Annotated in this window: 41 protein-coding genes and 1 tRNA gene; 12 read left to right on the top strand and 30 right to left on the bottom strand. The window is 34.2% G+C overall.

Annotation, left to right across the window (positions count from 1 at the left end; genetic code table 11):
* Positions 1–277 precede the first annotated feature (277 nt).
* The 9 genes from CW752_RS16215 to CW752_RS16175 form a co-directional block, all read right to left on the bottom strand.
* Positions 278–604: a VanZ family protein gene (locus tag CW752_RS16215; protein WP_185117652.1), complete on the bottom strand. Its 327-nt coding sequence runs from the start codon at positions 602–604 to the stop codon at positions 278–280.
* A 25-nt stretch (positions 605–629) separates the two neighbouring features.
* Entirely contained in the window at positions 630–1,007 is a 378-nt protein-coding gene (gcvH, locus tag CW752_RS16210) for a glycine cleavage system protein GcvH (protein ID WP_101240738.1), read from the bottom strand.
* Positions 1,008–1,160: 153 nt separating this feature from the next.
* The gene (locus CW752_RS17050; RefSeq protein ID WP_228401819.1) at positions 1,161–2,387 is read right to left on the bottom strand and encodes a DUF4200 domain-containing protein; all 1,227 of its coding nucleotides are present in this window, start codon (positions 2,385–2,387) and stop codon (positions 1,161–1,163) included.
* 120 nt (positions 2,388–2,507) lie between these two features.
* Positions 2,508–9,548, bottom strand: coding sequence for a cell surface protein SprA (gene sprA, locus CW752_RS16200; protein WP_101240737.1), 7,041 nt, complete (start codon positions 9,546–9,548; stop codon positions 2,508–2,510).
* 57 nt (positions 9,549–9,605) lie between these two features.
* Entirely contained in the window at positions 9,606–10,190 is a 585-nt protein-coding gene (ruvA, locus tag CW752_RS16195; protein ID WP_101240736.1) for a Holliday junction branch migration protein RuvA, read from the bottom strand.
* 195 nt (positions 10,191–10,385) lie between these two features.
* The gene (locus CW752_RS16190) at positions 10,386–11,681 is read right to left on the bottom strand and encodes a carbohydrate porin (protein ID WP_101240735.1); all 1,296 of its coding nucleotides are present in this window, start codon (positions 11,679–11,681) and stop codon (positions 10,386–10,388) included.
* A 492-nt stretch (positions 11,682–12,173) separates the two neighbouring features.
* A complete protein-coding gene (locus CW752_RS16185; protein WP_101240734.1) occupies positions 12,174–14,459 on the bottom strand; it encodes an NADP-dependent malic enzyme in 2,286 nt (761 codons plus the stop codon).
* A 15-nt stretch (positions 14,460–14,474) separates the two neighbouring features.
* Positions 14,475–15,326, bottom strand: coding sequence for a BadF/BadG/BcrA/BcrD ATPase family protein (locus tag CW752_RS16180; protein WP_101240733.1), 852 nt, complete (start codon positions 15,324–15,326; stop codon positions 14,475–14,477).
* Positions 15,327–15,411: 85 nt separating this feature from the next.
* Positions 15,412–15,675, bottom strand: a complete 264-nt coding sequence (locus tag CW752_RS16175; RefSeq protein WP_047496631.1) for a hypothetical protein — start codon at positions 15,673–15,675, stop codon at positions 15,412–15,414.
* Positions 15,676–16,041: 366 nt separating this feature from the next.
* Here CW752_RS16175 and CW752_RS16170 point away from each other — a divergent pair, with 366 nt between their 5' ends.
* The 8 genes from CW752_RS16170 (at position 16,042) to CW752_RS16140 (ending at position 25,898) form a co-directional block, all read left to right on the top strand.
* Positions 16,042–16,500 (top strand): GtrA family protein, encoded by a 459-nt coding sequence (locus tag CW752_RS16170; RefSeq protein WP_101240732.1) that lies wholly within the window; start codon positions 16,042–16,044, stop codon positions 16,498–16,500.
* A gap of 3 nt (positions 16,501–16,503) precedes the next feature.
* Positions 16,504–17,232, top strand: coding sequence for a lysophospholipid acyltransferase family protein (locus CW752_RS16165; RefSeq protein ID WP_101240731.1), 729 nt, complete (start codon positions 16,504–16,506; stop codon positions 17,230–17,232).
* 39 nt (positions 17,233–17,271) lie between these two features.
* The gene (locus CW752_RS16160) at positions 17,272–18,717 is read left to right on the top strand and encodes an MFS transporter (protein ID WP_101240730.1); all 1,446 of its coding nucleotides are present in this window, start codon (positions 17,272–17,274) and stop codon (positions 18,715–18,717) included.
* A 91-nt stretch (positions 18,718–18,808) separates the two neighbouring features.
* Positions 18,809–19,765, top strand: a complete 957-nt coding sequence (locus CW752_RS16155) for a DUF3810 domain-containing protein (protein WP_228401817.1) — start codon at positions 18,809–18,811, stop codon at positions 19,763–19,765.
* A gap of 745 nt (positions 19,766–20,510) precedes the next feature.
* Positions 20,511–22,022 (top strand): thioredoxin domain-containing protein, encoded by a 1,512-nt coding sequence (locus tag CW752_RS16150; protein ID WP_101240729.1) that lies wholly within the window; start codon positions 20,511–20,513, stop codon positions 22,020–22,022.
* 94 nt (positions 22,023–22,116) lie between these two features.
* Positions 22,117–22,263 (top strand): hypothetical protein, encoded by a 147-nt coding sequence (locus CW752_RS16970; RefSeq protein WP_185117651.1) that lies wholly within the window; start codon positions 22,117–22,119, stop codon positions 22,261–22,263.
* Between the two features lie 79 nt (positions 22,264–22,342).
* On the top strand, positions 22,343–24,535 hold the full coding sequence (locus tag CW752_RS16145; protein ID WP_101240728.1) for a peptidase domain-containing ABC transporter: 2,193 nt from the start codon (positions 22,343–22,345) through the stop codon (positions 24,533–24,535).
* Between the two features lie 64 nt (positions 24,536–24,599).
* The gene (locus tag CW752_RS16140; protein ID WP_101240727.1) at positions 24,600–25,898 is read left to right on the top strand and encodes an HlyD family secretion protein; all 1,299 of its coding nucleotides are present in this window, start codon (positions 24,600–24,602) and stop codon (positions 25,896–25,898) included.
* 54 nt (positions 25,899–25,952) lie between these two features.
* On the opposite strand, the gene CW752_RS16135 is transcribed toward CW752_RS16140, so the two are convergent.
* From CW752_RS16135 to greA, 9 genes are all read right to left on the bottom strand, one after another.
* Positions 25,953–27,359, bottom strand: coding sequence for a hypothetical protein (locus CW752_RS16135; protein WP_101240726.1), 1,407 nt, complete (start codon positions 27,357–27,359; stop codon positions 25,953–25,955).
* Positions 27,356–29,095 carry a hypothetical protein gene (locus tag CW752_RS16130; RefSeq protein ID WP_101240725.1) on the bottom strand — a complete coding sequence of 580 codons (1,740 nt, stop codon included), beginning with the start codon at positions 29,093–29,095 and terminating at the stop codon, positions 27,356–27,358. The genes CW752_RS16135 and CW752_RS16130 overlap by 4 nt, the downstream gene beginning before the upstream one ends.
* 353 nt (positions 29,096–29,448) lie before the next feature.
* Positions 29,449–29,522, bottom strand: a tRNA-Met gene (locus CW752_RS16125).
* 43 nt (positions 29,523–29,565) lie between these two features.
* Positions 29,566–30,867 carry a TlpA family protein disulfide reductase gene (locus CW752_RS16120; RefSeq protein ID WP_101240724.1) on the bottom strand — a complete coding sequence of 434 codons (1,302 nt, stop codon included), beginning with the start codon at positions 30,865–30,867 and terminating at the stop codon, positions 29,566–29,568.
* A gap of 61 nt (positions 30,868–30,928) precedes the next feature.
* A complete protein-coding gene (locus CW752_RS16115) occupies positions 30,929–31,141 on the bottom strand; it encodes a signal peptidase (RefSeq protein ID WP_101240723.1) in 213 nt (70 codons plus the stop codon).
* A gap of 5 nt (positions 31,142–31,146) precedes the next feature.
* Positions 31,147–33,102 carry a T9SS type A sorting domain-containing protein gene (locus CW752_RS16110; protein WP_101240722.1) on the bottom strand — a complete coding sequence of 652 codons (1,956 nt, stop codon included), beginning with the start codon at positions 33,100–33,102 and terminating at the stop codon, positions 31,147–31,149.
* Positions 33,103–33,176: 74 nt separating this feature from the next.
* A complete protein-coding gene (gene clpX / locus CW752_RS16105; protein WP_101240721.1) occupies positions 33,177–34,364 on the bottom strand; it encodes an ATP-dependent Clp protease ATP-binding subunit ClpX in 1,188 nt (395 codons plus the stop codon).
* Between the two features lie 65 nt (positions 34,365–34,429).
* Positions 34,430–34,819: an HIT family protein gene (locus CW752_RS16100; protein WP_101240720.1), complete on the bottom strand. Its 390-nt coding sequence runs from the start codon at positions 34,817–34,819 to the stop codon at positions 34,430–34,432.
* A 51-nt stretch (positions 34,820–34,870) separates the two neighbouring features.
* Complete coding sequence (gene greA / locus CW752_RS16095; protein WP_101240719.1) at positions 34,871–35,341, bottom strand: transcription elongation factor GreA; 471 nt, start codon at positions 35,339–35,341, stop codon at positions 34,871–34,873.
* A gap of 110 nt (positions 35,342–35,451) precedes the next feature.
* On the opposite strand from greA, the gene CW752_RS16090 reads away from it, so the two are divergent.
* Genes CW752_RS16090 through CW752_RS16080 form a run of 3 tightly spaced genes read left to right on the top strand, consistent with a single transcriptional unit; the run spans position 35,452 to position 37,078 of the window.
* Positions 35,452–35,907: a hypothetical protein gene (locus CW752_RS16090; protein WP_101240718.1), complete on the top strand. Its 456-nt coding sequence runs from the start codon at positions 35,452–35,454 to the stop codon at positions 35,905–35,907.
* Positions 35,908–35,914: 7 nt separating this feature from the next.
* Positions 35,915–36,364, top strand: coding sequence for a D-aminoacyl-tRNA deacylase (gene dtd, locus CW752_RS16085; protein ID WP_101240717.1), 450 nt, complete (start codon positions 35,915–35,917; stop codon positions 36,362–36,364).
* A 30-nt stretch (positions 36,365–36,394) separates the two neighbouring features.
* The gene (locus CW752_RS16080; protein ID WP_101240716.1) at positions 36,395–37,078 is read left to right on the top strand and encodes an FKBP-type peptidyl-prolyl cis-trans isomerase; all 684 of its coding nucleotides are present in this window, start codon (positions 36,395–36,397) and stop codon (positions 37,076–37,078) included.
* Positions 37,079–37,259: 181 nt separating this feature from the next.
* Here CW752_RS16080 and CW752_RS16075 read toward each other — a convergent pair whose 3' ends face one another.
* The 10 genes from CW752_RS16075 to CW752_RS16030 all read right to left on the bottom strand — a co-directional run bounded on the left by CW752_RS16075 (position 37,260) and on the right by CW752_RS16030 (position 46,932).
* Complete coding sequence (locus CW752_RS16075; RefSeq protein ID WP_101240715.1) at positions 37,260–37,772, bottom strand: hypothetical protein; 513 nt, start codon at positions 37,770–37,772, stop codon at positions 37,260–37,262.
* 55 nt (positions 37,773–37,827) lie between these two features.
* Positions 37,828–38,367 (bottom strand): hypothetical protein, encoded by a 540-nt coding sequence (locus CW752_RS16070; protein ID WP_101240742.1) that lies wholly within the window; start codon positions 38,365–38,367, stop codon positions 37,828–37,830.
* Between the two features lie 120 nt (positions 38,368–38,487).
* Positions 38,488–39,858 carry a DUF4173 domain-containing protein gene (locus CW752_RS16065; protein WP_101240714.1) on the bottom strand — a complete coding sequence of 457 codons (1,371 nt, stop codon included), beginning with the start codon at positions 39,856–39,858 and terminating at the stop codon, positions 38,488–38,490.
* Between the two features lie 37 nt (positions 39,859–39,895).
* On the bottom strand, positions 39,896–40,381 hold the full coding sequence (locus CW752_RS16060) for a Coq4 family protein (RefSeq protein WP_101240713.1): 486 nt from the start codon (positions 40,379–40,381) through the stop codon (positions 39,896–39,898).
* Between the two features lie 57 nt (positions 40,382–40,438).
* Positions 40,439–41,278, bottom strand: a complete 840-nt coding sequence (locus CW752_RS16055; RefSeq protein WP_101240712.1) for a metallophosphoesterase — start codon at positions 41,276–41,278, stop codon at positions 40,439–40,441.
* A 61-nt stretch (positions 41,279–41,339) separates the two neighbouring features.
* Entirely contained in the window at positions 41,340–41,630 is a 291-nt protein-coding gene (locus tag CW752_RS16050) for a winged helix-turn-helix domain-containing protein (RefSeq protein WP_101240711.1), read from the bottom strand.
* Between the two features lie 73 nt (positions 41,631–41,703).
* Positions 41,704–42,321, bottom strand: a complete 618-nt coding sequence (locus CW752_RS16045; RefSeq protein ID WP_101240710.1) for a hypothetical protein — start codon at positions 42,319–42,321, stop codon at positions 41,704–41,706.
* Between the two features lie 133 nt (positions 42,322–42,454).
* A complete protein-coding gene (locus tag CW752_RS16040; RefSeq protein ID WP_101240709.1) occupies positions 42,455–43,219 on the bottom strand; it encodes an enoyl-CoA hydratase/isomerase family protein in 765 nt (254 codons plus the stop codon).
* A 306-nt stretch (positions 43,220–43,525) separates the two neighbouring features.
* Positions 43,526–46,204, bottom strand: a complete 2,679-nt coding sequence (locus CW752_RS16035) for a DEAD/DEAH box helicase family protein (protein WP_101240708.1) — start codon at positions 46,202–46,204, stop codon at positions 43,526–43,528.
* A 41-nt stretch (positions 46,205–46,245) separates the two neighbouring features.
* Positions 46,246–46,932, bottom strand: a complete 687-nt coding sequence (locus CW752_RS16030; protein WP_101240707.1) for an SMUG2 DNA glycosylase family protein — start codon at positions 46,930–46,932, stop codon at positions 46,246–46,248.
* Between the two features lie 209 nt (positions 46,933–47,141).
* Here CW752_RS16030 and CW752_RS16025 point away from each other — a divergent pair, with 209 nt between their 5' ends.
* A complete protein-coding gene (locus tag CW752_RS16025) occupies positions 47,142–47,834 on the top strand; it encodes a CPBP family intramembrane glutamic endopeptidase (protein WP_101240706.1) in 693 nt (230 codons plus the stop codon).
* Between the two features lie 11 nt (positions 47,835–47,845).
* Here CW752_RS16025 and CW752_RS16020 read toward each other — a convergent pair whose 3' ends face one another.
* Both CW752_RS16020 and CW752_RS16015 read right to left on the bottom strand, forming a co-directional pair.
* Entirely contained in the window at positions 47,846–48,370 is a 525-nt protein-coding gene (locus CW752_RS16020) for an SMI1/KNR4 family protein (RefSeq protein ID WP_101240705.1), read from the bottom strand.
* A gap of 83 nt (positions 48,371–48,453) precedes the next feature.
* Complete coding sequence (locus tag CW752_RS16015; RefSeq protein ID WP_101240704.1) at positions 48,454–49,068, bottom strand: transposase; 615 nt, start codon at positions 49,066–49,068, stop codon at positions 48,454–48,456.
* Between the last annotated feature and the right edge of the window lie 116 nt (positions 49,069–49,184).

Genomic DNA, 49,184 nt, shown 5'->3' with positions numbered 1-49,184 from the left:
CCTGCTGCTTTTACTCTTTAGGTTTAATTTTTACACTAATTTATTCAAGTATTTTAAGTAATGTAAACTTACCATAGAAACGGTTACCCCGCAGCTGGGGGTTGGAGCGTGGGAGAGCAGGAGGGTTTGAGGGTTGGAGAGTTGGAGGGGATGCGCGTCGGAGCGAGGAGTATGAGTGGATAGCGGGATGAAGCTCCGAAAAAAGTTAGAGAGTTTGAGAGTCCCAGAGTGTGAAAAAAATGTGAAGCATCAAGCTTATAATAATCTAGAACCGTGACTAGAAAAAACGTTTGATTAATAGCTTATAGGTAAAATATCCAATAAGACAGCCAATAGCATCAGCTACTATATCCAAAGTTTCCATTGATCTTCCTAATCCCATTTCTTCCTGAAGAATTTCGGTAAGGAATGCATATATAAGGATAATTTGAAAAAAATATGAAAATTTGATTTTAGGAAATGTAGCAATGAAACAAAATCCCAAGGCTGCAAATATGCTCAAGTGAAGCACTTTATCAATACCTGAAAACATGAACCAGTACTCATGATTCTCTTCGCCCGGCTTGAGAAGCATATAAGTAAGAAATGCCCAATAAATGGGCAATATCTTACTAAATATTTTTGAAATTTTATCCAATGATAGCCTGGTAATCTTCTGCAGAAAGTAATTCAGACTGGTCTGCTCCATCAGCAACTTCTAGTTTAATAATCCATCCGTTTCCATAAGGATCTGTATTCAACAACTCTGGTTGATCTTCTAATTCCGAATTGAATTCAATAACTTTCCCTGAAATTGGTAAGAATAAGTCTGAAACAGTTTTTACCGCTTCTACACTTCCGAAAACGTCTCCTCCATTAAGTTCATCGTCAACAGTATCTACATCTACGTATACGATGTCTCCAAGTTCTCCTTGAGCAAAGTCTGTAATACCGATTGTAGCAACATTACCTTCAATCTTGATCCATTCGTGATCTTTAGTGTACTTTAATTCTGATGGTGTGTTCATTTTTAAATTTTTATTTTTACAAATGTATTCAAAATTATAAAACGTTCAAAGCCTTAATAGGCATCTTTCTGAAATTTTGAATGGAAATAAAAAATCGTTGCTGGAGCAGCGATTCCGGATATTAAAAAGTTTTTATTTATTGTGGTAAAATTATTACCTGTACTTATTGTTCTTCTTTAATTTGTTAACTTCAGATTTTAGCATTTCATTGTCATTCTGAAGCTTTTTCAACTGTTTATTCTGTTCGATAGTATATAGGGTAAGTTCTTCTATTTTCTGCAATAACTTAATCTGAAACTCACCTACGTTTACTCCCTCCTTTTCCATTTCTTTGGCAGATGCAATTTCCGGAAGGTGTTTTTTTTCTTTGATGTGTTTTTCAACAGCATCTAGTTTTAATAAATCATAGTTTTCATCAAATACAAAATCAGCTGTTGGTGTCAGGGTTACTTTTACTTCCTTAGCTTCAAGTTTCCCATATAAGGCCATATTACCCGTATCTGAAAGTGTTAACTTAGAACCATACATTGCTCCATCATGAGAATAGCTCCAAAATTGCAAAGCATTTCCGTAGCTCCCTGTCATGTTGTACAAAACCCATTTTCTAGCCGTATTGGGAGATAATTTTGAAGAGTTTTCTAAAATAATTGCTCCTCCTTCATTTGAGTTTGCTTGAGAAGCCAACCAACCTCCTACTTCAAACTTATCTCTAACTAAAGTAGCCATTTGCTTATTATCTCCTGTATTAGAAATCAGGTTAAAATTAATCTGGTTGTCCAATAATCTCATATATGATCCTCCTGTACTTGTATTGATACGAGGAAACACTTGGTTATTGCCAGGGTTATAATTCTTCACGTTATTACCAATTCCTACTCCTGTATAAGTTTCTTGTGGCTCCGAAGCCCAAAGTGTAAGGTTGGCAGGACTATTTCCTCCATCTCCGGAAGAATTCAATAAAATCATAGAACCTGTATGTCCGCCAGATATAGTAAGTTTTTCAACGGGTGTAGCAGTACCAATCCCCAGGTTTCCCATGATGGTTTGATTTCCTATAAAATCATTAGCTTTTTTGGTGGCTAATTCATACCAAGAATTCCAAACATTGGTATCTCCGTTCTTTGTTCTAAAGGAAATATGACCTCCTCCATTAGGTCCATAATCTGCACTTAACTGCGTATCATAATTATTACTATTAAAACCTCCAAAACTTAAGAGCGAACCATTCCAGGGGGTTCCGGAGGTTGCATAAGCAAACGTATACCCTCCTTTAAAGTTATCAGCGGATCCTGCACCTGAAATAGATGCCGTGGGAGTAAGATTTTGTGCCATAAACAGACCAGACACAATAAAAAAAATGGGCGAAATAATTTTTCTCATGGTTTCTTGAATTAATAAGTTGCAAAAATAATGTTAAAATCTACAAATATGGTATTATTAATGAAAATTAAAGCCTCCTTCTAAAAAAGAAAGAGGCTTTACTATAAAGTTTATGTTATTTTAGAATCCACCGGAGTCTCCAAAGGTAAATGTTGCAGAAATACCCGCTCTAATCGTAGACAGCGGGAAGGCTGTTGAGATTTTATATTTAGAGGTCATTTGCTCATAGAATACTCTTAAGTTTAGATTTTCAGAGACATTGTAGTCTGCGGAAAGTTTAATATTTAAAAGTCTCTGCCCTCCTGTGATCTGTGAATCATTTAATAAAATATTCATGATAGACGTTTTGCTGTCTCTTAATGAAATATCTCCTCTGATGTTAAGGTCACTTCCTTTTCCTTTTGTTCCTCTTCGTACGGTAGTGGCACCTAATCTGAAATTTCGGATAATATAACCAAGCCTAACCACATATTCTGTGTTGGCATCTTCGGTAATAGTATGATTAACTAATCCTAACATCATCATTCTATTTCTATTGTACTGTAAACCAAACTGCATATTATTTCTCATGGTTACATCTACTCCAATAAGTGGTGCGAATGATTCTACATAACCTACTTGTGCGAATGTATAAGGATTAATCTTATCACCGTCATTTTTAACCACATTACCAGAGGCATCTATCGATTGATAATATCCTCCTTCATTACCTTTATAGTCAATATTACTTTGAATCCCGGAAGCTGTATAAGTTGCCGTATAACCATGGAGAATATCAAATTTTGAGAACTGTCCATTAATTATTGGAATATTTTTTAGCCCAGAATACGTAATTCTCCAGTTTGGCAATGGGAAGCCTGATTTTTTAGGATTTCCTATTGGTGTTACTGATTTTCCTTCCATCGCTGCTCTGAATGCAGGAATCAAAACATAAGCATTAGCAATACTATAATGTTTGGCAAATCCATCATTATCTATAACTGCACCCGGGCCAGCTAATTGCTGAGAGAACGCCCTTGCATTTTCTCTAATTGTTTGATAAACTGCTTGACCATCTTTAAACGAGGTTTTCAAAAGCATCGTAGAATTAGAATAAGTGATAAGGTCATTAGCAAAAGTAAAATTAGAATCAGGCATATTGGTTACAGGATCTACATAATTAAATCCTGAATGGGAGAAACTATTGTTAAAATTATGCAAGACATTAAAATCAATTCTAAAATCATTCATCGGTACAATCTGTAGATTTGCTCTTAATTCTTTAGTTGATGTTCTCACATATGGATCCGTCATATATGGAGAGTCACTTACCCATCCATTTTCCATAACGATTCTTCTAATATCTGCTTGCGATCCCAATAAGAAACCTAATGTAGGTCCTCCTAAAGTCTGTCCGTACCCATACCAGTTTGGAGCTGATAATAACCCTGGAAGTACTGTACCATTATTTTCAGTATAGTTGACATCCAATTGTTTGAAGGAAGTCAGGAAGAAGGCCGCACTTTGAAGCACAGATAACTTATTCTTGAATTTATAGCTCTTATATCTGTATCTGTTCTTTTCCCATTGTTTTGTATATACATTATTCAAGGAGTCAATTTCCTGTTTACGTTTCTGAAGTTTTGCAGCAATATTTTTAAAATATTTAAACTGTCCAAAGAACTTCGGAATATCAGCTGTAGCTGTAGCCTGGATCACATTGGTATTTTGCCCTACTGATCCTAAAGATCCATTTGGACTTGACAGCAATGCTGTAGATCTTGCATTCCAGTTGTAAGTAAATCCATATCCTAATTCTGCATCAATGAAGTCCAAATATGGAAGATATTGGAATGGCAACTTATAGTTTAATTGTACTCTATGATTGTATAACACCGGTCTACCCGCTCTGAATACATTTCCAAAGATAGACTTGCTATCCATTGTATTGACATCAACATTATCATTCAATGTTCTTGTTGCGGAATTAATTTCTAATTTTAGTGATTTTGAAAAGTTGAATCCTAAACCATACTGCCATCCGAAATAGAAGTTTCTGTTTCTGATTGCATCAAAATTTCCGGTTGTATTTCCTCCCAGAATGGCTTCTACATTTCTAAATTCAAGTTCATTGTAATTTCTGTCAATTTCTGTTCTGAAAGATAACCTTGTAGGAATTGGATTGAAGTTAAATTCTTTAACCCATTTCAGATATTTAGTGGATTTTGCGGTATCGCTGATCATTTTATTGAAAGGCTTCACCACCCATGGCTTGAAGGTATAATTATAATCAATATACCCTCTCAAGTATTGTCTATAGTTTCTCTTGGTATAGATATCCCTAAAATAATCATCATTATAAACAGCAGTAACGGAGATGTTTTCAACATCATAGAACTTAGGTTTTTTATTTTGATTAACCCTTTCTTTACGCATGTTAACAACTCCTATACTTCTTTGTTGAGTATATGTTCTCGCTACTTTTTTCAATTGCTCTTTATTAGGAGCTTTACTAAATTCAACATCGGTATCCAAAGGATTGTATTTCGGATCTTCTATCGTCTGTGAATAGGAATAATTCAAAGGAATTTTCACTCCTGTCTTTTCCGGTAATAATTTATCTACATTGATTGCCGTATTGATACTAAATGCCGATTGAGTAGATTGGTTTCTTTCCGCCGGTTTTGAATCTATATTTCCAAAACCTACTGATGTATAGGAAGCGTTGGTATTCACCGTTGCAAAATCTCCTAAGTTGAAATTTAAACTTGCGTTTCCTGCGTACCCTCCATCGTTTTCAATTTCAGAAAGACGAATCTCATTCACCCAAAGAACCCGGGTCATAGCGCCGGCTGTCCTGTCTGCATTTCTTACCCCAATCATGATGGTTGTAACATTACCTAAGCTTGGACGTCCTTTGATATAGATATCTTTAATTCCTCCGGGATTAGCCTGTGCAAATACCGGGTCTAGTGTTCTATCTGTTATCTTGATAGCAGAATTTTTATCTCTTCTTATCTTGGCATCTACAAAACTCTGAATATCAAATTCAATAGTATTTTCCATTGGCCAGATTTCCATTGGCGCCGTTGCGGTTGTACTTGTAAGCAATAAAGAAGATTCATATTCATAATAGTTATCCGTAGCATCATTCCCAAAACGAATGAAAAATTTAGTTCTAGGATCTATTTTTCCTACATTTTTATCTCTATTTGCAGGATCATGAGCATGTACAAAAAGTTTTAACTTCTTATATCTTCTCATATCCAGTGATGTATTTTTAAAAACCCCTCTAGCTTCTGAGTTAAGATCAGTCACTTTCATATAAAGAGAAGCTTCATTTTGTCTTTGAACCCCGGCATTTCCACTCAAAACTTGTCTGTCAATTCCCGGAGGCAATACATATGGAGGTGTATTTAAAGCATTCTCTTCAATATTTACACTTCCTACTTCAAAGTTATTATTCATTGTAGCTCCTCCACCTGTTCCTTCTTCCGGAGCTGTAACAAGTTCACTGGCAATTTTATTTGGATACCTTCTCCAGTCTGATCTTACAAGATCCATTGTCCCGAATCTTAAAGTTGATGTTTGCTCAAATCCTGTTAGCATTAATCTTGCAAATCTTACATTATTAAGTACCGATGCATTACGTTCTCCCTCAGCTCCATCTCCATCAAATTTGGAAACCGGTATTCTGAACAAATACCATTTCACCTCTGAAGATTGTCCATTTTGGAAATTAGCTTTTACAGTTTTAACATCTACGATATTGTTCTGGCCTAATGAAAGACTCGCTTGATCTAGTTTTACAATATATTCGTTATAACTCTCAGTTTGATCAAGGTTATAATCTTTGTTGATATCTTCTGCATCCGGAGTTTGTGAAGCAACATTTAATGAGTTCGCTTCTGAGTTTCCTTCAGGATTTCTAAAGTATTTATATCTCTGAACAACAGAAGCCGCCTGATTTCCTGTAAATTTATCCGACATATAGAAAACAAAGTCATCTACTGCAGGGTCTACGATATTGGTAATCGGATTCACAAATGTATTCCCGAATTTCATCGATTCCTGATCAGAAGTCAAACCATCATATCCTGTATCCTGTGCTTTTCTATTATCCCCTTCTGAAGAGAATGCATAAAGAATAGGGGGTTGTTTGGGTTGTACTCCCCAATTTGAACTGGTAGTAGACGAAGGTGTTCCCGGTGTCGGAAGACCGTTTTCATACAACAGCTTACCATCTTTCAGAACATCCTCGGACACGTTTCCTAAATGTAATAACATTCTGGCATTAGTTCCTAATTGATTTCCGTCTGCATATGGATCCATCATCCAGAATTCAACATATTCGATATTGGAAGTAACAAAGTTAGGTACACTAATAGATCTCATAATACCGGCCCATCTGTTTTGAGCCGATTCTGATCCGGTATTCACATTGTATGGTCCCCTTTCCTGAGGATAATAAGAGATATCAAAAGTATTCGTAAAGGTTTGCTCTCCTGCCACAAAATCCCTGTTATTATAAATCTCAGAATATTGTACTCTTCTCGAAGCGTGGTTAGATACGGATTGTTGAGTAACTCCGGATGGGGCCTTTCCTCCTACTCCCCAGAATCTAGGGTCAATATTATACCAAGATAACAATCCTCTTCCATAGCCACTTGTCAAATCATCGTTGGCAGGCGCTCCATTGAATGGTGCAGAATTATTTTTCTCCGGTCTTGAAGCTAAGCTCCAAGCCGCAGGCTCTTTTAATGATATTTTAGAAGTGGTTTGTTCAAAGTCATCAATATAAGACTGATTATTGGTTCCTTTATTCAATCCCGGAAGTAAGTAAGCTGCCTCCATCTTGAAATTGATATTGGATGGAGCTTCAGTTTTTATCAAAGGAAGCTTATCTGTAAATCTTGTAAGGTAAGGAGCTTGATTGTTATACATCAAATTGATCCCTGCCATTGTATTATTTACTGCTTCCTGTCCATAATTTACTTTTTGAGTAAGTGGGGATTCCGAATAATTAACGACGGTTCCTCCTAAGATAAAGTGTTCATTAAATCTCCTTTCCAGGTTTAATCCTAGGAATCTTTTTCTTTGGGTATTAAATGTCAATTGATTTTCTAATGAAATATTAATTGCTTGTCCCGATTGCTTTACGTTTTCATTAATAATCGTAACCGTTCCCAGCATATAATCTACCGTATAGTCTACTCCTTCTGTAAGCTGAACTCCGTTTGCTGAAACTTTTACAGATCCTTGTGGGACGTTAACTGCTCCTAAAGAAATACCCTGCCCCTGTGTTCCTTTATAACGACCTTCCATCGTATATCTTTGGGCTAGATTACTGGCAGTAGCATCCTGTTTTTGTTTATCGTATAGATCATGAAAAACATATTGCGGATCATTACTTCCCAATACATTTTGCATATAATTACCGAACGGTTGAACTTTGGTAAAAATAACTTTTCCATTTTCAGGTCTGATGGTAATCCCATTAACAAAGTCAAACATTCCATCTCCCGTACTACCATCCTTATTATTCTGAATATCTCCATTCATATTGAGGCGGTCCCAATTGAACAATTTCAATAAATTCAGGTTCTGAACCTGAGTATCCGGAAGATAGTTTACTTTACCTCCGGTTTTTTGATCTCTGTAATATACGTTAAGAATGAAACCATCTTTTGCTACCTGTCCCGCATCCAAAGAATATACGTTCTTCATCATCAGATCCCACATTGGAGATTGTACATTCACTTTATTGTTTGGTCTTAACACCTTAGTAACTAACACAGAACTTTCTTCCGAAAACTCCCCTACTTTGTAAACTTTATTGCTTCCGTTAACCGTATATGAATAAGAAACTGCTAAAAGCTGGTTTTCATTAAGCCTTTGATTTAATGAAATATATCCCAACTGCGGTTGCATGGTATACTCATTAGCATTAAGTCGTCTTGCTTTGGTATTAAAGATAAATTGCTCCCCATTATCATATGGTTGTGTACTTCCCGGAAGAGTCTGCCCTTGGAAAACAGGAGCATAATTTTTACCCGGTTCTCTGGTTCCGGCAGTAGTAGAAACTGCGTCATATAATCCGTTCAGCGAGTTATCCGGTAATATTCCAGGACTTTCTCCCAAATCCCTGATCCCGATAATACTTTTTTGATAAGCCAGGTTACTATTTCCCTGATCCAATACCCATACTTCCAATCGGGTAATATTGATGGTAGAATTGATTTGTGGATAATTAACTAATGCTCCATCATATTTATCCAGGAAATAATGTCCTAAAAAGTAGTGCTGATTGTCTTCATAATCGATTGCATTGACCTTGAAGTTGTTCATCACTCCACCTCCTTGTACAACAATATTTCGGGCTTCCCCTTGTTGTTGAGAAAGAACAACCGTTCCAAAGGTTTTCCCTAACTGAAACTCTGCTTTAACCCCAAACAATGACTGCGAACCACGAATTAAACTTGTGGAAAGTGGCAGATTTACATTACCAAATTCGACTCTTTTAATAATTTTATCTTCACCTCCTTCATTGGGTTTATCTACATTCCCAAGACCTTTCTGCTGAAGGTCTTTCCAACTTCCTTTTGCCTGCCAGGCGATGTTCATTCTGTTTTCGAAGGCGAAACCACTTTGCGTATCATAATTGGCTTTTAGTTGTAGATTTTCTCCCACTTTCCCCAATAAACCCAGCTGAATTCTCTGATCAATATCAAAAGTGAAACTGGTCCTGTTTTGTGGCAGAATCATTGGGTTGTCGATCTTCTGATAAAGCCCTGCAAAATCCAGAGATGCATATCCTGAAGGAATAATTTCAATTTTATTTCCACCAAAGATCGTTTCGAAAAGTTTGTTATTGATAAGTAGAGAAGGAATGAGGCCTTTTTTCCTGGCGTCGGTTTTATCTTTTCTGAAGAGAAGATTGTATTTGTCGGATTTCTCCTTGTAATAAGCTTTTGTCTGGGTAGCGAGCATGTATTCTTTATACTCTTCCGGAGACATTGCTGTAGGAGGACCTGTAATGGTATTTCCGATTTTAGGATATACATAGTACATCCCGGTTTTTATATCGTAGTAGGCTTCGTACCTTGTAGGGTCGGCCACTTCATATTCTTTTCGGATAATCGCTGTATCTTTCACCTGTTGTGCAAAGGCACTTACAGACATGCATAAAAACGACAGGAACAAAAATATGTTAAGATGCTTATTATTCGCCACCAAATGTTAAATGTTTTTTAAAATTTGTTTAACCAATTCTTCAACTGAGATACTTGGATTTTGTTTCAATATTTTATCGGCAATCTTCTCGCTCGCTCGCTTAGGAATCCCTAAAACTTCTAATGCAGATAACGATTCTTCCTTAATTTTATTATCCACCAACACAGAAATATTCTCGGCGTGACCGCTGAATTTCTGGACTTTATCTTTAAGGTCAACAATAATTCTTTCGGCAGTTTTAGCACCAATTCCTTTTGCTTTTTGAATCAAAGCACTATTCCCTGAAAGTATTGCAGAGGCAATTTCATCAAGGCTTAATGTCGATAGCAAAATAAGGGCAGAGACTGCTCCTACTCCGTTAACGCTTATTAACAGATTGAACATTTCTTTTTCGGAACGAGTGTTAAATCCAAAGAGAAGATGGGCATCTTCACGGATGATTTGTTGGATAAATAAAAAAGTCTGCTGATTCAAAACCAGCGTCTGTGAGGTCATTAAACTGATTCCCACATAGTATCCAACTCCTTGTACATTGATTACTGCGTAGGTAGGCGTAAGTTCTTGAACAGTGCCTTGTAAAGAAAATATCATTATTAATTTTTAAAACACCCAAATATAGTAATTTAAACTAATTAATGTTTTCATTTCACGTACGAATGATTTTTAACTTAAATTTAAAATGAGAATTCAAGGAATTAACAGAAAAACAAAATACTTCAAAAATTATTAGTTTCCCAATATCAATATTTATTATTAAAAAATAATATCTTATCCGGAGGTTATCATTTACCACCAAATTTCGAATTGGAGACCAAAAGAAATTCCATGGTTTTTATTGAGTAATTTCATATTAAAATTTGAAGTTCCGGTCATTCCTACAAAACTGTCCGACCAATGTGCATAGGTAATAAACGGCCTTAAAACAGGTCTGGAAAAGTATCCGTAATCCCAAGAAATCTGAGGCGAAAATGTAATTTTCTGTAAACTTCCCTCTATACCGGTTTTATTGCTTTTCATGTAGTCATTACCGGCTTCCAGAGCAAGGTTGAAATGTTTATTGATATAATATAAATATCGAAATCCAACGCTAAACCAATTTTTAGCAGATTTGTTATCAAGTAAGAGTCCGTTTTCTGTGACATTTCCAATCCCATAATCTCTATATTGATAAGTAAGTGATCCCTGTATAGCATGTCTTCTTTTATCATCATATACAAAATTATTGATGATATCCAGTGAATTGGCACGATCGAGATCATACATCCCCTTTCCATCAGCAAATTCCGATATTGTTTTTCCGCTATAAGGACTTTCTACAATAGAACTTCCTTTTCGAAATAATACGGTAGAGGTATGAGTAATATGGTCTTTAGAATAAGTCCACCATCCACCAAAGGCATACCCAGAACACCTTGGAGTATTTAGGATTTCATCTTCAGTTTTGACACTATATTGTCCTAAAAAATTAAGCTTTGAATGCTCAGAAACCGGAACATCTAAATACCTAAAATCTGCCACATAGGAATGGGAATCATTCTTACCATATTTAAATCTTAATAATGCCAAATTTAAATTTCCTGAATTTTTCACCTGATAATTCTCTATTCCAACGCCCAGTTGAGAGTTTTGTGCAGAATTGATCCAGAAGTAATCTAATGACTCAACATTTCTACGATCATAGTACCTCTTTCCTATCCATAGATTGGCATTCTTAACTACTTTATTGATTTTACCATACAACTGGCTTGTTTCCGGAAACTGTTTATATTCATCACCTCCATAAGGAATATACTTGGCCATCATATAGGTAACCTCATATAAATTAACAGAATCTTTATTCCTATACTTATAATTGAATTGAAGCTCTCCGTAATGGTTGGCCTCATTTCCCATTCTAAATTTATGTTGATTTTCAGGAGTAGTAAAATTAACCATCTGCCCACCGTCTGTCCACCCTATTCCTGTTCTTATATAGCCGTTGACTGTAAATTGATGCGGATTAAATTTTTGCGAATAACATAGTTGAACACCCAGTATTGTCAACAGGAAACATCCGGATTTCATAAATGTCTTTTTTTTCATCGTTCTTTCTTTATGGTTCTATACCTAAAAGAATCAACTAAAAAACAATACAAATCTCCAGAAAGCAAGATTTCACAGTTGCTATAGAAAATCAAAAAAATGATGATAGGAATTATGGATCTATGACAGATATTAGATTATTCTAATATTTTCCTACTTTCATTCATTTGTGTTTTGTGTTTTTAGTAAGTTCTTTGTGTTTTTCAAATCAAATATATAAATATTTTTCAAATACAACAATACAACAATCTAAAAATCAACAAATTACAATAAAATACTACGCAAAAACAACATTCAAGAATAATAGAAATATGAAATCATTTTTTATAAAAAATCATATTCAAACTATCGTTTTTTATAAAAAAATATTTTTGAAAAAAAATGTCAAATGAACTTAAAAAACAAATATTGATAAAAAAAATACCAGGTAAAAATTTACCCGGTATTATTCTAATCATCGATTTTATAAAACCAATGTATATGATATCGATTTTATTTTTTCTCTCTTCTCTGAGCGTCAAGAACCGCAATTGTTGCAAGATTTACGATTTCATCAACGCTTGAACGCATCTGAAGTACGTGTACAGGCTGCTTTAATCCCATCAAAATAGGTCCGATAACCTGAGCAACTTTCATTCCTCTCAAAATTTTATAAGATAAGTTGGCACTTTCTAAATTCGGGAAAACAAATGTATTGGCAGGTGTTGTTCCTAATTTTGAGAATGGATAATCGCTTAAATGATCTGCGTTCATGGCAAAATCCGGTTGAATTTCTCCATCTACAATCATTTTAGGGTATTTTTCATGAAGAATGCTGACTGCTTTCGCTACCTTCTTGGAAGTTTCAGAGATTGCTGCAAAATTTTCAAATCCAAGCATTGCAATTCTCGGCTCGATAGCAAAAGATTTTACTGTAAATTCTGCCATTTTAGCAATATTTACCAAGTCTTCTGCTGTAGGGTTTTGATTGATGGAAGTATCTGCAAAGAAAATAGGTTTCTTTTCAGACAGGATCATCATCATTGCTGCTACTTTATCTACTCCTTTATCTTTTTCAATAACTTCTAGAATAGGACGTAAAACGGAAGTATAATTTTTAGAGAATCCAACGATAAGACCGTCTGTATCTCCATGTTTTAGCATTAGAGGTCCGAAATAATCTCTCTGACGAACATATCTCTTAGCTTTATACTCGTTCATTCCTTTTCTCTGACGAAGTTTCCAAAGCGTTTCTCTATATTTTTTTCTGTTTTCTTTTTGATCATCATCACTTGGATCAATGATGGGAACATCCAGATTAATCCCGTAACGTTCCATCTGCTGTTTGATGTATTTTTTATCCCCCAAAAGGCTTGGATAAGCAATTCCTTCTTCATAAAGAATTTGAGCTGCTTTCAATACGTTATATTCTTCAGCATTTCCAAGAGTGATTCTTTTCGGATTGGATTTTGCACGACTCTGCATCATTCTTACCAATCTTTCATCTCTTCCCATTCTATCGAGAAGTTGATGTTCGTACTCTTCGAAATCAGTGATTGTTTTTCTTGCAACTCCGCTTTCAATAGCAGCTTTTGCAACTGCGCTTGATACTTTTGTAATCAATCTGTTGTCGAATGGTTTTGGAATAAAATACTCTCTTCCAAATTGTAAGCTCTGAACGTTATATGCTAAAATAACGGCTTCCGGCACAGGCTCTTTTGCTAAATCAGCAATAGCATGCACAGCAGCTAATTTCATTTCTTCATTGATTCCTGTAGCCTGAACATCTAATGCACCTCGGAAGATATAAGGGAATCCTAATACATTGTTCACCTGGTTAGGATAATCACTTCTTCCTGTTGCCATGATCACATCTTTACGAGTTTCAATAGCAAGATCGTAAGCAATTTCCGGATCAGGATTCGCCAATGCAAAAACGATAGGGTTTTCGTTCATGCTCAATAGCATTTCCGAAGTCATTACATTTCCTTTCGACAATCCTACAAAAACATCAGATCCTTTTACGGCATCTTCTAATGTTTCAATATCCGTTTGTGCAATGAAATCCAATTTTTCAGGAGTAAGGTTTTGTCTTTTGTGATTAATCACTCCCTTACTGTCACACATCAAAACATTCTCTTTCTTCAGTCCTAATGAAATATAAAGCTTCGTACAGGCAATAGCCGCAGCTCCAGCTCCGTTTACAACCATTTTCACCTCGTCAATATTCTTATTGGCAATTTGTAATGAGTTGATCAACGCTGCAGCAGAAATAATTGCTGTCCCGTGCTGGTCATCGTGCATCAAAGGAATATTCAATTCTTCTTTCAGCCTTTGTTCAATATAGAATGCTTCAGGAGCTTTGATATCTTCAAGGTTGATTCCTCCGAAAGTTGGAGCAATTCCTTTTACTATTTCAATAAATTTATCCGGATCTTTTTCATCAATTTCGATATCAAATACATTGATGTCTGCAAAGATTTTAAATAGAAGACCTTTTCCTTCCATTACCGGCTTAGAAGCTTCAGCACCGATATCTCCCAATCCAAGCACAGCCGTACCGTTAGAAATTACAGCCACCAGATTTCCTTTTCCTGTATAATCATATACAGTTTCAGGCTTGTCATGAATTTCCATACAAGGAACTGCCACTCCCGGAGAATATGCTAGTGATAAATCTCTTTGGGAAGAGTGTGGTTTTGATGGAATAACTTCAATTTTTCCTTTCGGTTCTGCTTTATGATAATCTAACGCGGCCTGGCTAAAGTTCTTTTCGTCGCGATTGTTGTTACTTGACATAAATTTCGTTTTTTGTTAGAGTATATATTTAATGTGGTAGTCAACTAAGCTTTCAATTGGTTTCTGTACAACATGTCCCACATTTAAATTAAGTTCTGTAGCTACAGAACGTAGAATATTTTCGTAATAATAAGCAATAGAACCAATAAAATTGATCTCGGCATCTTTTGCTTCATGATAAGGAAGAACCTGATATTCAAAGAAATTTTTCATCTCTTCAAAAACCATATCTCTAAAATAAGGATGATCCTTTCTTTCGATAACAAATTTGGTAAAATTAGCTAAGTAGGCATTTGGCCTTGGAGCATGATACATATTTTTCAATGCATCTTCCACAGTAAGCTTATAGTTTATTTCAAACTCTCGATGAAGATCTGATGGTAATTTTTTCATGAAATATCTACGTACCAGTTGTTTTCCAATAGCACTTCCACTTCCCTCATCTCCGATTAGGAACCCAAGTGAAGGTAATTCAATTTTCAGATTTTTACCATCAAAATAACAAGAATTTGATCCTGTGCCCAGAATGCACACGATGGCAGGTTTCCCGCTGTATGCCGCATAAGCTGCAGCCATCAGGTCTTCCTTTACAATGATTTCAGCTTTTTCAAATACCTTATTAAGCTCTTCTTCTATAATTTCGCAGTTTTTCTTTACTCCACATCCGGAACCATAGAAAAATACTTTGGTAATTGAATTTTTAACCAATATCAGGTTGCTGTTCTTCCTTATTTCAGGAGCGATAAGTTCTCTATTGATAAAATTCGGGTTGAAGCCAATGGTTTCTGTTTTCAGGAAAACTTTCTTAAAGTCATCCAGTATCACCCAATCTGTTTTAGTAGAACCACTATCTACAATAGCAACCATATTTTAGATTTTAATTTAAGGATGCTAAATTATGAATTTATCTTCAAATAGCGTTTAAAAACAATCCCGAAGCTGTTTTATATCACTAATGTTTTATGTCAGTTTTTTTTTCGTTGAATTGCAGAAGCCAATCTTCAATTTCATCTTCCAGATAAGAAGTCTGTAGTACCATGGCATTGATAAAATCATCCGGCACAGGTTCCCCACTGGAGTTTTCAAGATTCCAAAGTTCATTAGACATATTTTCATATTCGGAATACACTCTTTTGAAGCGGGAATTTTCTCTCTCAAGAGCCTCAATATTTTTCTGTTGAAGCTGGAATTTTCTGTATTTGTTTTGACGTTTCATACAAATATTATTATAAATTGGGTCATAAAATGTTGGAGTAGTATGCTTTCAACCACGCATTACAAGATAGAAAAGACCATCAACACAAGGCGTTGAAAATGAATTTATTATCAGGTTATTTTTACATCGTTTGGAATATTAAATTTAGAAATTATTTTTATTTAAAAAAATATTTTAACAACTTTTTTCAGTGTTTAACATATAGTTATAAATTTGCACATTCATATTGTGTAGCTTCATTATAGTTGACAGAAGAAAATCATTATTGATGATCGAAATAGGAATAAAATCTTAGCCATTGAGATGTAAAACATTCTAATATTTAACACAATATGTAATCCATATTTTAGTTTTTATATTAAATAAATGAAAGAAATACTTATACGCCAAAAACAAATTTTGTTCTTCATTATTGCAGGAGGGCTCAGTGCTATTGTTGAGATTGGCAGCTTTAAAATATTCAGCACCTATCTTCCTCATTTCCTTGCTAAAGAGACCAATTTCCATGGGATACATTATCCTTTAAGTAATATCTTTTCAACAAGCTGTGGTATTATTACCAATTATTTTCTTAGCATCTGGTTTGTTTTTGAAAGAGGAAAGCATTCCAAGAAAAAGGAATTCCTTTATTTTATGGTTGTATCTTTCTTTTCCACTTTATTAAGTTTAAGTTTCTTTCAAATATTTTACAGCTTTATATTTAAGGACAATATCAATTTATTTTTTTATACCTTGAGCCCGGAAATGATTAGTAAGATTTCAGCTATTCTACTGGTTTCCGTACTTAACTATTCAATAAAGAAGAAAGTAATTTTTAATGGTTAAACTGTGACAAAAATTTTAAATTACCTATGGAGGTTCTGGTTATTGTTATTAGCATTCTTTTTAACAATCATTCTGGGAATTCCCGTTTACATTTTATCTTTTAGTAAAAAGCATTATAAATATGCTTATAAATTTGTGCGCATCTGGTGTTTTGGAATGTTTTACGGAATGGGTTTCAGATATGACCTTATAAAACTCTCTGACCAAAAGATAGATAAAAACAAACAATATGTTTTCATCTCAAATCATACATCTATTATGGACATCATGCTAACCTGCATTCTGCTTCCTGATCACCCGGTATGCTTTGTGGGAAAAAAAGAACTTGTAAAGATTCCTATTTTCGGAACAATCTATAAAAGGATATGTGTTATGGTAGACAGAACCAGCGCAAGAAGTCGGGCAGATGTATATAGAAGATGCGCTGAAAAAATGGAAGAAGGAAATACAATTGCCATTTTCCCCGAGGGAGGAGTACCTGATGACACCTCTATCATCCTGGATGAATTTAAGGATGGTGCATTTATTTTATCTTCAAAACATAACTCCCCTATTGCTGCATATACCTTTATTGGGTTAAAAAAAATGTTTCCTTTTGACAATTCTAAGGGGTATCCAGGCAGAGTAAGAGTGTATTTCAATGGAGTCATAAACCCTACACCTTCTCCAAAGGACTCAAAATCAGAAGCTTTCGAAGAAATAAAAAAAACCTTATTAAAGCATTCTGTTTAAAGGAAATAGTTATATTTGTTTGTGAAATCTTTAATAAATATGTCAAATTATTCTAAACAAACTAATTGGGCTCAATTCATTCCTTTGGTTACCGTATTCTTCTTCTGGGGATTCGTAGCTGCAAGTAATGACATTCTGATTCCAGTGTTTCAAAAAGCCTTCAATTTATCTCAAACTGAAAGCATGTTGGTACAGATATGCTTTTATGTAGCGTATACTGTAGGCTCTTTAATTTATATGGCTGTATCAAAAGGCCTTAAGCAGGACTTGATCAACAAAATCGGATACAAAAACGGACTTATTCTGGGACTTCTTATTTCTGCAGTAGGTACCTTATTGTTTTATCCGGCAGCCAACATGAAATCTTTCCCGTTAATGATCTCCGGATTATTTATTGTAGGTTTAGGATTTTCTCTTCAACAAATTGTTGCTAACCCATTAGCTATTGAAGTAGGTCCTAGCGAAACAGGATCACAACGATTAACAATGGCCGGAGGGATCAACAATTTAGGAACAACAATAGGACCACTTATTGTTGCTTTTGCTATTTTCGGATCTGCATCTGCAGCCAATACGGAAGCCAGTATAGAAAGTGTAAAAATTCCTTATTTAACCTTAGGGGCAGCCTTTGCCCTAGTTGCTTTAATGCTTAAGTTTTCATCACTTCCAGCTGTAACACCAACAAATACAACAGACACTGATGATGTTACTCCGGGAGAGCACAGAAGCTCAGTCTTTCAATACCCTCAGTTGGTTATGGGAATGATTGCCATTTTTGTTTATGTAGGAGTAGAAGTTTCAACAGCCAGCAATCTTCCTGCTTATATGGAAAAAAACTTAGGTTTTGAAACTAAAGATGTGGCTCCTTACATTTCATTGTACTGGGCATCATTAATGATTGGTCGTTGGACCGGAGCTGTAGAAGCATTTGACTTCAGTGCCGGATTCAAAAAAATATTAAGATTCTTAGCACCCTATCTTGCATTCTCTGTATTTTTACTTGTGAATGCTATTGCTAAGCATGATCTTTCTCCATTCTATGTATATGGTTTCATTATCATCGCTATGATTATTTGTGATATTATGAGTAAAGGAAATCCAGCAAGAATGCTATTAATTTTCTCTTTAGCAGGAATCACAGCATTATTGATCGGTATGTTTACTACAGGAATGGTATCTGTATATGCATTTACCAGTGTAGGGCTTTTCTGCTCTACTTTATGGCCTTGTATTTTTGCTTTGGCAATCAATGGTCTCGGAAAACATACAAATCAAGGATCCGGATACTTAATCATGATGATTATGGGAGGTGGTATTGTAAGCTTTATACAAGGTTACATAGCAGATATTACCAATATTCATTTTAGCTATATCGTAGGAGTTATTTGTTTTGCTTATCTTGCATTCTATGCAATCCGTGTAAGTGGAATATTAAAAGCTCAGGGTATTGATCTGGATAAAGTATCTAAAGGTAATGGTCATTAATACAACAAAAATAATATATAAGAAAAGGTTTTGGGCAGGTTTATTACTTGCCCAATTTCTTTTGTTTTACGGCTTCTCAAAATCAAAGTTGATGATTTCTTTTTTTGAAGACTTTTTTGAACTTCAAAAGACATTTCATCAAATACTCTTCAGTTGGCTCCCTTTTTCTATGGGAGATTTGATGTACATTCTACTTGGAATAACTCTTCTTTATTATTGCATAACTTTATTCAAAAAGAAATGTCGAAATAGCTCTTTATTAAAGCTTCTGATGGTAATCAATATCTTCTATTTTATCTATCAGATTTTTTGGGGAATGTTATATTTCCAGACTCCTATTATCAAAAAGCTTTCAAATCAGGAGAAACCAGAGATCAATAAAGCAAAAAAACTAGCGTTACAATATCTTGAAAAATGTAAAACAACACGACAGTTGGTACACGAAGATCATCAAGGAGTATTCGTTATTACCAATCTAAAATCCGTGCAACAGGAAATACTTTATCAACAGACCAAACTCCCTCAATATATTTCAGATAAAAAAGTAACGCAGGTTCTTAGTATTAAACCAAGTTTATTTAAGAATGTAATGAGTTTTACGGGAATTCTGGGGTATTACAATCCTTTTACGGCAGAAGCTCAGTACAACGCTGAATTGCCACATACGTTCATCCCTTTTACTACAGCACATGAGAGTTCTCATCAGCTAGGATTTGCCCGAGAACAGGAAGCCAACTTTATAGGCTATCTTATAGGGATCAATTCCAGCAATAATGATTTGAGATATAGTACCGAATATTTTACGTTAAAGAGCCTTTTAAAATTCATTGTGGATGAAGACCCTGCATTTGTAAAATCTGTTTTGAATCAATATTCTCCTGCGATGAGAAGAGATAGACTCTACGAGAAAAGATTTATTTTCAATCATCAAGGCTGGCTTGACACTTTCTTTGGATTCACGAATAATCTGTTTTTGAAGAGCAATCAACAGGAAGGTTCGGTTACCTATTCATACTTTATAGATCTCCTTTTAAACTACGAAAACTAAAGACCATAAAAAAGAATCGTATCAGGCGATACGATTCTAAAAACACAAATGATGAAAAAAAATTTATTACCTTGACTTGTTCCCTCATTCAAGGCGATGTAAAAGTACGACATATTTTACAAATACAAAAACATTTATCTCCTTTTTTAAAACTTTATGAAAACTTTATGATTTTTTATGTTTTTTTGAGTTCATACACATACAACATTAAATACATTCAAACATACTACATAACTTAAAAACAATAATTAAAAGGCACTTTATTTACGAAAAACACACAAAATTAAACATTTGTTTAAACATGAAATATTCCAGTTATTTGACTTTTTGCATGAAGTAAAAAGTAGAGTTATTCGCATAATGATTAAAAATATTTCTATCTTTTTCACTTTCATAGATTATTAAAAAATAGATGCTTTTTTATTTAGCTTTTAATTTTTTTAAAACAGGCATAAAGACTCATTTTTAAATAAAACCAATAAGTAAAGAACTCAAAAATAAGGAATACCAATTAGTAATATATCTGATTTTAATATAAATATTTTGGAATTTCATTTTAATAATAAGATATTAAAGGAAATAATACTAATATTCTTCTTTTCAATTAATTATTTCTAAAAAAAATACGTAATCAATTTATTGAAACTCAAATCATATCGATCAATACACCTCTATATCTCACTAATAAAAGAAAAATTTTTTTGTAAATTCAAAACATCTGTGTATTTTAGATAAAAATATTAACATGATTTTCGACAAACTAATTAACTATCTAAAACTCGATAAACAGGAGTTTATTTTCCAGTTTAACTCCCATCCGAATTACCCTTCTGCACTAGCCTTTAGTGATACTTTAAACTTTATGGGGGTAAAAAATGATGCATATGAACTTGATAAGGAATATTGGGACGAGTTACCCGAAGAGTTTATTGCTATTGTCGAAAATTCTTTCTCATTGGTAAAAAAGGCAGGAAATAATTATTCCGTTTATTCAGAGAAGGCCAAAACACTCAATAAAGAAGAGCTTCATCAAAAATCTATGAATTTTGTACTTCTATTTGAAAAAACAGTAAATGCAGAAAGTAAAACAGTATTTAATTTTAAGCCTATTCTATATGCTATTTTTGCAGTTGTTCTTGTTTATTCTTTTATAAGCCTATCCCTATTTGAAGCATTGTTTAATTTATTATCTCTAGCAGGAGTATACATCTCTGTTGAGATTTTTAATCAAAAGTTCGGAAATACATCAACAGTTATTGGAAGTATATGTGGTGCAGCAACAGCCACTCAGCCTACCAACGCATGTGATAAAATTATAAAACAAGATAAGACCAGTATTTTAGGATTAAAATTTTCTGATTTTTCCTTAATCTACTTTATCGGGCTTGCTGTATTGGGACTTTTCTTTCCTGTAACAGGTAATATTGTAAAAGGCTTTACTTTTGTTTCTGTAATCGCAATTGGCTATTCTTTATATATTCAGGCATTTGTAGAAAAAACATTTTGTAAAGTTTGTCTTTTAATCATTTCCATTCTTGTTGGGCAATTAGTCATTAGCACTTTGTTTTTCGAGAACCTGACCTTTGGGATTGGAGCTTTATTACTAACAGTTATTTTATGGGCAATTATCTTTTCTGCGGTTTTATATCTCAATAATATACTTTCACAAAGAGAGGAGCTTCAAAAATCTAACGCTAAAAACCTAAGATTTAAAAGAAACTATGAACTTTTCAAAAGTCAGTTATTACAAAATGAAAAAATAGAATTCCAGGATAACCAAACATTTTCAGTGGGAAATAAAGAGGGCAAACTTCGTATTTCCATTGTATCCAACCCTTATTGTGGCTTTTGTAAAGATGCTCATAAAATTGTAGAAAATCTTTTGGAAAAATATCCTAATGATCTTTCTGTACAAATGAGATTCAATTATTCACCTGAAAGAACCAATGAAAAATTCACCCAATTAATTTCTGATTTCACCCATATTTACAACAACAAGCCGGAGAAGGACTTCCTGAAAACTATAGAAACATGGTTCGAAACAAGGGATGAAGCTAAAATCAATGCCATATCCGGCGGAAACTCCACAACAGAAAATTTGAATCCTCTAATTGAAATGTCAAAAGATAACAGCAATGCAGGACTTAACTTCACGCCGATCTTGATTATCAATGGATATCAGTTCCCGGAAAAATATGATCGTGATGATATTGTGTTTTTTATAGATGAATTAATTGAAGATGAAGACATCCAATAGAAAAATCTGCGATTCGAAAATTTCATTATCTTAGGAAAAGCAAAAAGCGACTTCCGAAAAACCGTAAAAGAGTAGGAAAATTAAAAACTATTATATGAAAAGATTAAAAAGCCTGAGAGAAAGTTGGAAAACTTCAAAAGGGACACCAATACAGGCGGAAGCAAGCTATTCCCACCCCAACAAGATAACTCCACCTAAAGAAGGTGTCATAGACTCGTGTAACCAATGGTGCTATTTCTAGCCAACCATTCATTGAATTATAATATTGAAATAATTAAAAATGTCGTCTATTTGACGGCATTTTATAATGAGTATTAATTTTGAAAAAATTCCCTTTTTATAAGCAACCGGATACTAAGGATTGCGGACCTACCTGCCTTAGGATTGTAAGTAAATATTATGGCAAAAGTATTTCATTACAACAAATTCGTAATCTTTCAGAAACAACCCGTGAAGGAAGTAGCCTTCTGGGATTAAGTGATGCAGCAGAAAACCTGGGGTTCCGTTCTATGGGAGTCCAGATTGATTTCAACACCCTCGTTGAAGAAGTTCCTTTTCCATGTGTTGTACACTGGAATAAAAATCACTTCGTGGTTGTTTATAAGATCGATAAAAACAATAAGGTATACATATCCGATCCGAGTTATGGCTTAATTACCTATTCCAGAGATGAATTCATAAAATCCTGGATTGGGGAAAATGCCAATGAAAATACAGAAGAAGGTATTGTCCTTATTCTGGAAACAACCCCTGCTTTCTTCCAAACCGAATTTGATGCAGATCAAAGCAAAGCCAGCTTTGCTTTTCTTTCAAAATATTTATTAAAATATAAATCGCTTGTTATTCAACTTGCTATCGGTCTTTTAGGAGGGAGTTTACTTTCACTAATATTCCCGTTTCTTACCCAAAGTATTGTAGACGTGGGGATACAAAACCAGGATATTAATTTTATTTATCTGGTACTCCTTGCACAGGTTATGCTTTTCTTCGGAAGAATGGGAATCGAAGTCATCCGAAGCTGGATCCTTCTCCATCTTTCTGCCAGAATTAACATTTCTATCATATCTGACTTCTTTATCAAGCTCATGAAACTTCCCATAAGTTTCTTTGATACGAGAATGACGGGTGACATCATGCAAAGAATCAATGACCATCACAGAATTGAACAGCTCCTTACCAGCTCTTCATTAAACACCCTTTTCTCTTTGGTCAACCTTATCATATTCAGTATTGTCTTATTACTCTATGATTACAGGCTATTTATTGTTTATCTTGTAGGTGCCGCATTGTATATCGGATGGATCAGCTTTTTCCTAAAAAAGAGAAAAGAACTGGATTACAAAAGATTCTCCCAGGTTTCCCAGGAGCAGAGTAAAGTAATTGAACTCATCAACGGTATGCAGGAAATTAAAATGCATAATGCAGAGAAACAAAAACGATGGGATTGGGAATTTTTACAGGTAAAACTATTTAAAATAAGAATCAAATCTCTTTCCCTTGAACAGTGGCAATCTGTAGGAGGTAACTTTATCAACCAGATGAAAGATATCCTGGTAAGTTTTCTTTCTGCAAAATTGGTATTAAGCGGAAACCTTACTCTGGGGATGATGCTTTCCGTTCAATATATCATTGGGCAGCTTAACAGTCCTCTTTTACAACTTATCGACTTTATTAAACAAACACAGGATGCGAAAATATCACTTGAAAGATTAGGTGAAATTCATGACAAGGAAGATGAAGAAGATAAAAATGAACAATACGTAATGGACATTCCACAAAGAGATATTGAAATAACAGATATGTCTTTTAGATACATTGGATCTGATGTTCCTGTTTTTGAAAACTTAAGTCTTTCTATTCCTTATCAGAAAACCACTGCGATTGTTGGAGCCAGCGGAAGTGGAAAAACTACTTTACTTAAGCTACTCATGAAGTTTTATGAGCCCGATCAGGGAGAGATTAGAATTGGAAGTACAACTCTGAAAAATATTTCACCTAGATTTTGGAGAGACCATTGTGGTGTTGTTATGCAGGAAGGTTATGTCTTCAATGACACTATTGCTAATAATATTGCTGTAGGCGAAGATCATATCGATAAGAAGAAATTAAGACGTGCCGTAGAAATTGCCAATATCAAAGAATTTATAGAAACCCTTCCTCTAAGTTACAACACAAAAATCGGAAATGAAGGAGTTGGAGTAAGTGGTGGACAAAAACAAAGATTATTCATAGCAAGAGCGGTATATAAATCTCCGGAATATATTTTATTTGATGAAGCAACATCAGCTCTGGATGCCAATAACGAAAGAATCATTATGGAAAATCTCGAACAATTTTTCAGAGGAAAAACAGCTGTAGTTATTGCTCACAGACTTTCAACCGTAAAACATGCTGATAAAATCATTGTATTAGACAAAGGAAAAGTAGTGGAAGAAGGAAGCCATGCTGAACTGGTAGACCTGCGAGGAGAATATTACAGACTTGTCAGAAATCAATTAGAATTAGGAAATTAATATCAGGAATCAAAGTCGTGACACCTGAAACTGAAAAAGCAGGTATCAAAACAATTTATTAATTATGAAAGAAGATATTTTAGATAATATTGAACTCCGCTCAGAAAGTGTACAGGATATTCTTACCCAGCCGCCACATTGGATGATCCGCTGGGGAAATACCATTATATTTATTATTCTCCTGCTGATACTTTTAATGAGCTACCTTATAAAGTACCCGGAATTTGTTCCGGCACCTATTATGGTAACCTCTCAAAATCCTCCGGAAAAAATAGAAGCAAGAATGAGCTCCAGGATTGAAAAAATATTCATTAAAGATCATCAGCTTGTTAAGAAAAATGATTTATTGATGGTTATGCAATCTGCTGCCAACTACAAAGATGTACTGGAGTTGAAAAAATTAGTGGATTCCATTGCTCCCAATCAATTATCCTCCTTCCCTCTTGCGCAAGCTTCAAGGTTCAAACTGGGAGAATTGCAGGGCGATTATAATAGCTTCGCAAAAGCATTTCAGGACGAAGATCTTTTCACCAGATTACAGCCCTATGCTCCGGAAAATATTGCAGCCAATCAAAGTATCTCTGAATATCGTGTAAGGATTGCAACGTTAAAGCAACAAAAAAGCCTGGAAGGCGCTAAATATAATTTATCCAAGAAAAGCTTCCAAAGATCTCAGGATCTATTTAACCAAGGGGTAATTTCTTCTATGGAACTTGAAAATGAAAAAATAAAATACCTTCAGGCTCAACAGAATCTTGAAAATCTTAATATTTCTATTTCTCAAATGGAGGAAGGCATTTCCAACCTTAATAAAACAAAAAGCGGAACTGCCATTAATACTGAAAAAGACAGAATTACTTATTCTTCTCAGACTCTACAGTTATTTGAACAGCTTCGTAAATCCTTAAAACTATGGGAACAAAATTATCTTGTCATCTCATCTACTGATGGTGTTGCCAGTTTTCAGCAGTTTTTTGGTGAGAATCAGTTTGTAAAAACCGGAGAGCCTATCTTATCTATTCTTCCTAAAAACAAGGAAAAATTAGTCGGCAGAATGTCTGTACCTACGACCAACTCAGGAAAGATCATTCCGGGAGAAAAAGTATTGATTAAATTAGATAATTATCGTTTCCAGGAATATGGTATTATTGAAGGTAAAGTTCAAAATATATCTTTAATTCCTGATGATAAAGGAAATTATTATGTTGACGTAATTCTTCCAAAAGGCCTTAAAACCAGCTACAACAAAACGCTTATTTTTGATAAGGAACTTAGAGGAAGTGCTGAGATTGTCACTCAAGATCTTAGGCTTATAGAAAGATTTTTCTATCAAATCAGAAAATTACTCGGTTATCAAAGCTAAATTAAAAACGTTATAAAAAAATAAACCCGCAATTTGCGGGTTTATTTTTACTATTTATTTTACAGAAGTTCTTCCTTTTTGGATTTGCTTTGGTGGTTTCACTTTTAAAAAGATAAAACTATAATCCGTAGGTGGTAAACCTTTTTCAGAACCCACAACAGAAGCGTACTTATGACAGTCCATACACTGTTTCTGCTGAGCATATGTTTCCATTGTTGTATTAGAAATATCCGATGGTGTAATCCCTCCTTCCATAAGTGGAGCAGATTGATTATTTCCATTATCCTGAATCGGATTTTCCGGCCATTGTATGTTCACAAGTTGATAATATTGCCATACTGATTTTGGATTGCTGACCCTTATTAGCTGCTGCATCTGAGAGTTTAGCTTCTGAAGTTTTGTTTTAATTTTGTTTACCCGTACAACCTGAACAGGTTTATTCAAACTGTCTTTTCCTATAATGGGAGCCTGATTGGGCACCTCTGTACTTTTAGGGTTATAAAAACAATACTTTATAGAAGGATCACCCTGCCCTTCATTGGGAGCGTTATTGATGTGCTCAAATGTCATCCAATTCAATTGAGGAGATTGTGGAGTCTTACGAATAATATGCAACCCCACCAGCCCTAAATACTTTGGTGAATATTTTCCATAAACAGGTTTTCCATCTTTAAAGCCTTTAATTTCCGGAACCATAGCCTTGGATATTTTATAATAGTTTTTCAAGGAATCAAGTTTATTTTCAGGGATGATACGCCATGCCGCTTTGAGCTCAATAGACTCCATAGGCAACCATACTCCTTTATTACTCGTACCAAACTCTTTCAAACTATTATAATCATAGAGCTTATTTTTACGGATAAAATCACTTTCAGTATTATTTATTTTAATCTCATACCAAACGATATTTCCGCTTTGATCTGTGAGCCATGAACCTTCTGCCTGTAATATTTCATCCATATTACTGCTTCCTACAGCTGCTCTTAAAGTAGCTTTGGGAATTCCTGTATTGATATCCGTAAATTTATTAATCTCATTAATTTGTTTTACATAGCTATTCTTACTGTTCAGGTTCCATGTTAAAGGAACTTTAGGAGCAAAAACATCATCAATACTTAGAAAACTTTCCCATACTGTAGGGCTATAATCCCCGGGCATACCATAATTTGCTGCAGTTGCAGTGGTATCCGGGACTCCCCTTTGAGCTGATGCAGTCCAGTTTAATGCAATAAAATTTTTCCAGGCAAAACAATTCAGGACATCCTGAGAACTATGAGCGCACGTAGAATCTCCGGCAAGCTTATAAGTAATTGAAGGAGGATCGCAATATGCTCCACAGTAGATCGATTCACTGGCCGACTCTTTTGAAAAACCAGTCGCTGAGTTTAACCTCTTTTCTTTTTTACCGGATTCACATGAAATTAAACTCAATATGAAAAAAGAAAATACTAAAGCTTTCATTTCAATATTTTTTGAACTTGTTCAATTTGCTGAATGGAAAGCAGCGATTTGTTTGGTATAATATTCATTTTCGGCAAAGAACCATTGGCTACAACTTCCAAAACTCCGGATAACGCATACCTAGGATCTGAAGTGTTATTATACAAACTAAGAGGTTTTTCTCCTAAAGTTGTATTAGCATCTGCTTTAATCGTAATCAGGAACAATTGTGTATCAGAATCTACATTCTGGAAATCAGTTACAGTAACAGTGATTCCTGGTCCGAAGTCGAAATTAGTTCCTTTAACGGCTCCATTAGTCAAAACAGCAATTCCATCTGTAGTTGTTCCTGCTTCAACTTGAGTAATACAGGATGTCAGGTTTGAGAAAGTATTCAGCTTATTGTAAAGACTTGCCTGCAATAAATTATTATCTAAAAGATATTGTACATTCGGAAGGAGTGTTGCAGGGTCTCCTACAGGAGGAAATTTCTCAGGCTGTTCCCCAGCTGCCGGATCTTTCCCAGTACCTGCAAGTTGCACAAAAAAGGTATCAGCAATCTGAGAACCCCATTTTAACGGTTTCTTATTTACCTTGATATCACTTAGTTTAAAATTTGCACCCGGAGGTACAGAAAATCGTGTATGCAACAGCATATTAGAGGGGTAAAAAGTAATTCCTTTATTTCGTTCCTCTCCTCTTATCACGGTATAACAATCTTCAATTTTGTACTTTCCGGCTGTAGAAGGCATTTCAAATTGATCAAAATCAGGCATCTGTCCGTACAAAGCAATAGGATTCGTCAAAGTTACCTGTTGATTGTGATTATAAACCAATGAATTAACATTCTGCCCTATACGAGGATCACTATTTCTATAAATCTGTCCATATTGGGCTGCACAAATTAAAGTATTTGCGTCTGTAATGACCTTATTGTCTTTTACCCTTAGAATAGTTGCTGCCGCTCCAAGGTATATTTCGGCTCCTAATGAATTGGGAGGACTGGTAAGATGTACAGCGCCACCGCCCGCAGCATTTGCATCAGGTCCACTATTCCATTTATTAATCGGATTATAAGCAGGTTCTCCGGTTTCCCTTACTATAACAGGATGTCCACTGCTATCTAACAAATAAAGATCTTCTTTTTTAACATTTTTATTATTTAGAATTTCCTGATAAAGTGACACCACTATATCCGGGGAAACTTTCCACATATGAAACCAATATTCCGGGTTTTCATGGGTAAAGTCAACAGCGATGATATCTCCATTCTCATCTCTTGTAACCGCCCATTCACAATATTCATCCTGCCATCCACGGGGGCCTGACGGGCCAAACGGTTTAGTACCGGTATCTGAAGGATCGCAAGGGTTTTTAGGTACCGTAAGAACCATGTCATATTTCTTCCCAAAGACACCAGGTCCTATATCTGCCAATTCATGTAATTTATCTTCATATTGATCTTTACCAAATTTTTTAGTAAAAAGATCAGTAAAGTAATGATTGATTCTGTTGGGGAAGGCATTCCATTGTATTGCAACTGTGTTCTTTTCAGTAGGGATTACATTATCCACCAAAGGGCTATAATACCAGCTTCTGGGATTATCATAAGTACTTGACCACGGGTTTCCCGTAATTGAATTGATCGTGCAATATTTTACATAATTGCTCCAGGCATTTTCAAGCTGTTCTCCTAGATGTGGATGTTGTTTAAAATCTTTTTCTCCCTGGTAAGCAGGTGTGTTAAATTTTTTCATGGTCTTAATTTTTAGTTCTGAATTATCGTTGAAATATATTTTACAATCAAAATTGATCTCATAAAAGAATTATGAGTAAACTCAAAATTCACAACATTGATAAGTTGAAAATTTTCTGAACAACTTTCAATAGTATGTGATTATTACTAATTCAAAGCTAGAAATTATCGACAGAAATTGATTACGTAGAAATACGTATTTTTCACATTAACGAGAACTACTAAAAAAAACAAATGATTACGTCTTAATAATTTCCCCTAAAACTATCCTTAACCAGATGGTTTTAAAAAATATGTTTTCTAAATGTATATAAAAAGAAAAAGGAAAAGCAATGTTTGCTTTTCCTTCTATTGTAGCGAAGACGGGAATTGAACCCGTGACCTCAGGGTTATGAATCCTGCGCTCTAACCAACTGAGCTACCTCGCCTTTTGGTGGTGCAAATATAGAAAATATTTATTTACTACCAAAATTATTTTACATTAAAATATTCTAAAACATTTCCAACATGCTCTGGTTTATTGATTATCTTATTGTTAGCATCTAAAATAAAATACGTCGGAGTTGCATGAACATTGTACGTATCGACATAACTACTGTTCCATCCTCTCAATTCCGTATCATTTATCCAAGGAAATGCAGCAATCTTTTTGGAATATGAGTTTTTATCTACGTCTAAAGATAAGGCAATCACTTGTACATTTTTTCCTTTTAAATCATTATACTTATTAAGTAATTTTGGTAACTCATTTTCACAGTGAGAACATGTAGAAGACCAGAAAACAATAATCTTTTTATCTGCTTTTACCTCATGAAGTGATTTTGCCGTGGTATTTGTCGCCGACTGAAATTTATAGTTAGGAAAAACTGATCCTAATTCCGCATTGGCATTTGATTTCAAAGTAGAAGCCAATCTGTCTGTAATAGTACATTTAAGATTCTTGGCTAGTGTTATATATTTGTTTTTAAACTCATCCATTTGATAAGCATCAAAGATATCGATCAATTCAGACAGTACCGTTTGTCCTCTTGGTGTTTCAACTTTTAATCGGTCCAAAAGTTTATCTACTGATCCTGTTACATTCGCATTTCCGCCAGAGTTAAGATAGGCAACTAATAATGGTCTTAAAAGCGATGATGTTTCCAACATATCGCCAGACTTATCAATAAAATTAATCACTTCATCCTGATTCACTTTTTTAGACTGATCTGACTGGTTTGAAGAGTTAGATAAGAACTTACTATAGTTCGTATTGTAATAAGAAATAAATGGATGCTTTGATGCATCGATTGCCCCGGAATTTCCGGAAAGCCTGTCAATCTCCGTTTTTAAAGCTTTTCCAAAGTCTGTATTATCTTTATAATATTCTTTGATTTGAGTTAGAGCAGGAAGAATAAGCTCTTTTTTTTGTGAACCTTCTTGTTGCTTACTCATCAACTCATTCGCTTCATCTAAATAAGCAACATCTTTAATTTTATTATTCTGTATATCCAATTTTAGACTTACATCTTTATTTTCAGAAATAAAATTAACCGTATTATTGGAGCTTGGGAAATACACTTTCATCATTCCCATATAATTGTTAGGGTATTTAAACATCCATACATTATTCTTTCCTTGTTCTTTAGTAACAATAATATCTTTTGAACCGTTTAATGTATATAGAATAGCGTCTTGATCTTTAAATTCTGCGGGAGTCTGAATTGTAACAGTGAACTGAGCTTGCAAAGCAAATGCAGCTAAAACCGCAGATAGTGTATAAATCTTTTTCATATAGTAAAAATAAAAAAACTCTCTGACTAATCAGAGAGTTTAATATTATTTTAATAAAATTTTATGCTTTTTGACCTTTGTACTTTTTAGTAAAGAATACGATAAATGCAATTGCAATTACTGAAAGTACGTAGACATACATGTCGATTGGCGAGGATGGCGCCCCTGTACCGTTACCTCCATTACCTCCTCCACCCGGGATTGGTGGGGCTGCCTGGACAAATAGTACAGCAAAAAGAAAAAGAACTGATACTAGTTTATTAATAGTTTTCATATGGTTTATTTTAAGATTTTAGTGTTAACAGTTTCTCCTTTGTCTGAAACGATTTTTACAACGTATGAATTTTTAACAGAGTTATTAAGCTCAATTACAAAATCCTTAGATGCATCAACCGCTTTCTTAGAAATAACCAGTTTACCGCTCATATCATAAACTTCAATGTCTGCCTTCTTCCAGTTTGGATCGAACCTAACAATATAATTTGTAATTGATGGATCGTATACAACCAGTGTTCTTGAAGGTGCAACTACTTTCTTATCTTTATTTGCTAATGTTGTTTCATTAGGTGCTCCGTAGTATAAATTAGATTCATCAATATTTACAGGAACAACACCTCCTTGCTTAGCTTCTATTAAATTTCCATTTTCTGCTTTATAATAGAAACCAATCCCAGAAGATAATTGATGTGCACCTGTAGGAATTAATGTACCATTTTCTCTAACTTCAAACTTGTAAGATTTAACTTGATCCAAGTTATAGTTTACTAACTTTACATTTTTACCTTGGAAGTTCGTTTCATTGGCTTCGTTGATATACAACCAATAGTTAGTGTAGTTATTATCATAACCTCCATTTAAAGCTTCTTCAAATGTTCCGATTAGATTTTTACCTGCAGAAGCCTGTACTGTAGTTGCTGCAGATACCTGATGTCCTGTTGTAAATGATGGAGAAACTACATAATATGTTCTTCCAACTTCATTTCCATTAGCATCAAGACCAATAACACCAAGTTGTTTGATAGTTCCTCTATCTATCTTGTTACTATTGACCATTCTAGCTGCGTTCACATTATAATCTGTGCCTGCTGCTCTAGCTGTTTGCTTAAATCTTCTTAATGTATTGAAGTTTAATGTCTGAGCAGTATTATCTCTTAACTTGATTTTAAAAGACTGCATAGGCTTAAGAACTACCAAATCTACATCTCCAACAGCAGGAGCAACTCCGTCACCTGTAGGAACAAAAGTTACAACTCTAGATCCTGTTGCATAAGTAGATCCATTTGGGAGTGTTTTGATTGTACCTGGGTTATATTCAATACCCCAAATATTAGATACTCTGTTTCCGTCCCCATTAGGACCTTCAGTATATCCAATGTTAGATAAATCGATGTTGGTAAGGAAAGGGTTTCCGAACTGATAGAAGTTTTTACCAAATGTTCCTGCCCATGGACTCAATGTAAACTCAAATGAATCATCAAGGTAAGTATTATACTTTTCGTTATAGGCATTGTTGTTGTTACCATTAGGTCCGAAAGTTACATTTCCCCCATTTTGTAAAGTTACCGGACTTGCAATTGGTGCATAAGGTGCTCCGTTAACAGCGAAAACCGTTCCCGAAGTAGGTGCACTTGGATTCCAATCGTTATTGGTCACTTTCAACATATAGTACCCGGGACCATCTGCTGTGGTGGTTGCCAGACTCGTGAAGTGATCAGATACCGCATTGGTATTGTTCCATTTCAAAATTGGATTACCGTATCTTTGGGTATTGAAGTTTTTACCAAGTTCAGTAGATAATGAACTCAATGCTTTACCAGAGAAAGGTAAGGCAACTTGTTGGAAATAATTACCAGTACCCTGGTTTGTAGTCCTATACTCTTTAGTTACAATACCAGTAATATTGGATTGGGAAAGTCCATCAATGTATAACTGACCATAAGTAGAAGTTGCAAAACTAGCTGGAGTATTTAATCTTAAAATAATATTTCCACCGTCAGTTTTAGCTGCTCCGGTAGCGTCTATTGTTTTAAAAGTATCTCCGGCTGCTCCTACAACCATTACATTACCGTGTACATCCAAAACACCATTAGCTTTTGTTTGTACACCTCCACCACTATAAACTAGGGTGCCTTCGCTCACATACATATTAGCCCCAGTGTCTACGTGACATAATATCTGCGCCTGAACAGAATAACTGATTGCTAAAAGACCTATAGCAAATAAACTTTTTCTCATTGTATAAATTATTTGTGTGTTAATACAATCTTCACCCGCAAAGGTATTATTTTTTTCTAATAAAAAAAAATATTTTACTTATTAATCAAAATATTATCTTCAGATAATATGATTTCTTTTTCTTCTCCTATTGAAAACATATAGTCCTCCAGCACCTTTTCAGTAGTTCCTCGTAGTCCTCTGGCTCCCAATCCTTTTTCGATTGTTTCTTCTACAATTTTTTCAATAGCTCCGTCAGTAATAACCAAATTCGTGCCATCCATCTTAAAAAGTTCCACAAATTGATTCACAATTGAATTTTTAGGCTCTTTCATAATTCTTACCAACGTCTCTTTTGTGAGTTTATCAAGGTAAGTAATGATTGGAAATCTTCCTAAAAGTTCGGGAATTAATCCGAAAGAACGAAGATCAATTGCATTAATATTTGTTAATATATATTCATCTTCATCTGCTTTATTGATTTTTTCAGAACTGAAACCAATAGCCTGCTTATTCATCCTTCTTTCGATAATTTCTTTGATTCCGTCAAAAGCTCCACCTGCAATAAACAAAATATTTTGAGTATTCACCTGAATGTATTTTTGGTCCGGATGTTTTCTTCCTCCCTGAGGCGGAACGTTTACAATACTTCCCTCCAATAATTTCAATAATCCCTGTTGTACACCTTCTCCGGAAACGTCTCTGGTAATACTTGGGTTATCCGATTTTCTTGCAATTTTATCAATCTCATCGATAAATACAATTCCTTTTTCGGCTTTTTCTACGTCATAATCTGCCACCATTAATAATCTTGACAGAATACTTTCAACATCTTCTCCTACATATCCTGCTTCTGTTAAGATCGTAGCATCTACAATACAGAATGGAACATTAAGTTCTCTGGCAATGGTTTTAGCTAATAGGGTTTTTCCCGTTCCGGTCTCCCCTATCATAATGATGTTTGATTTTTCAAGTTCTACTTCCCTGTTTTCATCCTGGGCGTGAAGCAATCTTTTATAATGATTATAAACTGCAATTGAAAGTTGTTTTTTGGCCTGATCTTGTCCTATTACATATTGATCAAGAAATTCTTTGATTTCTTTTGGCTTTTTAAGTTCTTCCAAACTATCTGCCGGTGAATATCCTGCTTTGGAAGCTCCGTCTTTTACAATAGCATGTGCCTGCTCTATACAATTTTCACAAATAAAACCGTTCTGCCCAGAAATCAGCATCTGTACTTCATTTCTTTTTCTACCGCAGAAAGAACACTGGTTTGAATTCATATTATATATTATATGTATATGTTAAAGAAAATCGTAAAAAATTACTTTTTTACGATTTTCGTTTTTTAAGAATTAATAATAGAGTTTTGAATCTCTATATATTCTTCGTTCGTTAATTTTAGTCTTTCATTTCTAAAGTTCATGTCTTCCATTTTATTCAAAGGAATCAGATGGATATGAGCATGAGGAACTTCTAATCCTACTACCGCTACTCCTACTCTTACACATGGAATTGCAGTTTTGATCTTCTTGGCAACCTCTTGGGCAAATCCCCAAAGGTTTTTGTATTCTTCACTTTCAAGATCAAAAATCAAATCCACTTCTTTTTTAGGAACCACCAAAGTATGTCCTTTCACCAATGGCATTGCGTCTAAGAATGCTATAAAGTTTTCGTCTTCCGCAATTTTATATGAGGGAATTTCTCCATTGATGATTTTTGTGAATATAGTGCTCATTTTTATAGAAGTTAGAGGTTAGATTTAGAAGTTAGAAATAAAAGGGATAGACTATAGGGTAATGTCTAATACTTCAAAAGATAGTTTGTTACCATTTGGCAAAGTGATTTCTGCAGTTTCACCTACAGCTTTTCCCAACAATCCTTTTGCAATTGGAGTGTTTACAGAAATTTTTCCTGTTTTAAGGTCACTTTCGTTATCCGGCACCAATGTAAATACCTGCTCTTGTTTAGTCGCATTGTTTTTAAGTTTCACTGTCGTTAGGATGGAAACTTTTGAAGTATCTAATTGGCTTTCGTCTATAATTTTAGAAGTAGAAATAACATCTTTCAGCTTGGAAATTCTCATTTCAAGCATACCCTGAGCCTCTTTAGCCGCATCATATTCTGCATTTTCAGACAAATCTCCTTTGTCTCTTGCTTCTGCGATCTGCTGAGTAATTTTTGGTCTCTCTACAGTTTCTAACTGTTCCAGCTCAGCTTTCATTTTCTCTAAGCCTTCCTTAGTTACATAGCTTGCCATAATTTTCAAAATTTAGTTTTAGTATAAAAAAATAATCCGACATTTGCCGGACAATGTTTTACGTGTTATAATCGTTTAATTTTTACAAATATATAAAAATTTAAATTGAAATGAAAAAAACTTTTTCAATCTTATCTATTTTCATATTATTGATTTTCAGTAATTTATCAATAAAGTCTTGTGGAAGCAGGGAAGATACGGTGAGTTGCTTTCCGAATACTCCGATTAATGTTTCCCTCAATTTGAACCTTCCTGCATACAATGCTTTAAACTATGATAATGGTTGGATTTATGTCAACGAACAACAATCCGGTACAAGAGGTTTGATTATTGTTCGTGTTGGGGATTCGTTCAAAGTCTATGACAGAAACGCTCCTCATATATGTCCGGATAATAATACAACACTTGAGGTAAAAGATAATATTGCAATCATCTGCCCTAAGGATAACACAAAATGGATTTTAAGAACCGGACAACCTGAAGCGGGAGCCAAAACGTCCCTTCCACCCAAAACATATCCTTATAGTTTTGACATTGCCACTAAAGTTTTAAATATTTATTATTAGAATAAAAATGAAGATCGTTATACAAAGAGTTTCCGAAGCCAGTGTAAAAGTAGACGGAAAAGTTGTAGGGGAAATCGGAAAAGGCTTAATGCTGTTGGTAGGTATTGATGAAAATGATGAAAAAGATGATGTCGATTGGCTGGTACAAAAGATTTTAAATCTTAGAATCTTTGGTGATGAAGATGATAAACTGAATCTTTCTGTGAAGGACATTTCGGGAGAAATCCTCTGCGTCAGCCAGTTTACACTGATTGCAGATTATAAAAAAGGAAATCGTCCATCATTTATTAAAGCAGCCAAGCCTGATAAAGCAGTTCCATTATTTGAGTATTTCAAAGAAGAAATAGCTAAATCCGGTTTGAAAACCGAAAGCGGAATTTTTGGTGCAGATATGAAAGTCTCATTAATTAACGACGGACCTGTAACAATTGTGATGGATTCCATTACAAAAGCTTAAATTTACAACCTATTATAATTTATCTCAATAATGAAAAAAACCTTAGTTACCTTACTTTTTCTTACAGGAATGAGTTTTTCTTTTGCTCAAAAATCTTACACCGACGAGCAAAAAGCATCTTATTATATCGGGCTGGATATTGCTCAAAATATGAAAAGACAGGGATTTCCTATAGATCCTGATCTTTTGGCGCAAGCTTTTAAAGATGAGTTTTCTGATAAACCAACATTATTCCCAAAAGAAGAAATGGGAACTTTTTTGCAGGGATTTATGCAAAAGCAAAACGAGAAAAGACAGGCTGAAGCAAAGGTGAAAGCCGAAGAGAATAAAAAGAAAGGTGCAGAATTTCTTGCTAAAAATAAATTAAATAAGAAAATAAAAACCACTGCAAGCGGATTACAATATGAAGTATTGAAAGAAGGCGACGGGAAAACCAAGCCTACTGCTTCCAATACTGCCACTGTAACATACACAGGAAAACTAATGGACGGAACTGTTTTCGATTCTACGGATAAAAACGGAGGAAAGCCTATTGAATTAAATCTTTCGCAGGTTATAAAAGGCTGGACTGAAGGAATCCAACTGATGAGTAAAGGCTCTAAATACAGATTCTACATTCCATCAGATCTGGCTTATGGAGATAATGGAGCCGGCGGAGTAATTCCTCCGGGTGCAACACTTATTTTCGATGTTGAATTGGTAGATTTTAAATAATCATTTTCTTGTTCAATCAAAAAGAGGCTGTCTAAAAAGTCAAATAATTTTGGCCATTGTCATTCTGACGCAGGAAGAATCTCATTGATGATCAGTTATTTGAGATTCTTCACTCCATTTCATTTCGTTCAGAATGACACTTTTTAAACAACCTCTTTTTTTTCAATAAACTTTTATAAAATTATTTCGCAGGAACACTGCTGAAATTAAGAGCAACTTTAATGTTCATGTCTGAAGTTGTTTGATTCTTCAATTCATAAACCGTTCTTACTGTAAGTCCTGAACTTTTTACAATACTATCAAGGAATCCTGTGTCGTTCAAATCCAAATTCATACTGGATGAATTGGTAGATATATTGGAGCGTGATGCCACAAGTCTTTCTCCGGTTCCACTGGATGAAACGTAGATTTTAATGGTTTTAAAAGCACTTAAATTTCCTCCTGAAGGTGATACTACGGAAATTTTAGCATCGGAAATTCTTACGTCTTTAATCTGTGCATTATTATTTCCCCCAAACCATGTCTGTACATTGGTAGCTGTTGCCGTTGAGGAAACTTCTTTATCAGCAGGCACTCCTGTAGAAACTAAAACATTCGTTGTGTATGGAAAGGTATTCTGAACCAGCGACTGTACAGTTCCGCAACTTACCAATACGGCTGAGGCGGCCATTGCTGTTAGAACGATATTTTTCATATTTATAAATTTAACTTTAAAGGTAGTTTGCAGAAATTATACCAAATTGAAAGTCTTATTCTACACTTACGGTAAAACTTCCTTGGGTATTTCCTGAAGCCATATTGCTTTTTCCGATGATAAGCCATACTTCACCTTTTCCCGGAGTTTCGTAAGTCATTTCTCTTCCGAAAGGGCCATCATAATCTCCATTAGGAAGTTTAATCTGATTGAAACGGATATTAAAATCTTTTTCTTTTGTTGATATTTTGGCTTTGATATTAGGTCGATCATAATGGGTAAGTTTCAAAACCAACTCCTGATCATCTTTTGTAAATTTCTCTCCGAGCGTGAAAGGAAGTTGAGTGGCATCAGCAGTTCTGATGATCTGACCTTCTTTTTCATTTCTCATTACTCCTTTACGCAAGACTTCTTTAGTAGCAGGAGCATTGTTAATAATTGAATCTCTTTTCTTTAAAGCTACAGAGTCTACTTTATATACAGAATCCGGCATTTCTGTTGCAACGGCTGAATCTTTATCAGATACCATCGGTACTGCAGATTCTTTTTTACAGGAAATGACAATCAATGGAATTAACAATAAGCTTTTTTTCATAATAAATAATTTTAAGGCTGCACCGGGGTACATTCTATTAGATGTTAAGCTTTATAAATGCTAAAACTGTTCCAACTATTTTTCCGGTTTTCCTATACCTCTCGTTTTTTTCATTATCAATTATTTAAGAGTTTGATAATACATTACTTTTGAAAGAACAGGTTTGTTTTTTTCGTATTTAATTTTATTCAACACCCTTTTCCTAAGCTGTAGATCATTTTTCTCATCAGCATATTTCAACAGACTTCTTTCGCTGAAATTAACGGATTCAAAATAATAGTCTAGTGTAAAATCTTTACGTTTCATATTTTCCGACATAATGAGTCCACCCCAATTGATATAACTGCAGACTAAAATTGTTCCATAAAAATACCAGGCCATTGTATTGAAAAGGAATGCATTTCTTTTTTGTTTTTGGATTTTAATAAAGGTTAAAGCCAATCCAATCAGGGACAGAAACAGGAAAGCAAAAACGCCCAATCGTTTATAGGTAAATGCATAATTCATAATGTATTCATAGTTTTTCACAGCGGCTGATAATACCAGGACTGCGTTTAATACAATCCAAATTTTAGCTAACAATTTCATGGAACCTGCCTTAGGATCAAAATTGAACCCGGACTTAAAATAAAACATGATAACCAAAATAGCCATTATAATAGACATGATCACAGCATTTACCCGCTCATGGGTTTCTTCTGAAAGCTGAACAGGTGTTTTAGAGGTTTCATAAAATTGTTCGTAATTGTAAGTGATCAGGAAAAATATCAATAATATATTCAGTAATAAAAAAGACATCACTCCGCTTATTCTCTCTGCATCAAGATCAAGGAAAGAGTAAGTTGCTTTCGGAATTTGAGAATCTTTCTGAAAATCATTATCCAAAATATAATGGTTCTTATAAATTAATCTTTCCACAGTGTAGTTCCAATAATTAAAAGCAATAAAAAATCCTAAAACGGAAAGACAGAATACTTGCCAAAGATTGAGATCCAGTTCATAGTCTGTAAAAAGTGATGCAAAATGATTACTTCCCGAGGAATAAATTCCAAAGAAAACAGATAACAATAAAAGCGGAATCAGGATAAAAGCTAATGTTTTCTGCCATAGTCCGGGCATGTTTCTTTTAGGAAGCCAGGCATCTAATTTAAAAATACGACACAATGAGGTAAAGCAATTTAAGACAAAAACAGGCATGAGAAATAGAATTTTCATGTTTCTGTTCTTAGCCTTATAATCAAGTAAAAGAATTGAACTTACAAGTGCGAGAAAAGATGGAAAGTCTCCATACCAGGCAAAAGCAATGCCGGAAAGAATACTGGTGGTTAAGAGAATATAAAATGTTCTGGTTTTATTTTCAGAATTCGTTTTAAACAAAGTTAATCCTGTATAAATAAGCCCCAAAAGTCCAAGATTCAGCCCTACTTCCTGATCATAGAACAGAATAACAAATAAGACTGTTGTAAAAAATATATAATGATGTGTTTTCATAAGATGTAATTGATTAAAAAAATAGAGGGTTAAAGTTTTAGTGAAGTACAACAGGATCTTTCTGTTGAATAAAATCTCTCACATGTTCAAAATTCTGCCACAGCAGCTCTTCAAAATCCCAATGATGGAAAGCTCTCATATTTTGACCTTTCTGGTAGGACTTGATGTAAATCTTTATATATTCAGGCAAAATTATTGTCCCTAAAACGACTGCTGCCAGAAGATGAGCATTAAGTTTTCCGTTTCCCAATAGCAGATATTGCATGGCAATCTCTTCTTCAAAGTTGGTTCCACAGCCCGTAATCAGATGATGAACATCATGATTTTCCATTTTGGGAATCATTGTAAACCCATGTTTTCTATAAAACTCACCCAATTTTCTACCCAAAGAGTCTTCTTCGAATTCAAGCAATTGTTTTTCATTGAATTGCCATTGTCTTTTTTTCTTTTTAAAGTATTTCCTGTATAATTTTTGAGTTTTATCGTATATAAAAAGCAAAAACTGAACACGTAATTTTTTCATAGTATATGTATTTAAAAAATCAGATTCCAACCTACAAATCTTTCGATCCTTTATTAATTAGGCTTGCGTTAAAGTAAAAACAGTGATTTCGGGGCGTACCATAAATCTTATCTGAAAAGAATGCCCCAGGGCACGATTGATATACAGCATTCTTCCATCTTTCAGATCAATTGCTCCCGAGACATAATCTTTATTTTTCACGGGAAGTATTGGGGTTATAATTCCGGGAATTCTGCATTGTCCACCATGGGTATGTCCGCTTAGAATCCAACCCTGGTATCCGTTCCATATATCCAGATCGCAGGCGTCCGGATTGTGGCAAAGTACAATATTGGCTTTTGAGGAATCATATTCCTTCATTACTTTCAATGGCTGAAATTGAGGTGACCATAAATCCTCGAGTCCGATAAAATGTAAACCGCAGCTTTCTTGTTGTTCATTTTTAAGCATTGTAATTCCTGAATTTGTAAGTGTATCACATACTTTTTCTGAGCATTCAGTATCCTTCCAGTTTTCTCCATAATCGTGATTTCCTAAGATCCCAAAGGTTGCCAAGCTACCCAGAACACAGTTTTCCATTACTTTCTTAAGATCTTCTTGTTCTTGGAGAGTTCCATGATTTACAAAATCTCCTGTATACACTACAAAGTCCGGGTTATATTGTTTTGCTTTTTGAAAAGAATCAATTAAAAAGTTCCAATCGAAGCGGGTTCCTACATGCAAATCGGAAATCTGCATGAGTATTTTCCCTTCTAACGCTTGGGGTAAATTTTTTACAGGAAGTTTTCTTTTGACAAATTCAACCCAAAATGGTTCTACCTGCCACGAATACAATCCGGGGAAAGCTCCCAAAACTGAAATCTGTACAACTTTTTTTAAGAATGTTTTTCTATTCATTTTATTTATTTTAAAACAAAGAACTTTGAATTACAAAGTAAAATTTCAAAAAAATATAGGACTACCGTCCCAATAATTTTTCCAGAGCATCTAAATGTTCAGTAAATGCCTGTCTCCCATTCTGTGTAACCCGATATGAAGTTTTAGGTTTTTTCCCCACAAATTCTTTTTTTACTTCAATATATCCTACTTTTTCCAAAGCGTTGCTGTGACTGGCTAAGTTACCATCCGTAATTTCCAATAATGCTTTCATTTCGGAAAAATCAACCCAGTCGTTGACCATAAGAACGGACATAATCCCCAGTCTTACACGGCTTTCGAATTCTTTGTTGAGTTGATTTATTTTGATCATAATAAGATAATAGTAGCAGATCTTAGGTGCTCATCTATGGAAAGTAGCGACGAAAGAGCTGCAAAGTTAAGTTTTATTTATATTTTTTATGCATTATAAGCCCATAAACAATATGTAAAATACCAAAACCGACAGCCCAAAAAAACAGTCCCCACCCCAGGATAAATGAAGAAATCAATCCCAAAGCGATTTCACAATAGCCTAAATATTTCACATCAGTCAAAGTATATCTTTCCGCACTTACTAAGGCTAATCCATAGAAAATTAAGGTTACCGGAGCAATCCATACAAACAAATGGTGAAAAATAAGTGCAATACAAAAGATTCCACCTGTAACTAATGGTATTGCAAAAGTAATTAACAGGCGTTTGGTTGTTGCATCCCAAATTTTAAGTCCTTTCTTTTTGCTTTTATTAGCAGTAAAAACATATCCACTCAAAACAGCAATTACTAATACAATAAGCCCTGTAACAACCAACTCTTGAACTAAAGCAGGTGTATAAGAAACTCTTCCCCTGAATATGTATTCTGTTTTTGCACTTTCCAAAGCTAAATAAGCATATCCTGCACCAAGAAGCGCAACAACTCCGGCAACAACTCCGGATAATCCACTTAATGAAATAAATCTGGAAGACCGCTCCATCATGGAACGGATATGAGATAAGTCTTCGTGATAATTTTTCGAATCCATAAAAAGAACTTTGAATTACAAAGTTATAATTTATTTTGAACAGGCAAAATATTCTTTAAAATATTTATACTGTACAGTATAACAAAAAACCACTGATAAATTCAGTGGTTCAATATCTTAATAATTAAATGAATTATTTTGCTCTTAATCTTTCTTTAATAGCTTCAATATTTTTCTTTGCAGAATCTTCTAAAATAAGACTTGCACTCATATGGATTCTTGCAGGCATCAATTCATTGAAATGATCCGTTCCTTCCCATGAAACTTTTTTAATTAGTGCTAAGGCCTCATTACTTCTTGATGCTAATGTTTGTAAAAATTTTTCAAGTTTTTCATCCATCTCCTGAATACTGCTTGAAACAGAGTGGTAAACATTATGTTGTTCTGCCCACTCAGCGGACCTGAAATCGGCATCTATTGCCATCGCAGAGAATTGTGATTTACCAATTTTTCTTTCTACATAGGGACCGATGACAAAAGGCCCAATACCTAAATTAATCTCAGTAAGAGCTAATGCTGAATCTTCTGTTGCAAAACAATAATCTGCACCGCACGCAATACCTACTCCTCCACCTGTCGTTTTTCCCTGAACTCTAACGACCACAATTTTGCCACAGTTTCTCATTGCGTTTAAAACTTTAGCAAATCCGCCGAAAAATTTTGTAGAAGCTTCTAATTCTTCAATAGCTAAAAGCTCATCAAAACTTGCACCTGCACAGAAAGCTTTCTCTCCTTCACTTTTTAACAAAATAGCTTTCACCTCATCTTTAGCACCTTCTTCTAAAATAGCCTGAGCCAATTTTTCCAAAATAACTCCCGGAAGAGAGTTACTTTTTGGTGTTCCGAAAGTAATTTCGGCAATATTATTTTTAATTTCTGATGTTACGAATTCGTTCATTTTTATTTTTATTGGATTCTTACAAAAATACTAAATACAGTGCTTTTAGAGAAACTTCAGTAACACAAATTATTGTTGATTTATAAATTAAGCATTACGTAGAAATACTGAATTTATAATTTGGTCATTTCTACTCTTGTCCTATTTTTCTATTCGTTGTTCCTTTGAATCATTCAATCAATATATCGGTAAAATTCGTTCACTAAGAAGCAAAAACTAATATCCAGAATTCACATCAATACTTGTTCCCCAAAAAGATTCTAATTCATGAATGTTTCCCCTTGATGATTATTAAGGGGCTTCATTTTATCTTGTCCATTTATGAAGATGTTCTACCTGAACGTTTCTCTTTAACAATGACTGAAACCTTAATTTCAATAGAATACTTCTACCTTCAACAGTTCTTGTAAAAATTAGATCAGAACTTCCAAACATTTTATCCCAGGTTATTTTAAAAAACTCTGCACTCTTTTTATTTTTTGCAAAAATATCAGGTACAGGATTATAGATATCTTTTTTCACAAAAAGGGACGCTCTTTTTTGCTTCAACAAATATCTGGGATTATCAATCGGAGAAACCAGCTCCTGCAACGTTTGAATAAATTGTGAGTTTTCATATTGACTTCCTCCTTTCAGGTAACAATATGCATCTTTCTCTGAGGAACTTATGATACTCAGTTTTTCAGGAGATGTTCTGATTATATTTTCATGAATAAGTCCTTTCAAAACGACATCACTCAATGAACTAATTTGACTGGCCATATCTTTACATCTTAAATATTGTAACACTGATGTATAAAGTTTCCTGCCATATACAACAAAACCTACTACTCCACCCAAAAGCATAAATAATGAAAAGCTTTTAGCACTATCAATAGAATTAATATTTTTAGACATTAGAAGTAAAAAATCTTTCCAAAATAATAAAATAACTGATATAATAACTTTAGAAAGGTTCCCCATCATCTTTCCTAAATAGCTCATCTTTAAATTTTTCATAAAAGTCATATTTTCTGAGGGAACCTTTATTTCCTCAATTAAAATATTTCCTTTATCCAATGCGGATTTCCAACGTTTGACAAGGTTCGTTCTGTCTTTGGCAAAGCTAAAGGTTACTTGATTAACTTCTGGAATTCTGTTTTCATTTTCTATTATTTTAAGATCCAGTCTTTCGAAATTATTTTCAATAGTAGAGTTATCTTTATTGGAAATTCCCACAAAGGTTTTGAATCTTTTCTTCATAATATTCAGATCTTGGCCTCCATTTTCATGTTGAGAATCGAAGCAGGCAAGGTGCCAAATATTCCCTGTTTTATTAAGCTCATCCTTATCTGTTCTTATAACCCTCCCTCTCATTTGGTTGGAAAGGACGAAGGAGCTCACAAAACTGGCCAAAATCAAAGTATTCATCTTTGGGGCATCCCAACCTTCTCCCAATAATGACTTGGTCCCAATTAAAACTTGAATCCCTCCATTTTGAAAAATTTCTGTAATGATGTATACTATGTCGTGTTTTATTTGTTCAGTAAGCCTGATGATTAGGTAAGCATTATCATAGGTAAGCACAGAAAAAGATATATCCGGTAATCCTTTTTTAGAATAAAAATCATCAAACATTTTTTTTGCTTCAGCCGGAATAATCACCAAGCCCCCTGTAAGAACTCCTATTTTTTTATTTTGAGGATTCTCTCTTCTCAGTTTTTCAAAAATGGGAATAACTCCTATTTTATCCAGAGTCAGAGTGTTTTGAGGCTCATTAGTCAGGTATTCTTTTTTAATAAAATCAGTAAGAATTACCATTTTAAGGTCATCCTTAAGAATAGAAAATTCAAAATCAGTAATTTCTTTTATCGCTTGTAATTTCCCTATACTTGAGTTAAGAATTTGGTTTAAGTCTTTATTATTAAAAAAGCTCAGAACTCGTTTTTCTAAAAACCCATGTCTTTTTAATCTATTTTCCAGATTTGACCTATGTTCTTCATATTCTCTAAAATTAACATTATCTACGATGAGGTAAAAGTCAAGAAGCTCTTCAAACCAAAAGAAATCAAATTCAGGTATATACTTTTGTTGATCTCCAATGATTTCAAAATGAATATCCGGAATCTCTTTTCCTTTGAAGTTAAGATAAACCAAACCAGAAGTGTAGGAAGAGATATTTTCGTAAATCCAATCTAAATGTTCAAGAGGCTTTTGATAGACGGGATGTTGTTCAATAGCATTCAGAAAGTTATAATCACTTTTGATTTCTTCGAAAAAAGCTTGTGCCTTCATGTGATAATACTCAATCTTTTTTTGTTCTTCCTGTGATGGCAATGTAAAATATACAAGATCCTGGTGTGGACAAAGATCCCCTTCAATCATAAGTTCAGGAACGGATATCTCTACATCTATAGGGCCATTCAGTTGAATATATTTTTGCCATTCAGCCCCTGAAACATCAAAAGGAGGTGTAGCAGTAAGAGATACAATCGTTGGATTGATTTCACTTTTCAATTCGATAAGGCTTCTCCACCATGCATTTTTTAAATGATGGGCTTCATCCAGAATAAAAGTACCTACTTTTTGTTTCTTTAATTTCTTTATAATTTCCGAAAGTGGAACTTTAGAAGATTTTTTATTATTATCCTCTTCCTCCTCTTCTGTTTCAGAAGCAGAGTAAATCCCCTGATAGGTAGCAACTGTTATAATACCTGGTTTTTTAATATCTGATGATATCCAGTCAGGAACCTTTTCAACATCGAGAAAGAGTTCACAAAATCTCTGAATCCATTGATTTTTGATCGCCAATGTAGGAGCAATAATCAAAGTAGGCTTTCCGAGCCTTAACATGACTTCTAATCCAAGTACTGTTTTTCCGGAACCCGGTGGTGCAGTAACGTGCAAATGATTATCATTAAGATATTCGTTAAGATGATCCAGAAATTTTTTCTGATAGGTACGCCAATTGTATTTGAAAGTTGTATTTTCAGGAAAAACATTCATAACCCGAATTTAATAAAAAAACAAATCTGGCAACATCAATTTTATTTTTTCAATGCCAAAATGTATTTATCGATATACAACTGTTTCTCTTTCGATTTGTATTGCTGTATATATCGGGGATGTTCCAAAACCGTCATTTTATCAAACAATTTGGCTTCCTTATTTAATATTGAAATAAAATCAGCGTTCTTTTTCCCCAGAATAAAAACTTCAGAAGTGTCAAGGCCCAGACTGATATGCTTTTCTAATGAATCAATCATAAAATTTTTTACAACAGCAAAAAGCTTTTTATCATCGTAGTAATTGGCATTGAGCCATCCATTTTTTGTTTTTCTTACAATAGCCAGGGGAAATGGAGAATTAATATAAACGTCTTTATAAAATAGATCTGCCCCTCCATATTCTGCAATCATATCATACATGAAAACAGAGGACACTTCGTGGGTATGTACCGATTTCATTTGTATACCACATACGCTATCCAATCTTTTGGTATCGGTAAATGGAACTCCTGTAACGCCTGCTCCATGACGGCTTGGATTAATGCCAATCATGAATTTTCTTTTGTTGGAGTCATTATAGTATTTATGATAGAATTTTTGCATTACCATCATTGTTTCAGGGTTATTCAGGTATGGATTAAGTACCTCAAATCCTTCCGGCAATTCGTTTGAGTAGGTAAGGTTTTTATTAAAATCAATGACTTCGTCTGCAAAGGTTTTATTCATGGCAATTATTTCGAAACAATAAGAATATCTTTTATTATATCCATTGGCTTTTACTTTATGATTGAAATTTAATGATAATATTTTTGTACTGCAACGGATCTGAATACTTGATAAAAAATAAAGGTCAAAGTCTTTATCTTTTTCCGTAACTTCGTTTTCAGTGAAAAGAAGATGCTGAAGTTCATTTTATTAACAAAAACTATTAACTTATGATTGGAATTATCATTGAACTTACTATTTCATGGCTTTTACTTCACTTCATCGCCAAAAAGAATCTTTCTGTTTTAGGATTGCGACCTACTGAAAAGAGAATTGTTTATTTCGGAGTTGGCTTTTTATTGGCCGTAATTTCCTGCACATTCTATCATCTTATGACCACTACATTTATCAATAACAGTTGGGTTCTCCATCAACAATTGACAATGAAATCCATATTAATGGGTATTTGGTGGACTTTAAAATCAGTCTTGTTTGAAGAATTGCTTTTCAGGGGTGTTTTATTGTATTTTGCAATTGAAAAATGGGGAAATAAAAAAGCATGTATCTTTTCTGCGATCTGTTTCGGAATTTATCATTGGTTCTCTTACAATGCTTTTGGCAATTTTTTCCAAATGGGAATTATTTTTGTAATGACAGGTATTTTTGGATTGATGTTGGCTTATGCTTTTGCAAAAACAAGATCTCTTTATCTTCCTATCGGGCTCCATTTAGGTTGGAATTTATTAAATATTGTAGTGTTCTCCAACGGTCCGTTGGGTAAGCAATTGCTAATTAAGTCCAACGAGAATCATCTTGAAGGAATAGTTTCTTTGCTTGTTTTTCTATTTCAAATCTTTGCATTACCATTCCTTGTATATTGTTATTTCCGCTTCCTAAAAAATAAGGAAATACCTATTCGTTGAAATATTGAATTTTAGTCTTCATCAGTTTTTAAACCTTTAATAAAAGTTTCAAAGTCTTTGGCAAGAAAAGTCTTTTTATACTCATATTCCTGATCGACATGTACGACTTCAGGTTCTCCGGATTTGCCACATTTAGAATAATCCAGTAAGATCATATCATGTCCTGCAGACGGACAATCACAGATATACACCCCATCATTTGGGTATCCCCACTCTTCTATCATAAATTGGCTACCTAGCTCTCCACAAATTGAATACGTTTTCTCTCTTCCGATTCCCATAATTCCGGTAATGGCAATGTGATCTTCAGCCCAGGAAGTACCTATTGTAGTAGGGAAACTGTCTTTATCTACCAAACCTCCATTTTGAATTCTCATCAGCTCAATATAGGATGCAGGAAGTTTATATCCCAATTCTTCTTCGATTGAAGTAATCAATTTGTCATCCGGAAATTCTTCTATATAATCTCTTTGTGAATAAGTACTTTCATTCCAAAAATTAGTAAAATCAAAGTCTTTGAAAAAGTGTAATTCCATATTTTATTTTTAAATAAATGAGATTGTGATTGTGCTGTAAAGATAATCAATCCATGTCAAGGTTTAAAACCTTGGCGAGGATGTTAAAACTCAAAATCAACTGATTTTTGATGAGACATTATAAAATTTTCTTTACCATCAAATAATTCAATAACCTCATCTCTCTTCAACACAGTCTTCGATGTACTCAAAATGGATTGATAAGAGGAAAAGTTATATTTTGAGAATTCATGAATTAAGAAATGATTTTGCGGGTTCTGATGAATGTAAATAATCACATTCATTAAATATTTATCCGATAAAATCAATTTTCTTTTAAAAGGAGATTCAATAAGAGCACCATGCCTTTTATTTTCTTTATTAAAAGCTTGGGAGTAAGAGTTGAAAACCCGGGAGAATTGTTTTGAGAAAATATTTTGTGGAGAATGAAGACCTGCGTCCATAGCCTTGACAAGGTTTTGAACTTTAGCAATGTTGCTTAATTCAGAATCAGATTTTATCCTTACTAAAAGATGAAAATGATTGGGCATCAGACAATATGCATAAACATCACATACAGGAATAAGAAATTCAGACACTTTATTTAGAAAGAATAAATAATTCCGTTCTGATTTAAAAATATTTTCACCGTTAATGCCACGGTTATAAATATGGTAAAAACGATCTGCCTCAATTGGAGTAGTTCTAATATCTACCATCTTTGTGTGTTTTTATTTAGAAACCTTCGTCAACCATGTCAAGGTTTTGAACCTTGACATGGTTAAGAGTTAATAGTTAACAAAAAAAGTCCCTTTCAATTTAATGAAAGGGACAA

The organism is Chryseobacterium sp. PMSZPI, from assembly GCF_002835665.1.
Lineage (GTDB): Bacteria > Bacteroidota > Bacteroidia > Flavobacteriales > Weeksellaceae > Chryseobacterium.
The sequence above is the reverse complement of the archived record's forward strand: the minus strand, read 5'-3'. Positions and strand labels throughout refer to the sequence as shown.

Bases quoted from the DNA above. Each gene is read 5' to 3' on its own strand.
- greA (WP_101240719.1), bottom strand. From the start codon at position 35,341: ATGGCAAGCTATGTAACTAAGGAAGGCTTAGAGAAAATGAAAGCTGAG.
- CW752_RS16040 (WP_101240709.1), bottom strand. From the start codon at position 43,219: ATGAACGAATTCGTAACATCAGAAATTAAAAATAATATTGCCGAAATT.
- CW752_RS16160 (WP_101240730.1), top strand. From the start codon at position 17,272: ATGTCAAATTATTCTAAACAAACTAATTGGGCTCAATTCATTCCTTTG.
- CW752_RS16060 (WP_101240713.1), bottom strand. From the start codon at position 40,381: ATGAAAAAATTACGTGTTCAGTTTTTGCTTTTTATATACGATAAAACT.
- CW752_RS16015 (WP_101240704.1), bottom strand. From the start codon at position 49,068: ATGGTAGATATTAGAACTACTCCAATTGAGGCAGATCGTTTTTACCAT.
- CW752_RS16175 (WP_047496631.1), bottom strand. From the start codon at position 15,675: ATGAAACGTCAAAACAAATACAGAAAATTCCAGCTTCAACAGAAAAAT.
- CW752_RS16100 (WP_101240720.1), bottom strand. From the start codon at position 34,819: ATGAGCACTATATTCACAAAAATCATCAATGGAGAAATTCCCTCATAT.
- CW752_RS16020 (WP_101240705.1), bottom strand. From the start codon at position 48,370: ATGGAATTACACTTTTTCAAAGACTTTGATTTTACTAATTTTTGGAAT.
- CW752_RS16120 (WP_101240724.1), bottom strand. From the start codon at position 30,867: ATGAAAAAGATTTATACACTATCTGCGGTTTTAGCTGCATTTGCTTTG.
- CW752_RS16135 (WP_101240726.1), bottom strand. From the start codon at position 27,359: ATGAAAGCTTTAGTATTTTCTTTTTTCATATTGAGTTTAATTTCATGT.
- clpX (WP_101240721.1), bottom strand. From the start codon at position 34,364: ATGAATTCAAACCAGTGTTCTTTCTGCGGTAGAAAAAGAAATGAAGTA.
- CW752_RS16190 (WP_101240735.1), bottom strand. From the start codon at position 11,681: ATGAAAAAAAAGACATTTATGAAATCCGGATGTTTCCTGTTGACAATA.
- CW752_RS16055 (WP_101240712.1), bottom strand. From the start codon at position 41,278: ATGAATAGAAAAACATTCTTAAAAAAAGTTGTACAGATTTCAGTTTTG.
- sprA (WP_101240737.1), bottom strand. From the start codon at position 9,548: ATGTCTGTAAGTGCCTTTGCACAACAGGTGAAAGATACAGCGATTATC.
- CW752_RS16070 (WP_101240742.1), bottom strand. From the start codon at position 38,367: ATGAAAAAAAGCTTATTGTTAATTCCATTGATTGTCATTTCCTGTAAA.
- ruvA (WP_101240736.1), bottom strand. From the start codon at position 10,190: ATGATATTTTCTTTACAAGGCACTGTTCAAGAACTTACGCCTACCTAC.
- CW752_RS16030 (WP_101240707.1), bottom strand. From the start codon at position 46,932: ATGAATAAAACCTTTGCAGACGAAGTCATTGATTTTAATAAAAACCTT.
- CW752_RS16140 (WP_101240727.1), top strand. From the start codon at position 24,600: ATGAAAGAAGATATTTTAGATAATATTGAACTCCGCTCAGAAAGTGTA.
- CW752_RS16155 (WP_228401817.1), top strand. From the start codon at position 18,809: ATGATTTCTTTTTTTGAAGACTTTTTTGAACTTCAAAAGACATTTCAT.
- gcvH (WP_101240738.1), bottom strand. From the start codon at position 1,007: ATGAACACACCATCAGAATTAAAGTACACTAAAGATCACGAATGGATC.
- CW752_RS16050 (WP_101240711.1), bottom strand. From the start codon at position 41,630: ATGATCAAAATAAATCAACTCAACAAAGAATTCGAAAGCCGTGTAAGA.
- CW752_RS16180 (WP_101240733.1), bottom strand. From the start codon at position 15,326: ATGGTTGCTATTGTAGATAGTGGTTCTACTAAAACAGATTGGGTGATA.
- CW752_RS16075 (WP_101240715.1), bottom strand. From the start codon at position 37,772: ATGAAAAATATCGTTCTAACAGCAATGGCCGCCTCAGCCGTATTGGTA.
- CW752_RS16970 (WP_185117651.1), top strand. From the start codon at position 22,117: ATGAAAAGATTAAAAAGCCTGAGAGAAAGTTGGAAAACTTCAAAAGGG.
- CW752_RS16170 (WP_101240732.1), top strand. From the start codon at position 16,042: ATGAAAGAAATACTTATACGCCAAAAACAAATTTTGTTCTTCATTATT.
- CW752_RS16065 (WP_101240714.1), bottom strand. From the start codon at position 39,858: ATGAAAACACATCATTATATATTTTTTACAACAGTCTTATTTGTTATT.
- CW752_RS16150 (WP_101240729.1), top strand. From the start codon at position 20,511: ATGATTTTCGACAAACTAATTAACTATCTAAAACTCGATAAACAGGAG.
- CW752_RS16025 (WP_101240706.1), top strand. From the start codon at position 47,142: ATGATTGGAATTATCATTGAACTTACTATTTCATGGCTTTTACTTCAC.
- CW752_RS16090 (WP_101240718.1), top strand. From the start codon at position 35,452: ATGAAAAAAACTTTTTCAATCTTATCTATTTTCATATTATTGATTTTC.
- CW752_RS17050 (WP_228401819.1), bottom strand. From the start codon at position 2,387: ATGAGAAAAATTATTTCGCCCATTTTTTTTATTGTGTCTGGTCTGTTT.
- CW752_RS16080 (WP_101240716.1), top strand. From the start codon at position 36,395: ATGAAAAAAACCTTAGTTACCTTACTTTTTCTTACAGGAATGAGTTTT.
- CW752_RS16115 (WP_101240723.1), bottom strand. From the start codon at position 31,141: ATGAAAACTATTAATAAACTAGTATCAGTTCTTTTTCTTTTTGCTGTA.
- CW752_RS16185 (WP_101240734.1), bottom strand. From the start codon at position 14,459: ATGTCAAGTAACAACAATCGCGACGAAAAGAACTTTAGCCAGGCCGCG.
- CW752_RS16110 (WP_101240722.1), bottom strand. From the start codon at position 33,102: ATGAGAAAAAGTTTATTTGCTATAGGTCTTTTAGCAATCAGTTATTCT.
- CW752_RS16045 (WP_101240710.1), bottom strand. From the start codon at position 42,321: ATGGATTCGAAAAATTATCACGAAGACTTATCTCATATCCGTTCCATG.
- dtd (WP_101240717.1), top strand. From the start codon at position 35,915: ATGAAGATCGTTATACAAAGAGTTTCCGAAGCCAGTGTAAAAGTAGAC.
- CW752_RS16035 (WP_101240708.1), bottom strand. From the start codon at position 46,204: ATGAATGTTTTTCCTGAAAATACAACTTTCAAATACAATTGGCGTACC.
- CW752_RS16130 (WP_101240725.1), bottom strand. From the start codon at position 29,095: ATGAAAAAATTTAACACACCTGCTTACCAGGGAGAAAAAGATTTTAAA.